The following is a 57,671-nucleotide window of genomic DNA, read 5'->3' as shown; positions in this document are numbered from 1 at the left end:
ATGCATTTCTTCTGTAAGTCTTGTAAATAGTGCTATTGATTTTGCACCTTCGGAATCTGAAGGAAAATATCAGACTCTCCATATTGGAAATGGGAAAGGAACTGTTTATGCGGCACAGGGTAATGCTGTAATTCATCTCAATGCACGTTTAAATCCTCGTGATCCGAGTGATCAGCAAGTCACTGATCGGCTTGTCATTCATGGTGATGTTTCTGGAAAAACAAAAATACATGTACGAGGTGATGCGGGCAATGTAGGAGATGGTAAAGCGAATGCCAAGATTGCTCATACTGTTTCAATTATTCAGGTCTATGGTCAAGCGAAGAAAGACTCTTTCCAACTCGATGGCAATTATGTTGCACTGAGAAACTCACCTTACAAATACACCCTTCGTGCTTATGCTCCAGAAGCGACTTCGAAACAGGAGGATGTTCAGCAGAAATTTGTTAAGGATGGTGGAGAATTTTGGAATTTCCGTTTAGAAAATCAGTATGTTAAGTCTGTTGGATCTGCTGCCCTTCCTGAACAATTTGTAAGGTCTGTTGTTCCACAGGTTCCAACTTATCTCAGCTTGCCTAATAGTGTATTCCACGCTGGTTTGATGGATATTAGCAATCAAAATAAGCAATTGGAGACGTTGCGGATGACTTCTACAGGAATGGTAGAGGTTCGTGAAAATCCCGCTTTATACTTGCGCGGCTATGGTGGAAGTTATCATTATGCTTCAGATCTGTCCGCACTTGAATATGGTTATGACGGCGATCTTAGTTATAATGGTGTAGAGGCGGGTGTTCTGCTGCAAACTATTGAAAATACCGACAGTGCTATATCCTTTGGCATTATGGGAACTTATGGAAAACTTTCTTTGCAGCCTGTGAATGTTGAGTACAGTCAGAAGAGTGCATTTGATAAATGGACTGCTACGGTATATGGTAGCATGCAGCATAATGTTGGCTTCTATGTCGACGGTCTTTTATCCTATGGTCTGTTCAAAGGTGATGTTCTCACCCTTGCACGGGGTAAAACAGCAACATTAAAAGGTAATCCTTTGAGTGTTTCTTTAGCTGGTGGTCAGACAATTATGACAGGATATAAGGGCTTTGTCTTTGATCCGCAGGTTCAGGTTGTGTATCAACATCTCCAGTTTAATAAAGCCCGTGATATCGACAATTTTGATATTGAAATGGGTAACCTTAATCAGTGGGTAGCACGTGTTGGTGGACGCTTAACCAAGATTCCTACAGGTTCTGAAGGCGTGAATGCTATTGCTTTCTATGGTAAGCTTTATCTTGCTCATGGTTTTGAAGGAAAACAGTTTGTGCATTTCAATGATGCTTTCAAGTTAGGAGCTTTTGGTTCTTCTCTAGAGGCTGGATTAGGTTTTAATGCCAAACTGTTGCCACAGTTCTCTCTGCATGCTGATATTCTCTATCAACACAAGCTTAATAAGGCTGGTTTTTCGGGAACGAGTTTTTCCGGAGGAGTACGTTATCAGTTTTAATATAAGGTACACTATGTACCTTTTTAGAAAAGGCAGCACATTGTGTTGCCTTTTTTCTTTATAACAACTTGTGTTGTTCTTAAGAAATCTCGTCTTCTTTATTAAGCAAAAAAGACATAGTTTGTTTTATGCATGAGAGCACTTTTCTTCGCTAAAGCGAATTTTCTTAAAATTTATGCTGCTACTGATGCGATAGAGTGCTTCGCTTTTATCGGCTTTTTAAGCGTTCAGCAGACCGGTATGCGTTACGTTATCCTTTTTGGTACTGTATTGATATTATCTAATATAATATTTGATGTTTTCTAAAGCTCGTTTTTGAGAGTTTGTTTTCTACTGATTTAAGTCATTGTTTCATTCATCTCCTTGTGGATTAATTTTTAAAGTTCACAAGGTTTGATTGTGTTTTTAATTAATTGCACGCACTGGTTTTATTTTTTCTTTACACGAAATACAGAATGCATTATACACTTATAAAGTGTGTTTTTGCAATTGTTCTCTTATAGGTGGTTTTGGCGTAGAGCTTTTGCCAAATTTATTGGGATAATTCATTGCACAGTTCAGATGAGCATGAGGCATGTTCTTTTGTTACACTTTTCGTATTTTTGAGGTGTGCAATGGGGTGTTTTGTAAGTGCTTTTGTTTTTAATGAGAGGGGAAGGAAAGTTTCGAGGGAACTATGATTAAAGTTTTTAGAAATCATGTATGTTTATGTGCTTGTACAACAGCTATCCTCTCTTTGCTTCAAAATGGAAGAGAAGTGTATGCGGCTGCAGAGGGGAAGGATAGTAAACCTTATGTTATAAAGGTTATTCCAGTTGTCTCTGCTAATTCTTCTCCTCAGCTTAGCGGGAGTAATAAGCATAAGCTTCCTCTTAGTGGAGAAAGTGGTGATAATTATTATCCTCCTAATATGATTAATGTTGGCAATAACGATGATGGTATTCGTGGGGGAAATGATTATCGTAAGCTGAGTGGATTAGTTGGGGAGAATGGGCGTAAGGAAAATGTAGATAATACGGTTAAAAATGAGCACTCTGATGGAAGAGGAGTGAATCTTGGGTTTTATTACTATAATCGGTTGTATTATATATGCGATAATTGCGGGGAGTCTAAAATTGATAATAAATCTTATAAGATTACGAATGAGAACGCTTCCTTCTATCCTGATGATCCTACTGCTATAACGGTGAAAGGAATAGGTACAGAAGTTCGCGGGGAGGATGTAACGGTTAGTAGTCAAGTTGCTGATAAAACTTTTCTAGTGGGGGTGCATGTATTAGAGAACGGTAAGATTGTTTTGGAAGATCCGATTATCAAAAATACAGTTATAGCCCTTCGTGCGAGTGATGGAGTGATTGAGGTAAAAAATGGAAAAATTAAGGAAAGTCATGAGGGTGTTGATGCAACAGAGAATTCGTTTGTTCTTTTAGAGGATACAGAAATTAAGACAGCTAATGGGAATGCAAGTCTTTTAAGTTATGATCATTCAGAAATTTGGATGTCAGGTGGATCAGTTGATTTTATGAACAGCCATGGGATTTCTTCGATGTTAGGTGGAAAAGTAAATCTCGAGAATGTTAAAATTACTGGGAAGGGTGATAAAGGTAAGGATCGTGCGGTTGTGCATATGGATTTAGGGGGGGCTGTTAATTTAGAGGGTAATATTGTTAGTACTGGTGGGGGTATCCATGGCATATTATTAGAAAATATAGTCAATTCTATTCCTCTTCAGGAAGTTAAAGATTTATCAAATGAGGATTCTGATTCAAAAATTCCTGTGACTGAAGTTAATATGAAATCCTCTTCTGTTACCGTAAATGGTAAGGGATCTTATGGTATCTATTTTCGGGGAGAGAAGCCATGGAGTGAAGGTGGGGATAAAAAAGAAGAAATTTCATCAGAGGAAGAAAAAGCTCCACCACGATTAGAAGTTGTTAATTTGGATAAAACAGAGTTTTCTGTTTTAGACGATGCGGCTCTTTATGGTAAAAACATGATTTCTGGTGCGGTGGGGTTGGTACACAGCACTCTTCGTTCAGGGAATTTTTTATTAAAAGCTGAGGAAGGTGCTTCTATAACAGTTTTGGCGGATGCTTCTACTCTTGAGGGTCGCACACACGTTGATAAAGACTCTAATGCTGAGCTTTATTTGGGAGGCCGTTCTAAATGGATTTTACAACAACCGTTGCAAAAAGATCAACACGAGGCTGCACATGATTCTTCTATTTCACTCGTGAGTCTTATGGATGAGAGCTCTATTAATTTTAAAAGACACGAATCTTCTTCTGTTGATGATTATCAAACCCTTCGTATTGGAAAGGGAAAGGGTGAAGTTTATAGAGTACGGGATGGTGCCTCTATTTCTCTTAATACATATCTGAATAGTGGTGGTGCTCTTAATCATCAAAAGACGGATCGTGTTTTAATTCATGGTGATGTTTCGGGAAAAACAAAGCTCCAAGTGCATGGAGTTGCAGGAAGTCCAGGAGGATATACGGGAAAGGGGGGGAATGCTGAAGGTATTTCAGTCATTCAGGTTTCTGGACAAGCAAAGCAAGATTCTTTTCAGTTGGAAGGTGGTTATGTAGCCTTAAACGAATTACCTTATCAGTATAAGCTTTATAGTTATGGTCCAGAATCTGAGTTTGGAAAAGCAAGTATGGATCAGAGATTAGTTGAAGGTAACGGGGAATTTTGGGATTTTCGCCTTGAAAGTAGGTCTATAGATTCTGATGTTCAACCTAAACCAGATCCTTCTCCTAAGCCAATTCCGGGACCAGAACCTTCTCCAGAACCAGCTCCGGAGCCTCATCCTCGTCCTAAGCCGGGCGTTAAGGCTGTTGTTCCGCAGGTTCCGACTTATCTCCTTTTGCCTAATGCCTTACGTCATATTGGTTTGATGAATGTTAACAATCAAAATAAGCGGTTAGAAGCTTTGCGAATTACTTCTGGGGGCTTATTAGAAAGTCGTGAAAATCCTCTCTTTTTTGTGAGCGGTTATGGCGGCAATCATCGTTATACTTCAAATCTTTCCACGCTTGAATATGGTTATGGCGGCGAGTTTGATTATAATGCACTAGAGGCAGGTGTTTTGCTGAAAGCAATCGAAAATATGTATGGTTCCACTTCTTTTGGAGTTATCGGGGCTTACGAGAGATTTTCTTTGCAACCTTTGAATGTTGAGCAGAGTCAAAAAAGTACATTTGATAAATGGTCAGTTACGGCATATGGTGGTATGCAGCATGATGCAGGTTTTTACGTTGATGGTCTTGTGTCTTACGGCTTGTTTAAAGGTGATGTTCTAACAACTGCACGTGGCAAGACGGCAACATTAAAGGGTTTCCCTTTAAGTGCTTCATTGACTGCTGGTAAAACGTTTATGGTGGGGGAAGACGGTTTTGTTTTTGATCCGCAAGTTCAGGTTGTTTATCAATATCTTCAATTTAATAAGGTGCGTGATGTGGATGGCTTTGATATTGATTTAGGAAAGCTTCATCAGTGGGTAGGGCGTGTTGGAGGGCGTTTAACAAAGAGGCTGGTTGCTACTGATGAGGCTCAGGTTGTTTCTTTCTATGGCAAGCTTCATCTTGCTCATGGTTTTGAAGGAAAACAATTTGTGCATTTTAAAGATGCTTTCCAGCTAGGTGCTTTTGGTTCTTCATTAGAAACAGGATTAGGTTTTAATGCCCAATTGTCTCAAAAATTTGCGCTTTACGGCGATTTGGTTTATCAGCACAAACTAACGAAGGCTGGTTTTTCTGGAACGAGTTTTTCAGGTGGATTGCGTTATCATTTCTAGTGTTGTTCCTGTTTTTGATTAATCTTTCAAAAAGCCACAAGTTGTACTTGTGGCTTTTCTCATTATCTATTCATCTTGTGTTATAGCATTTTTACGAGAGTATGACTTTGCATATCTTTAATATGCTTTTAGGTTGGACTTCTTTCATTTTTTTGAAAAGTCTGAAGAGTTTGTACGTTATTGTTTCAAAACGCGTATTTCAGAGTGATTATTATATTATTTATAATATTTTGATTTATAAAGATATTTTTAATTTAGGGTGCTGAAATATTTTCAAGGATTTTATGATGAATCCATAAAAAGCATTCCTTTGTCTATTATATGTAAAATTGGCAGGTGGATAATCATTTAAGAAAGGAGTCAATATAATTTGGGGAATTATATTAAGAGGAGAGGATTTACAATATTAGAAATTAGCAAAGACAAAGATGCTACTCAGGCACAATGAGGGCTGTATCCGATGAACTTGATATTATATCCGCTGTCGTTGTGAAATGGGGATGGAAAAAATGAGAGATATCTGAGAAAATTGGTGAATGAGAAACATAATGACGTATTGTTTTTTGAAAGTGTGTTTTCTTTAAATGCATAAATAAAAAGATGAAGTCATGTGTCATCTTCACTTTTTAAAATATGGCTCTGAATGTTTTTGAATATTGTAAAGTTGAATTAAAAGGAAAAGGTAAAATCGGAACTGATTTTTACACGTTCCTACTTTTTATTAGACTGTCTTACCATGAAGATTGCCTAAAAGGCATATGTGAACTCTTGTTTCTCAATTTTGGCATATGTTTTGTCTGCTTACAGAGTGTACACTGTTTCAATATAATATTATCGTAAGGATGTTGATTATATCCGTTTTGGCGGTGATTAGACGGCAGTTAAAGTAGGTGTTCTTAATGCATGTCAACTGACTAAGGGTGTTTTTGACTAACAACGTTAAAGGTGATTTTTCTGTCGTTCTTCAGTTATATTTTTGCAAATTCTTTGTAAAAGCGACAGATTTAGATTGTATTTTCGAGTAATTTTTTTATTCCATATTTACATAAAACACAAAAAATATTAATAAACTCACGATATTAAAACCTAAACGTATTAAATATTTTTCTTTTGGTTAAGTTTTTTGATACGTTATGTATAGATCTTAGTAAGAAGAGGGGGGATTATGGTGGAATTATGGTCAATCTATTTAAAAATCGCTTCTCCTTATGTACTTTTACAACGGCACTTCTTTTTTTGACACACAATGTTGGTGTTTTTGCACGCAATGCTGAATCTCAGGTTATCTCTGGAAAAAAGCAGTCTTCATGTGATCAGAATGCAGCATTTTATCAGTGTTCTGATGGTGGAGCGCACGAAATTAATAATAAAGTTTATTCGTTAATGGATAAAAATGTTAATGGTGTTCATGGAGCCATGGAGGCGTCTAAGGAAGGTACAATTATTCGTGGCAAGAATATAACTGTTAAGGGTATTTTGGATGAAAAGAATAACTCGGAAAACAATTTTTGGAAATATGGAGTAAAGGTATCAGAAGAAGCGGGCGTCTTTCTGAGCGATTCCACGTTGAGTGGGGTTTTAGTGGGGGTGGAAGCTCAAGGTGGATTCATCGTAATGTCTGGTGGATCAATTGATGCAATCAAAGTGGGGGCTTTTGCTGGAGGAAAATCTCAAAGTGGTGTTGATTTAACGAATACGCAAATTAGCCTAGGGAGAGTTGGGGTTAAAGCAGAAGAAAAAGGATATCTTATTTTAGAGGGTGTCTCTATTACCGGCAAGGGGAGTACCGGCAAGGATGATCAAGGGCTGGATGCAGGTCGTCAGGCAGCTTTTCATATATCTGAAGATGGTTATGTTCAGTTTATGAAAGGTTCTGTTGATGTTACTGATGCTCATGGGCTTTTATTGCAGGGAGATAAAGCTCCTCAGATTAATATTGGAGATTCCAATATTACAGTGAAAGGTAATGCATTTTATGGTATACACTTTGAAGGTGTGGCAGCATCAGAAGGTTCGTCAGAGGGAAAATCATTGCGCGTTGATTTGAAAAAGACGCGTTTTGTCGTTCCAGATAGTATAGCTGTTTATAGCAGTCAATCTGGAAAATCTAAAATATTTTTAAAGGAAACAAAGCTTTTTGGGGATTTGTTGCTGAAGGCTGATCGTAACTCTTCTATAGAGGTTGTTGCTGATGCTTCTGCACTTGTCGGTCAAACTCAGGTTGATAACAGTTCTAAAGTCGACCTTATCTTGGGAAATAATTCACAGTGGGCTTTATTGCAACCAAGACAGAAAAAATTACAAGATCCTAATTATAGAGGTGTTTCGTTTATTTCATCGGTACACCTTTCTAATAGTTCCATTACTTTTGAAAAACCAAAGTCCAGTACTAATCATGCATATCAAACGCTTTATATTGGAAAAGGAACAGGTATTGTTTATCAGGCTTTTGGTGATGCTTGGATTCATTTGAATGCACGTTTAAATCCTAGTGATACAAGTGATCATCAAGTAACGGATCGGCTTCTCATTCATGGTGACGTTAAGGGAAGAACTATAGTCCATATACAAGGGGTTGCGGGAGGTTTAGAAGAAAAAAACGAAAAAGCGCATAGTGTTTCAATTATTCAAGTTTATGGAGATGCATCGTATGACTCTTTTCAACTGAATGGGCAGTATGTTGCATTAAATGGCGCGCCTTATAAATATGTTCTTCGTTCTTATGGCCCAAGTGTTACTAGAGGGGAGGAGCATGTTAAACAGAGATTTGCTTTGAACGGAGGAGCATTTTGGAATTTTCGTTTAGAAAATGAATATGTTCAAACTGCTGATTATAGAGAAACTCCTATGGTTTCTCAACGTACACCTCCTGCACGTGCTTCTGTTGAGGATATTATTCCCGAATCTTCTGGTGATGTTGTTCCAGCGTCTTCTACAGATAGTCTTTCTGAAATTGAAAATGTTTCTCCGTCTCAACGAGGTGTAAGATCTGTTGTTCCTCAGGTGCCAACTTATCTACTTTTGCCGAATAGTTTGTTCCACGCTGGTTTGATAGATATCAGCAATCAAAACAAGCAGTTGGAGATAGTACGGACTAATCTTAGTGGAATGTTGCAAATTCATGAAAATTCTGCTTCATTTTTGCGTGGCTATGGTGGAAGTTATCGTTATGCCTCAGATTTATCTGCGCTTGAATATGGTTATGGGGGAGATCTAGGGTACTATGCACTAGAGACAGGTGTTTTGCTACAAACTGTTGAAAATGTTGACAGTGTTATATCCTTTGGGGTGATGGGGTCTTATGGAAAGCTTTCTCTACAACCTCGAGATGTTGCACAAAGCCAAAAAAGTACATTTGATAAATGGACTGCTACAGTTTATGGAAGTATGCAGCATGATGTAGGATTCTATGTTGATGGTTTGTTATCTTATGGTCTGTTTAAGGGAGATGTTCTGACAACTGCGCGGGGTAAAACGGCAACATTGAAGGGTAACCCTTTAAGTGTTTCCTTGATGAGTGGTCAGAAAATTGCCACAGGATATGAAGGTGTTGTTTTTGATCCACAGGTTCAGGTTGTTTATCAGCATCTTCAATTTAATGAGGCCCGCGATATTGATAATTTTAATATTGAGATGGATAAACTTGATCAATTGATGGTGCGTATGGGTGGTCGCTTGATAAAGACTCTTACTGCGTCTGAAAAAGATCGTGATGTTTCTTTTTATGGAAAGATTCATTTTGCCCATGATTTTGGAAAAGAAAGGTCTGTGCGCTTTAAAGATTCTTTCCAGTTAGGGGCTTTTGGTTCTTCTCTAGAGGCTGGATTAGGTCTTAATGCTCGCTTGTCTCAAAAATTTGCGCTTCATGGTGATTTGGTTTATCAGCATAAGTTGAGTAAAGGTGGTTTTTCTGGAATCAGTTTTTCTGGTGGATTGCGCTATCGTTTTTAGGATGATCATCTTGAGGTAAGTTGTTTAAAAAACCACAAGCATAGCTTGTGGTTTTTTATTATTTGTTTGCAACTTTTTAAATAAGTTTTTTAAAAAAATGTTTTTTTTGCATGAGCAAGTTTGTTTCTTTTTAGAAACGAGATAAGGCTTTCTGGTTTGCAGTTTTTGCTTCTTATGCTGTTTTTCTTCTTTGAGTTTATTTTTATTAAATTCTCTTGAAATCACTGCTTTGGGGTGGAATTTTTATTTCTATCTATATTTTTACGCGTTTTTATAAATAATACAATTTTAAATTGTGATATTTTGGGATTCTGGCTTTACATAAAACATAGGGCGGATATATAAAATACAAAACGTATTTTAAATTATCACGCGCAACCAAAGTTATTAAACAGAACGCGTGTTTTTTGTTTTTAGAGAAGGGGAAGAAAGTTTGTAGAAAATTATGTTTAAAAATCATCTCTCTTTATATCATTTTACAACGGTTATTTTTTTCTTTGTATACAATACTGATGCAGGTGAGATTTCTTCTGAGAAGAAGCCATATTCATGTAACGAAAGTGCCTCATTTTATCGCTGTAATGATGGTAAAACGCATGAAATTACCAAGAAAACTTATCAACTTACGGGTGAAAGTTCTTATGCTGCCATAGAGGCATCAGGGAAAAATACAGTCATTGAGGGAGAGGCTATAATCATTAACGGTGTTTCGAATGCACATGGACATTCAGAAACAAACGCTTGGACAACAGCTGTAAAGTCCTCAAATGGGGGAGGCGTTGCTCTATTTGATTCCATGTTAAATAACGTGTCGATAGGGGCCGATATTAATGATGAGGGAGCTTTTGAAATGCAGGATGGGGTGATTAAAGCAACCAGAATGGGGATCAGTGTTGCGGGTAAAGGGTCGTTTGTTTCTTTGACCAAGACAGAGATTAAGACATCTTCTGATGCGATAGGTCTTTTGAGTCATAATGGTGCAAAAATTTATATGAAAGGAGGAAAAATTGATTTTGCTGATGGTATTGGTGTTCAAACAGGAGGAGATGGAGAAATTAATTTAGAGGGCGTTTCTATTACTGGGAGGGGGAAACAGGGAACAAATACAGATAATCATCGTGAAGGTTCTGCTTTTAGTATGCTTCAGGGGAAAGGCTCTCTTAATTTCCAGAAGGGAAACGTTAATGTCGACAATGTTCATGGCATTGTAGTGCAGGGGAATAACCATAATGCTGCTCATATAAAATATTCCAATGTTTTTGTGAGAGGGAATGAATTTAATGGTATGCACTTTTTTTGGGAAGCTGTCTTAAATGATAAAAAAACAATTATACCTGGAAAAGGGACTGTCCATGTGACAAAGACAACTTTTATGGCTCCAGAAAGTACGGCTATTTATAGTCGCGAATTCGAAAGTTCTGTTAAACTCTCACAACATTCAAAAATTTCTGGAGATTCACTCCTGAAAGCTGTTGAGCGTTCTAATGTAAAGATTGAGGCTGATGCTTCTACCCTTGTAGGAGGCGCACATGTTGATGAAAGTTCTACAGCTAAGATAGATTTAAAAAATGGTTCAAAGTGGATTTTATCGCGACCAAAATATGACAAATTGCAAAATTCTGATGCTTCTGGTTCTAGGTTAAAAGATTATTCTTCTATTTCATCGGTTAATCTTACGGATAGTTCTCTTGTTTTTGAAGAATTAAAATCTAAAAAAACAAATGGTTATCAGACACTTCTCATTGGAAAAGGATTTGGGACTGTCTATAAAGCGCACGGTGATGTGAATCTTTATCTTAATGCATATTTGGATAAAGGCGGAACTCTGCAAGAGCAAAAAACTGACCGGCTTTTAATCAATGGTGATCTTGAAGGAAAAACAACAGTTCATGTTTATAAGATTCCTGGAAGTCCAGGGGCATTGACGGGAGATGGTGGTAATAATCAGGGGATTTCCATTATTCAGGTTTATGGAAAAGCCATGGAAGATTCTTTTCAGTTAAAGGGGGGGTATGTCACACTTGAAGCCTCCCCCTATCAGTATCATCTTAAGAGTTATGGTCCAGGCTCTGCTTTAGGGGCGGCAGATTCCAATCAAAGAGTGCTTAAAAACTCTGGAACATTTTGGGATTTCCGACTTGAAAGTCAATTTGTTGATTCCACTAAAGTTTTTCCTGTTCTTGATTTGGTTGTCCCCCCTTCTTCTGATGATATTCCTTCTTTTCCTAAAATTCATCCTAATATTACTGGAGGTGAGGATGGTTCTATTGATTCTAACTCTCAGCAAAAGTCTCAGGAGCCAAGTCTTTCTTCTCCTGTAGATTCTCCTGATAGGGATTCCCATCTTACGACCACACCTAATGTATCTGATGTTTTTGTACTTGAGATCCCCAATCCTCTTTCCTCTCTTGCACCTGTTGTTCCCGCTATTGCTGAATCTAATCCAGTTTCTCCACCTGCATCTGGTTCACCTGTTCCGCCGCATGTTTCACCCACTCCTTCTGTTGTTTCCCCAGTTGCATCTGGTTCACCTGTTCCGTCATCTGTTTCATCCACTCCTTCTGTTGTTTCCCCAGTTGCATCTGGTTCACTTGTTCCGCCGCATGTTTCACCCACTCCTTCTGTTGTTTCCCCAGTTGCATCTGGTTCTTCTGTTCCGTCATCTGTTTCATCCATTCCTTCTGTTGTTTCCCCAGTTGCATCTGGTTCACTTGTTCCGCCGCATGTTTCACCCACTCCTTCTGTTGTTTCCCCAGTTGCATCTGGTTCTTCTGTTCCGCCATCTGTTTCACCCACTCCTTTTGTTGTTACTCCACCTGCGTCTGGTTCTTCTGTTCCGGCATCTGTTTTTGAGCCTTCTTCTCATTTTGAGCCAAATGTGAGAGTCGTTGTTCCACAGGTTTTGACTTATATTCTTGTGCCAAATACCTTATTTTATGCTGGATTGATGGATATCAGTAATCAAAGCAAGCAGTTGCAAGCGCTGCGAACTGTTCCTGGTCGGTTGTTGAAAAATGATGAAAATCCCGCTTTGTTTTTGCGCGGTTACGGTGGACATCATCATTATACTTCAAATTTGTCTGCATTTAAATATGGTGATTATGGCGGTGAGCTTGATTATAATGCACTAGAGGCAGGTATTTTACTCAAGAAAATCGAAAGTGCATACAGTACGACATCTTTTGGGATTATGGGAAATTATGGCAAGCTTTCTTTGCAGCCTCGAAAGGTTAAACAAAGTCAAGAAAGTATATTTGATAAATGGACAATCACAGCATATGGAAGCATGCAGCATGATACGGGTCTCTATATGGATGGTCTCTTCTCTTATGGTTTGTTTAATGGAAATGTTCTCACACTTGAGCGAGGTAAAACGGCTGCATTGAGAGGGAAGCCCCTAAGTGTTTCTTTAATTGCTGGTAAAACGTTTATGATAGGCAGCCGATATTTTATTTTTGAACCACAGGTTCAGTTTGTTTATCAAAATCTCCAGTTTCATAAGACTCGTGATATTGATAATTTTAATATTGATATGCGAAGTCCAGATCATTGGGGGATGCGTATTGGTGGGTATTTAACGAAGACACTTACATTTACTAAAGATAAAGATGCACATGTTCTCTCATTCTATGGTAAGCTTCATTTCATTCGTAGTTTTGATGATAAACAATTTGTATATTTTAAAGATGCCTTCCAGCTTGGTTCCTTTGGGACTTCTTTAGAAGCTGGATTTGGTGTTTTTTCGCAATTATCTCCCAAAATTATTTTTCATAGCGATCTGATTTATCAGCATAAATTTACGAGTGACGGCTTTTCCGGAACGCATTTTTCTGGTGGATTAAGTTATCATTTTTAATTGTATTTTTCTTTAATACATCCTTTGTGAAAGACATAAGCACAAAACATGGTTTTGTTGTGTCGTTTTTCTGATTTTTGACTTTACATATAATACAAAACAAATTATATGTAACGGTACATAATAAGAATAATAAGTAGATGAACCAGGTGTGTCTTTTCAGTTTTTTATGAATAAAATAAAGGAAGTTTAGACTAAATTATGATTAAAGTACTAAAACGCCATGTGTGTGTTCTCTTACGACCTCTATTTCTTTCTTCGCGCACAATATAGATGTGAGTGGAGAAGATTATAACCCCTCGTGTAATTCTCTTTTTAAGTCGTATTCGTGTGATACAGTTGATGCTTCTCGTACTTTTGGAAGTCGTAATAAGTTATATATGAGTGGATTGGATAGGAGGACTACAGGTGTTATTTTTACAATACGAACTCATAACATAGTTATTAAGCCGCAAAAAAGTAAAGGGGAAAAAGGCTTTCAGGAACTGATGGAATTTTAGAATTAAAGAGATCTGAGAAGATTACATCAGCAGTGGTTGTGTCAAAAGATAATAAAACTTCTTTTAAAAAGAGTTCTATTACAGGAAATGGCGAAAAGAAAAGTGGTAGAAATGCTACGTTATCTCAATCTGTGTTTGGTGTGAAACAGGGTGGTTCTTTCCTTTGATGAAGGTAAGATTCAGGTTTCTGATGTTCATGGTATAGAGGCAAGTGTCTTGCTCAATGCGATTGAGGATACACATCACACTTTGAGCTTTGGAATAATGGAGAATAATGGAAAAAAACTCTCTACAACCTCAAGATGTTAAAGAAAGCAAAAAAGTACATTTGATAAATGGTCTATTATAGTATATGGCAGCATGCAGCATGATACAGGCTTTTATATAGATGTCCTTTTTTCCTATGGTTTATTTAAAGGGGATGTTCTCACGCAAGCAAGAGGCAAGACAGCAACATTGAAGGAAACACCTTTGAGTGCTTCATTGATTGCGGGCAAGTCATTTATGACAGGGCATAAAGGGGTTATTTTTGATCCGCAGGTTTAGGTTATTTATCAAAATGTGCGGTTTGATAAGGCGTCTGATATTGATGGTTTTGATATTGAGATGGGAAAACTTGATTTATGGGTGATGCGTGTTGGTGGTCTTTAAGAAAGATGCTTGCTGCTTCTGAAGAGGCTCTTGTTGTTTCTTTCAATTGCGAGCTTCAGCTTGCCATTAGTTTTAGAGGAAAACAACGTGTGCGGTTTGGAGATGAATTCCAATAAGGGCTTTTGGCTCTTCTCTAGAAACTGGAATGGGATTGAAGGCTCAGTTGTCTTCAAACTTTGCTTTGCATGGAGATGTAACTTATCAGCATTGCCTTAGAAAAGGTGGTTTTTCAGGGATTATTTTTTCAGGCGGTTTATACTATCGTTTTTAGGTGCCTATGAAATATAGAGTAATTTTTACATAAGTTATAGAGTGTTTTATGAAGTATAAAGTGATTATTTAAGTTTTATACTTGCTATTTTTAGTGTGTTTAACTTAATGTTATGGGGAATGTTTTTTATTTTTAACTAACAGGGGGAGAAAGGCAAATTGGGAATAAAGTTATGGTTAATGTATTAAGCGGGTATAGATTTTTATTTATTACAACGGCTATTGTTTCTTTTTTGCCAATCGTGAGTGTTAATGCGAATCCTAATAATTTAGGAACTTCCTGTAATGTATCAGAGAGTTTTTTTACATATAGCGATAGTAAAAAACATACGATAAGTAATAAAAATTATACTCCTTCTGTCTCTTCTCTAGATGATTTTGTTGCTGTCTTCTCTATAGAAAAAGAGGGAACTGTTTTAAATTTATTAGAGACAAATATTATCTCGCATAGGCCAAAGCAGATGTTTTTATATAGTGCATCTGTAAAAGATGATGGCAAGCTTGTTCTAACCAATTCAAATATTAAGGATATGTCCGGTTTTCGTGTTCAGAATGGGCAAGTTGTGATGAATAGAGGGAAGATTGAAGGTAGTTTGCAAGCTGTATGTGCAGAAGGAAAAAAAACCGATATTGCTTTAGTGAGCGTAAATATTGATATTGTATCAGATAATTTGAATGCAAAAGGGATTGGATTTGTTAGTAGTTCTGATGCATTCATTAGGATGTCAGGCAGTACTATTACTTTTAATGAGATTGGTGCGTTTTCAACACAATTTGGGGGAAAATATCTTATTGATACAACCAATATTCAGGGAAAAGGTAAGAAACACACGATTGTAGTTGATAATGAAAGTGTTGATGAATTTCCAAGAGCTTTTGACATATCACAGGGTGGTAATGTTCAATTACGTGGTGATTTTATTCAGCTCACTGATATGCATGGCTTCTTGATTACGAATTTTGCAGGTTATGCAGATGCTGAAGGTAAATTGGTTCAAGAATACGCTTCATCAAATGAGTTTAAAAAGACAAATATTAAGATTGAAGGTACAGAAATTTCTGTTCAGGGTGAGGGAGTATACGGTCTGTATTTTTATGGATTAGGCCCAGATGTATGGGGTGATATGTTTAAGGTAGGGAGTGAAAAACTTTCAAAAGTAGAAAAAATTGTTTGGGGTGAAGCATCTTTGCATTTGTCACAGACAACTTTTTCAGTTCCCGATGGTATTGCCATTTATAGTACGGGAGATGATATTTATGGAGCTGAAGCTACCATTGAATTAACAGAAAGGACAAAGATCTCTGGTGATTTATTGTTAAAGGCTCAAAATAATTCTTCTCTATTGGTGAAAGCAAAGGATTCTATCCTTACAGGGGGTATTCGTGTTGAGGATGCATCAACTGTTCACTTAGAATTAACAAATGGCTCTGCATGGTATCTCACCAAAAGAAAACATACAGATTTACTGGAATCTCTTCCTGTAGATTCATTACTTTCGTCTATAAGCATTTCTGATAGCACAATTTTTTTTGATAAATTTATATCTCAAGATTATCAAACGCTATATATTGGAAAAGTATATATTGAGAAAGGAAGTAATCTAAATGACATAAATCCAATAGAGGGGATACAATATGATAAAGAAGCCTATAATGCAAAGGGAAATGTGCAGATTAAGATGAGTGCGTTTGTGAATAATGACGGCTCGTTTAATCCTCAAAAAACTGATCGTATTTTGATCTACGGGAATGTTTTGGGAAGTACACTGCTCATGATGGAGAAATTTTCCAAAACCTTAGAAGAAGAAGCTGGCAATAAAGGAAGTCAAAGTATTTCACTTGTTCAAGTTGCTGGGACAGCAGAGGAAAGTTCTTTTAAGTTAGCCAATAGTTATACTACGGTGAATGGATTTCCTTATCAATATAAACTTCGTGTCTATGGTCCAAGTTCTTCTTCTGGAAATGCAGATCCAAAGAATAGATTGGTTGTTGGAGAAGGGGATTTTTGGGATTTTCGTCTCGAAAGTGTTTACATTGGTCCTGAATTAGATTCTTCTGAAACTGCTTCTAAGCCAACGTCTACAGTTTTACCTCCTCAATCTGAAGAAGAGACGGTTCCTTCTAAACGACCAACAGAGACTATTTCACCTGAACAACCCCCTTCTGTTGAGCCTCCACTTATACCATCTACACCTTCTTTGCCTGAAGGATCTGAACCGTCTGAAATATTTATCCCTACGGATTCGACGCTGACTCCTTCTGCACCAGTTCCGTCTGAGCCTCCCTCTGTACCAACAGTTCCGGAGGCTCCTTCTGCTGTGCAACCTATGCCTGCACCGTTTGTTCCAGTTGAAGATTCTACTAATGATGTTCTGCCATCTGAGCCCTCTGCTCCGGAGGACACTTCATCTCTGGATACTGTTTCTCCTCCTTCTGCCCCTGTTGAACCAAAGCCTTCTCAGTCCTCTGATGCTTTGGAACCTTCATCTAATCTCTCTATACCGCTTGATGTTCCGCCTGAGCTAGGTATTAGAGCGGTTGTTCCACAGGTTCCAACTTATCTTCTTTTGCCAAATGCCTTATTTCATGCTGGTTTAGTGGATATGACCACGCAAAATAAGACGTTAGAGACAATGCGGAATGCTTTTCATTCCTTTGGGAAAGATGATAAAAAGACAGCCTTTTTTCTGCGTGCTTATGGGGGGAGCCATCACTATGCTTCCAATTTATCTGCTTTTGAATATGGTTATGGTGCTGAGCTCGATTATAATGCACTTGAAGCAGGTGTTTTGTTAAACGAGATTGAGAGTTTATATGGTCGTACATTCTTTGGAGTTTTGGGGAACTATGGAAATCTTTCTCTACACCCTCAGGATGTTGAACAAAGCAAAAAAAGCGCATTTAATAAATGGTCTGTTACTGCTTATGGAAATTTGCAGCATGATACCGGTTTTTATATGGATGGGGTGGTATCGTATGGTCTTTTTAAGGGAGATGTTTTGACCCTTGCACGGGGCAAGGTTGTGGCGTTAAAGGGTAAACAATTTAGCGGTTCTTTAACGAGTGGTAGAACGTTTGCAACAGGGTATAAAGGTGTTGTTTTTGATCCGCAGATTCAGGTTGTTTATCAGCATCTTCAGTTTAATCAGGCGCGTGATATTGATAATCTTGATGTTGATTTAGGAAAATTTCATCAATGGGTGGGGCGTGTTGGTGGGCGTTTAAGCAAGACGTTAGGTGTTGTGGAAGAGGGACGTGAAGTTTCTTTTTATGGTAAGCTTTCTTATTTGCATAGTTTTGAAGATAAGCAATTCGTTTCTTTTAAAAACGATTTTCAGTTAGGTTCCTTTGGTTCTTCTTTGGAAGCAGGGGTTGGGTTTAATGCCCGTCTCTCATCAAAACTTTCTCTTCGTGGAGATGTCACTTATCAGCATAGATTTAAGAAAATTGGTTTTTCTGGAACGAGTTTCTCTGCTGGATTGCGCCACCTCTTTTGATGAGCTGCAATATGTATTTTTAGTTAAAAGGCAGAAGATTTTCGGCCTTTTAATGTATTAAAATTTATTTTGCTTCATCAATATGGTTATTTTTTGATATAAAAGATTACAATAGATGCTTTCTTTTATGCGATGAGAAATTTTTCTAAAATTTTTGATGTTAAGATATGAGGACAGATTTCATTGTGAATATGAAAAGTTTGAATGCTGAATGCTTTCGGCATAATCTTTCAAAAGAGACGATATAGGTGGTTGTTTTTGTCCATTTCTTTATTCATTTTTATAGATCATAAGTTTAGTCTTTATGAGTTTTATGCATTGTTTTGAATTTTGTTTTAGAACTTTATTCACGTTTATATCATTTAATACGCATATTATTTGTTTCTTTTTTAGGATGTTTACTTAAGAATTTTGGATAGATACTTATTTTTAGAACAAAAAGAGGGAGTTTGAGGTCAAATTATAATAAAAGTAAAGTATGCTTTATCGTGTTGTTATGGTTGTTGTTTTGTAAGTGATAGGTGGCAGAGAAATTTCGATAAGATACAGGATATTATTTTCATTGCGGTCATGCGCGGATATCACCATTCTTTTTTCAGCATTCAATATTTGCGCAGATTTTAGCACTCGAGAATGTTCATAAGAAGTAATTTACCTTTTTTCAAAAGTCCTTCTTTGCATGCCAGCTTCGTTTGTGATGGACAAGGGGTTAATTGATTAAATATAAACAGGTTTGAAATGAAAGAAATTTATAATATTTAGTTTTTATTCAATATGTAAAATGATGAATGAGCATTCTGAATTATTGCATGAAATTTTCCTAAATCAATATCACGCGTCTTATTAAACTGAAGATGCTGATAAATAACCTGAATCTGCGGAGCAAAAACAACACCTTTATACCCTGTTGCAAACGTTCTACCGCTCGTTAAAGAACCGCTAAACTGTTTACCCTTTAACGCCACAACCTTGCCCCGTGAAAGGGTCAAAACATCACCCTTAAAAAGACCATACGATACCACCCCATCTATATAAAAAACCCCTATCATGCTGCAAACTTCCATAGGCAGCAACAGACCATTTATTAAATGCGCTTTTTTTGCTTTGTTCAACATCCTGAGGGTGTAGAGAAAGATTTCCATAGTTCCCCAAAACTCCAAAGAATGTACGACCATATAAACTCTCAATCTCGTTTAACAAAACACCTGCTTCAAGTGCATTATAATCGAGCTCAGCACCATAACCATATTCAAAAGCAGATAAATTGGAAGCATAATGATGACTCCCCCCATAAGCACGCAGAAAAAAGGCTGTCTTTTTATTATCTTTCCCAAAGGAATGAAAAGCATTCCGCATTGTCTCCAACGTCTTATTTTGCGTGATCATATCCACTAAATCAGCATGAAATAAGGCATTTGGCAAAAGAAGATAAGTTGGAACCTGTGGAACAACCGCTCTAATTTGGAGATTAGACGAGGAATCCAAAGGGTCAGAAGACCCAGAAGGCTTTGGTTTAACATGGGAAAGAAGCAGAAGGAATAGAATCCGGAGATGAAGGAGATACCGGAACAGAGGGCGGTAATAGAAGTTCCATGAAATGATTATTAGATAGAATTTTCTAGGCAAGAAACTAAAGTGTGGAAGGCTGCTCGTAGGAAACTTTGCTCTTTGGAGGGGGAAATCAAAAAATTTTTTATTTAGGAAAATAGTGTTGAATTCCCTTCTTCTGATCGTAAGAATAAATCGTTGTTTCAATGATGATATCAGCTATTTTTTGCCGAATTTTTAAGAAAAATGCTTTTGTGGAAGTATGTAGCCTATATAGATGTTTATAGGGAGATGGGGGGCGGTCTTGAGAGTGATGTTTTTATTCTTGTATGGGGGTAGCAATGTTAAAAGGTCAAAAAACATGTTTAAGGTATTTTCTTGTCTAAAGGGGGGAGGAAAGGAAGAGGGAAGATTTAATGATTACGAAGATTTTAGGAGATTTTTGGGGGGAGATTAGGGAGATAGGATTTCTGAGAGCTCTGGAGATGCAAGGGGATAAGATTTCTGGAGGATTGTGTGGGCATTCTTTATCGGCGATGATTGCGCTTTTGGGTGCTTAATTTAATCAGTGATCTTGATTATACCACATTCACCATTTTCGCTACCGAAGGAGAGGTTTTGCCCTGCTTGATCCCAATTAAGTGCTGAGATAGCACTTTTCCCATAACCTTTTAGAAGGACTTCTTTTCCATCATGGAATTGTGCCGCTAAAATCATTCCATCATTGAAGCCTATTGCTACAATTTCTTTGTTTGGGTGGCATGAAACGGTGCTAACAAGTGCATTTGCTCGTGTGCCTAGTTCTAGAGGTGTTTTTCCCATGGGGCCATCTTTTGTATGAAAGGGCCAAACAATTGCGGCAGAGGCACCTGATGTTGCTAGCCATTTTCCTTTTGCACTCCAAGACCAGCTTTTGACTTTGCTTGGGTAGCCACTCATGCGGAGGTGCTGATTATCAGTGAGACGCCAGCCGTGTAAGGCGTTTTCTTGCATGGTGGAAATGACATAGCGGTTGTCTGGTGAAAAGGTGACACCACAATGAGCTCCTTTCCATACCAATGTGGTGGGAGATATTTGCGTTGATAACCAATGAAGAGTGACTCCATTGTAATGGGCAACGGCAAGTCGCAAACCTTTTGGGGCAAAAGCAAGGCCTTCTACACTGCGTTCATGTGTGAGCTTTTGTCGTTCTTTTCCAATATGCGCAAATGCGAGGCGTGAGGAGGAAAAAGCAAAAGCTTTTTGTGGACCAAAAGCAACGTTGTTTATCCATTTGCGTTCTTTTTGGCTTAACACTTCCGTGTGATCTGCTGCGGTTGTTTGACAGACTTTTCCATCTTCTCCACCGGTGATGATCGCGGTATTGTCATGGGAAAAATGGCTTGAAATTATTCCTTGGTGCACTTCAACGATTTGTGGGGTTGGATTAAAAAAAACAATGAGACCTTCTACGGAAACAAAGGCTGGTTTATTGCCTATAAAACCGCAGGAAAGGCAGTAACTTTTGAGATCATAATGGGTAATGTTTGGCATTATCACTCACTTATGCGCAATTTTCAAAACCAGTTTTTAATTTTTCAGCATCAAGAGAGCGTCCTATAAAGACAAGGCGGCTTTCTCGTTTTTCATCTTCACGCCATGGGCGTTGATGTTGTCCTTCAAGAAGCATATGTATCCCTTGAATGACGTAACGATCATCGTCTCCTTGAAAGGCGATAATGCCTTTAAGACGCAAGATATCAGGTCCTTGTTGCTGTGTAACCTGCTGGATCCAAGGGAAAAACTTTTCTGGTTGCAGAGCATCTGTTTTTAAACTTACAGAAGTGATGGTAATATCATGAATGGTGGATGCGTGATGATGGTCATGATCATGATTACAATCGGGACCACATACATGATCTGCGTGATGATGGTCAAGAAAATGGGGATCATTATCTAAAGTGCGTTGGAGATCAAAGGAACTACGATCGAGGAGTTTATCAACAGGGATGTTAACGCGCTCTGTTGCGTAAATTATGGCTCTGGGATTAATGGCCAGAATAAGGGATTCAGCATGGCTGCGTTCTTGTTGGGTGACAAGATCAATCTTATTTAAAAGAATAATATCCGCGAAGGCAATTTGGTCTTCAGCTTCACGACTTGTTTTTAATTGAGAGGGAAAATGCTTTGCATCAACGACCGCTATGACACTGTCGAGAGCTGTTTTTTCATGGATAGTATCATCCATGAAAAAGGTCTGTGCTACGGGAACGGGATCAGCAAGCCCTGTCGTTTCTATAATGATCGCATCAAATCGATGAGAACGTTGCATCAGACTTTCTAGAATGCGAATGAGATCACCACGTACGGTGCAGCAAACACAGCCATTATTCATTTCATAAATTTCTTCGTCTGATTCAATGATCAGGTCATTATCAATACCAATTTCACCAAATTCATTGACAATGACGGCATAACGTTTGCCATGATTTTCACTGAGAATGCGGTTGAGAAGGGTGGTTTTTCCAGCACCAAGATAGCCTGTGAGAACCGTAACGGGAAGTTTTTTGGGGTGTATCGTTTCCATGGAGAGACCTTTTATTGTTCTTTATTGCCATGTGTTTATGTTAAATCGATTGATATCATCAAGTAAATCACGAAGCTGAGACAGAACATGAGAAAAGATTGCTTCACCGGCTTGTGGTGTTGCTTTGCTTGCATTTCCTGCCGCACCTTGCGTATTTAGATCTTTCATTGTCCAACCAAAGGCATGAGGACCATAAGCACGTAAATACCGATAATTGGCAATCATATCCGCTTGTTTATTATGAAAATTTTCTGCCTTTTCCATATGGACTTTTTCTGGTGCTAAATAGAGCATGAGAGAGGTTTCGATAAAGCCTCCATGGATATCAAGATGTTGTTGAGATGGCTCCATGAGACCTTGTGGTAAACCAAAACGGCTCCAGCTTGTTGCTACAGCGAGCATCGAAAGGCGCCTTCGTAATTCGGTGATAACGATGCTCATTAAAGGTGAATTTCCTCCGTGAGCATTGAGAAGAAGAAGACGGTTGATCCCTTTGTGATAACAGTTTTCACCAATCTTTATCCATCGCTTAATCGCATCAGAAAAGGTAAGGGTTTGCGTGCCTGTAACATCCATATGTTCTATAGAATAGCCAATCTTTTCAACCGGTAAAAGTGCGATATGAAACTGCTCTTTTGTTTGTAAAGTGAGGGCTTTTGCAAAAGCTTCAGCAATAATCCAGTCGGTTTCGAAAGGAAGGTGCTCTCCGTGATATTCGTGTGCACCCAAAGGTAAAAGAGCGAGAAAAGGTGGGTTAGATACCATAAATTAATGCCCAAAAGAGAAGTCAAAAGAGACAAAGTGATCAAAGGTGCTGTCACTATTTAATCTATCTATAAGAGAAACGCAAATAGGCGTCTTTTTACATCACATATGGATGCATAAAAATGAGAGCTTTGTTAAAAATAGAGAAGCTTTTATTGAGCAAAGCCAACGCAACTTTTCTGTAATATGAGGCAATATTTCTCAAGATAATTATCTTTTGTAAGTATTTCTGATTCATATTCTCATTTTTAATAAGTAAATATTCATACATATTAAATACTTATACATCAAATAATGAAAAATATTTTTCATTATTTATTGAAAATGTAATTTTTTCTGTAAGTTACATATTCTTCTTTTATTATGGAGCGATGATAATCAAAGTATTTCTATTATTGCGATAGTACAGACTTTAGTTGCAATCAGGTGTTCTAAATTCTTAATTCAATTATCTGTATATTACAAAAGAATAGAAATGTTTGTTGATTGATTTTATTTTGGATAGTGTCTTAACAGATTTTAGTGTTCATGAGAAAAAATAAATATAAAGGGAAGAATTCACGTAAGATGAATTTGTAATCTCATAGAGCAGTTTATAAGATGATTCAGTAAGAAACACCGTTGAATACAAGAAACACCATTGGATACATGATAAACAGAACGCCATTGTGTTGCACATTGACGCTTTTGTTTTAAAGAAACATTTCTCAAGGTATCCAAGCCTATTTTGCAACGGCGCCCGTGAATAGTATAACGGTAAAGCCTTATAATATAAAATCTATTGTGTTCCAGCATCTTTACACTTTTAAAGTAAAAAGGGACACCATCATTCACTTTGCCAGTTTTCAATATTGTGTTAACAGCGCTTGATAGTTAAGATACCTCATAAGTGGATATTTTCCTTTCTTCAAGTGTGTTTACACACACACCGATCTCGTTTGTGATTTGCAAGTGAAGAATTTTGATTGATTCAATATAAACAGAGTTAAAATATAAGAGAGTTTTATAATCGTCAGCTTTCTCATTCAACAGGCAAAACAATAAATTATTATTATAGATTAATATTTTGCGATTAAAGTGATCGGTTGATGAATTTATCATTCAATATCAGTTTTCATGGCGTTATTTTTTCAATGTGCTTACTTAAGTTGGTATTTTAAAAATGCAATTTTTTAGTAAGTTTCTCTATTCCTTTTCTTTCAAGAATTTGATTAATTCTTTATTATTTATTTTGCACAAATTGAAGACAGTTATGTGAATATTGCTAAAAATTTCGTTCAAAGAGAATTATTTGTTACTAATATAGAGTAAATATAATTACTTAAAATATAAATATGGTTGTGATCTACAATATTGACGAAAAATATGGAATAACTTTTATGAAAATTAAGAAAGAAAGTTTTTTCAGTATTTTGGGGATCATCTCATTTTTCATGACTCTCTTTTTATCTGGTTTTAGGTAGTTTGTTGGTGTTCTAGTATTGCTTATAATTTTTTTGTAAATCTGATAGATTTACTTATTTTATGCGTTTGTTTTATTAGGTTTGAAAGTCAATATTTTGTGTTCTTTATGCTGTATGGGATAAAGGGGGCTGAATTACCTTTTTTAAGATGCTATGCAGTATTTTTTCTTTTTATATATCAGTAAAAGTTGAGAATCATTTTATTAACGTCTCTTCCATTTGAAGATAGAGATCTTAATTGTTTTTTTACACTTTATACCTGTTTTATAGAAAAATAGCACACTATTTAAATTTGTTTTATTAGGATAGATTTGTTTTAGATCAAGTTTTTATTTGATACCAATTTCATTTTTATATTTATTGAAATAATAGACAATCATATATCATTATATTGGCAGTTTTAAATTTTATAGTTCTTTAAAATTAATTACATTTTAAATTATTTATAAAAGCTCTATTATATAATTTTTTAAATGAATTTGTTTCGTAATATTTCTTATAATAAGAAATTTAATAAATTATTATTATTTTTAATTATAGCAATAAAAATGACAAAATATTACTGTTGGTATCTTGAGTTATTATGGCGTAAAAGGAATAAATTATTTTTATCATTTATTGTTTTTTATCTTTACATGTAATACATAATGTGTTATATTATAATAACAAAATTACATATAATATTTTATTATGTGCAATTATATAAATGATTAAATATAATTTTTGGTTTTTATATATGTGAATATTCTTTCATTTTTTCAGTGAAGAAAAAGAGGAGCAAAGAAAGCTATGTTTAAAATATTTAAAAATCGTGTATGTTCATTTACTTTTACACTATTTATTCTTTTTTTTATACAAACTATAGAGGGAAATGCAAGTTTTGTAAAAAATAAAGTTCAAGAGAGAATGGCAATTACTATTCCTACACTAGAAAAAAATGTAGCTATTAAAGCTGTGGATAGAGTTGTTATTCAAGGCGTTGAGGAACAAGATGTTATTGCGTTAGGGAAACCTGAAAAAGCTGCTGCCTTTTCAGGTTCAGCCTTTTGGGGGGGAATAAGTATTTTATCACTTCTTGCTTCTTTATGTATTGGGGATGTATTAGGTACTGTTGTAACTCTTTTTGCAATATTTAGTACACTTTAGTAGGAAGCTCATCGACAGAGTCGAGGATTTTTTTGTTCACTTCATTATTTTTAAAAAATAAATATTTTATTATTTATACTATACTAGATAATAAAATCACTAATCTTAATACTAAATGTAGCTTTTATTAACATTATTAAAGTTCAAGATCCTACATTTATGTTGTTTTTTACAAATTAGCGTAACCTGATTTTTTTTTACAGTTTATGATTATTTTCTAGTAATAAGGCTAGTATACTTACTATCTTTATCAGTCTTTTAATATTGTCTACCTTTTCTCATATGAAGATTATTCATCAAAGGTATATTTTATCCTTTTTAAATTTTTTTATCTTTCATAAGGGGATAAAATAAAAAATATCCCTATATCCATGGCTCTCATGCAATAAGAAAAATGAGAAATTATTATTTATCATTTTAAATTTGTTTATGTTAAATCCATCAGAAGTATTTTTTACGTATAACAAGTTGCGTTCGTGTATGGATAAAATTATTAAAAAAAAGACTAAAAATTCTTCTCATTAATTATCTCTAAGGTTCAAGGACTGTTGTAGTATTGGAAAATAAATGATGGTGCTGGTTTGTATCTTCATAGAGTAAAGATAGTGATACACAATGAATCTTATGCCATCTCATGGGGTGGTTTATACTGTCGCATTTACGGGACATATTGTGAGAGCGAAGTGGGGATGTGCGTCGTTGGAAAATGCTTTTATTAAAACAGAAGCCTGAATTTTTGATACAAGTGTATTCTGGGTTGTTCTGTTGTGTAAGGGAAAGATGCTGTTAAGTAAGGTAATTCAGGAGTACTTATAGCTTAGCGGAAGAAGGGCAATGAAGTAAAAGGTCTTGTTTAGCACGAAGACGTGCAATCCATTGATCTTCACGAATAGCAGTATTATGCACTGTAATGAGTTCATTTTTTTTAATTTCAGCGGTTACTGTTGCTTTTTCCAAAAGACCACAAGGAATGGCGTGGTGAGCGCGTGCTTCTGCAATGTTCATTATCCAAGCACGATAAGTATAAAGACCGATAAAGTCTAGCTGATCACCTGGATGTAAATCTTTTTTAGCAACAGCACAGACTTCTACTACGGGATGGCTAAGAGGAACCATATCTTTTTTGCCATAAAGCATAATACGTGCGCAGGTGAGGGGAACTTCCATTGCTGTTAAATGATAGGGGCGATGAAAGGTGAAGTAAGGCCCCTGACCAATTTTTAAATCTTCCATACGTTCGCGTAAACGCGGGTGTGCTATTTCGGCAATGACAAAGACACCAGGTGAAACACCTGGACCTATTGAATAATCTACAACACCATATTGTTGTAAAATGCCCCCATCTTGTTTTGGAATAAGCACTTTGTTTAAATCTTGTAGCGCTGCTCGTGGTCCATGCATTCCTGGGCAATCGGGGAGAAGTCCGGTGGCATTGGCAATGGCTGCCATTTCAACCATCGTTTTGGAACCATCAATAAATTCAACCAACATGCGCACATTCATATTACGCCGGAATGCTTCTTCTTCGTAAGCGTCAGGTGTAGCATCAAAGCGCAGAGGATTATTTTTTCCTTTACCCGCTGCAACAATCTTATGTCCAAGGGCTGAAACAAATTCTATGAGTTCCATACAAGAAGTAGGTTCATCGCCGGCACCAAGTGTATAAATGAGCCCTCGTTTTTCTGCTTCATGTTTGAGATAAGCGCCAATTGTAACATCTGCTTCAACATTCATCATGACAAGATGTTTGTTATTCTCAAGCGCTTTGATACCAATCTCTGCTCCTGCTTCGGGATAGCCTGTTGCATCAACGATAATATCAATTTGTTCATGGCGCAAAACAAGGTTAATATCATCTGTTGCTGCAATCAAACCCTTTTCAATGCTTTGGGTGAGAGCATAAGTATTTTCAACTTCACAGACATGTCCATCTTCGCCATAGGCTAGTGTAGCGGCATCAAAAATACGTGACGGTGTCCTCGTGGCTACAGCAGCGACTGTTATACCATCCATATGCGCAATACTTGATAATAAATCTGTGCCCATTTCACCACAACCAATCAGTCCAATACGGATAGGGGGATGGTTTTCTGCACGTTGTTTCAAATCATGCGCTAAACCTGTTAGGTTCACATTGCTTGCCATTCTTTTTTCCTATTTGAAAACTACTCTGCTAAAGAACTTTTCTCATTCATAAGGTGCATTTGTTTTTAAGACAATTAATCTTTTATTCTTGATGCTCTAATCAATGGATTTTATAAAAGCAAGAGGGGTGGTTTCTTTTATCAAATAAAATAGGAATAGCGTTATGCAGCAAAAAATAACAGTACAAGATGTCACCAGTTTTATTGGGAAAGAAGTGGGATTATCGGAGTGGCGTCTTGTTACACAGGATATGATTAATCAGTTTGCATGTGCTACAGATGATCATCAATGGATACACGTTGATGAGGAAAAGGCTAAAAAGACACCTTTTGGCGGCACGATTGCTCATGGTTTTTTAACATTATCGCTTTTGTCTACGCTCGCTTATGAAGCTCTTCCAGAGTTAGAAGGGAGCACAATGGGGATTAATTATGGTTTCGATAAAGTACGCTTCATGAGTCCTGTGAAAACAGGGGTACGGATACGTGCGCGTTTTGTGTTAGACGACGCAGAAATTCGTCCTTCTGGTCGAGTGGTTTTCCATTATGGGGTTACGGTGGAAATTGAAAAGTTAAAAAAACCAGCTCTTACAGCTCAATGGCTTATTGTTGCTGTTGTGGAAGAAAAACCTTCCAATATCTAGATTATTTGAGTGCTTTATTTTATAAAATTTTTATACAATTCTATTAGAAGTTTCTTCAATGATGATATTGAGAATAATCTATAGGATAATAGATATGGTGGAGCTATCATAGCGTTGATAGCCATAGCAGGTTGCTATCTTTCCTAGATCGTTTTGAAGAGGAGTTTCCTAATGAAGATAGTGCATTGCTTCACGCTTTTGTTTATAGCGTTCTTTAATGGGATCATACCCATCACGTAAAACAGAACGCTTCAAATGGAATATACTTGCGTTGCCAATTCACGGGTTTATTTTAAAGCAACATCTCTCAACGTTCGTTACGCCCATTTCGCAATGGCGCCTGTGAATAGTATAACGATAAAGCCATTGAGCACCCCTATCTTTATGCTTGTGAAGAAGAAAGCTGGCACCATCATATTATATGCTAGCCGCCAATGTTAAGACAGGTCTTGGCGCTTGAGATAATTCATAAGAGGCATGCCTTCCTTTCTTGTATGTTTTTACTCACACGGCTCTTCCTGCTTGTAACGTGCAAGCGAGAGGTTTTGGTTGATTCTATATGGAACAAATTGGGAATGAGAGGATCTTACGGTATTCAGAGTTCTCGTTCAATATGAATAACGCCATATTATCATTATAAATTCAATGTGTTATCTACGGTTTGGAGAGGTTGTGGTCAATGTCTTAATTTAAAGAGAGTCTCACATACTGTGAGATCTCTTATTTTATCCCCTTTTATATTCTTTTATATTAAAGCCATTAAAACTATTTTCTTTCATGTTACAAACGGATGGGGAGAGATAAAAACTGTTTAAGAAAAAAGTTTCTAATCTCTTATGAGTGTTTTCGATAGGCAAGGGTTGGTGCACTTGGAAAGTGGCAAAGGGGATGATGGTATTGGCATGTGAAATTCTAAGTCTTTTAATGTTTTGTTTTATCAAGTTTTTGTACGATTTTATCAGAAGTCCATTGGGTTGTAATATTAAGCACGATCAAAAGGATGATGACGATGGTCATGATGAAGGTATTGTAGCGTTGGTAGCCATAGCGGATTGCCATATCCCCTAAACCGCCTCCACCAAGATATCCAGCAAGTGAGGTGGCTCCTATAAGAGAAATGACCATGACTGTAAAACCTGTAATCAGGCTAGGGAGAGCTTCAGGAATAAGAACATGTCTGATAATTTGAAGACGACTTGCACCCATCGAGCGGATCGCTTCAATGAGACCGTTTTCAACGGTTTTAAAAGAGAGTTCCGCCATGCGTGCATAAAAAGGGATAGCTGAAATGGTCAGTATAAAAATTACAGCAGGCATTCCTATCCCTCTTCCTACAACGATACGCGTAACGGGAAGAAGATAAAATGCAAGAATGATAAAGGGAATGGCACGAATACTGTCAATGATCATGCTTAAAGGGCGATTGATGAGAGATGAGGAAAAAATCCCTCCGCGTGCTGTTGTGTGAAGAAGAAGACCAAGGGGAAGCCCTATAATAAATGCCATAACAGAAGCACTAAGTGTCATCAATATTGTATCAATAACAGCTTGGGGAAGTTCATGAGACAGAACATTAAACATAGCCTAAGACCTCACAATATCGTCCTTTTTTCGTTAACCATTGAACAGCTTTTTCTAAAGCTTCTTTATCTTCTCCAGGAAGAGCCAAGAAGAGTCTCCCGATGGTTTCATCTTGAACTGTATCAATGCCACCATGCAAAATACGTGCTTTTAAACCACTCTCATTTTCTAGAAGATGAAGAAAAGGCTGCTGGGCAATTTCACCGGCAATATTAATTTCAATGACAGCTTCTCGTCCGATTGGTTTGAGATTTTTCGCAAATTTTTCAGGAAGTTGCGGGGTTACAAGCTTGAGCATGGCTATGGTTGTATCGTCTTGCGGTGATGTAAAGATGTCTTTCACACGTCCTTCTTCTACAATGTTTCCCTGATTAAGAACAACAACGCGATGCGCTATGGTGCGCACAACTTCCATTTCATGGGTGATGAGCACAATCGTGAGATTGAGGTGTTTATTAATATCAGCAAGGAGCTCTAGAATAGATTGTGTTGTTTCAGGGTCAAGAGCAGAGGTGGCTTCATCTGATAACAATATTTTAGGATTAGCAGCGAGCGCACGAGCAATGCCAACGCGTTGTTTTTGTCCCCCGGACAATTGTGCCGGATAGCAATATTCTTTCCCAGATAACCCAACCAATTCAATCAGTTCAAGGGCACGTTTGTGGCGTTGTTTTTTACTTACACCACTTAATTTAAGTGGCAATGCAATGTTATCAAGAATATTCTGCGATGAGAGAAGATTGAAATGTTGAAAAATCATCCCAATTCGTTGACGGTAAGGCGCCCATTCTATCTCTGATAGATTAGAAATATCAACATCTTCAAAAAAAATGGACCCTGCATCAATCTTCTCTAACCCATTTAAACAGCGAATAAGTGTTGATTTTCCTGCTCCACTGCGCCCAATAATGCCAAGGATTTCACCAGCATGGATATTTAAAGAGAGATTATTAATCACCGGAACACCAGCCGTTTTGTTAAAACAACGGCTGATGTTTTTTAAGGAGATAAGAGTAGGTTTTTCCATTCACAATTACTCGGATATTTGGCACAGTTATTCAGATATTTGGCACAATTACCAAGATGTTTGGGCGGTATTGCCAAAAATCTCTTTGATTTTTGCACGGATAAGATCGTTGTTGTAAGCGGCAACTAATTTTTTAACCCATGGTTCATCTTTTTCGCTCGTGCGTACAACGATGATATTATCATAAGGATTATTTTTTGCGCTCTCCCATGCGACTACATCTTTTTCGAAGTTTAATCCGGAAACAATAGCCCAGTTTGTGTTTATAATTGCAAGATCAAAATCGTCAATAGCTCGTCCTAACATACCGGCATCGAGCTCACGAATTTGCAGGTTTTTAGGATTTTCGATAATATCAAGTGGAGATGCAAGAATATTATGAGGATCTTTTAACTTAATGAGACCTAAAGAATTAAGAAGAAGTAAGGCTCTTCCACCATTAGATGGGTCGTTCGGAATACCAACATGTGCACCATCACGAAGATCTTTTAAGTCTTTTATTTTGTGTGAGTAAACACCGATTGGAGCAATAAATGTATAGCCGACAATTGAAAGTTTATAGCCACGTTGTTTCATTTGTTCATTAAGATAAGGGGCGTGCTGAAAAGCATTCGCATCGATCTCTCCTGCGTTAACAGCATCATTAGGCAAAGCGTAATCAGAAAAATAAACGAGTTCAATATCTAAACCGGCTTTTTTAGCCTGTTCAGCAGCAGTTTTCCAAATAATAGCATCCCGCCCTTCCATAATACCAAGTTTGATTTTTGATTTATCTGCGGCGATGGAAAAAGCAGTAGACAAAAAAAGTGCAAAGAGAGAGAGGAATAATCCTATAATCCGACTACGAGAAAAAATTTTTAATGTCATATGCTTTTAACTTTCTTTTTCGAGAAATTTTTTGAGGGAAGTTTCAATATACTCTGTATTTTTTAGGCAGATTTAAAGTTATACAAGCTTTAGAGAATATTCAATCACTTTTATTTTTAAAAGAGTATTATTTTTCCTTCTATTTTAGTTGTTTTGGGGGCTGATCATCATTTGTTCATAGAAATTCTCTGAAATTCAAATAATTAATTCTTTTATTGCAATCATTTGTTGAGGGAACCAATGCCCCTTTAAAAACTTCTGTAAGGGACAATTGGTTGAAGAACCGGACAATCAGATGATGCTTTAGCCGTAAATTCATGAAGAACATACTGCGCAATCAAGATCAAAAGGCCGTGTTCGTGTAGGCGATAAAGAGAAATTTTGTTGCAATGTTGTGGGGGATTGGGGGGAATAAAGGTTGCTGATCATTGGATTTAAACGCGGCAAATTTTTGCAAAGGCGAATTTTTGTCCTTCATATGTTTTAAGAGAGGAAGAAAAATAATGTTAAGAAAGAAATTTTTATCAACAATGATGACTTTATGGGCTTTAGGAGCGTCAGGGGTGGCTGTGACTGCTTTTCACGCACAAGCTGGAACCATTACAGGAACAGTTGCTCGTGTTGCATCAGGTCAGGTATCTTTACGCACAGGCCCTGCGACAGCTTATAAAGTTATCGCAATGGTTCCAATGGGAGCAAAAGTGCAAATTTATGGCTGCCTATCCAATAAAACTTGGTGTTCTCTTGGTTATCATGGAAAAGTTGGTTGGGCATCTGCACGTTACGTCAATGTTAACGATGTTCCTACCATTGCTTTTAAAAAGATGCCAGCAAAATCAAAATCCATGGTAAAATCGCCAAAAGAAAAAGTAAAACAGGCTGTTTCCGACTTTAAAGCTCTTCCGGCGATTCAAAAAACACGGAAAAATATGCAAAAACTATACAGAACAGATATGATTATCGATTCTACAGGTGTTAAAAAAAGGGATGAACGAACAATTTTAAATCCGTCGCAAAAAGCACAAGGCGTTTCTGTAAAGCACGTGAGTGCTTATAATCCCTCCTTTCCTGATAATGTCAATTACAAAAATTTTGAACGTAATGAAACGCGTTACCGTGTCGTGACCTATCCTGCTCGATAAGGGTAAAGTTAATTTCACAACCGGAATGACAAAAAGGATCAGCAGCATGAAGCAAACAATGCTTATGCTGCTGATCCTTTTGTACCGTAAAATGTCATTAAGGCGGCAATGCTTAACTTAAGGTGGCGAGGCATTCAAGGATATTCCGAGTCAAATTTGACAATACCTTGGATTACAGTTCTTTAGGATGGTGATATGAACCTTCAGCTGGGGAAGGTTATACTGAAGAGAAGCCGGACTTTTGACAGACCGGCTAGGGGCTCTTTGTCCTTTCGGACAGGGCGTTAATTTGCGGACTTAGGCTTTATCAAATTACGAGAAATGAGCAATTCAGCAATTTGAACGGCATTCAATGCTGCTCCTTTTCTTAAATTATCGGCGACAACCCAGAAAGCTAAACCATTTTCAACGGTGATATCTTCACGAACACGGCTAATAAAGGTATCATCTTCTCCGGTACCTTCATAAGGTGTGGTATAACCACCATCTTCGTGTTTATCGATAAGCTGACAGCCTGGTGCATCGCGGAGGAGCGCTTGTGCTTCAGATGCGCTTAGTGGTTTTTCAAATTCAACATGGACGGCTTCGGCATGACCGATAAAGACAGGGACCCGAACAGCAGTGGCTGTTAATTTAATTTTCGGATCGAGAATTTTCTTCGTCTCAACCGTCATTTTCCATTCTTCTTTTGTATAACCATCTTCCATGAAAACATCGATATGAGGAATGACATTAAAGGCAATGCGTTTAGTGAATTTTTTTGATGTAATTGGGTCTGCAACAAAAACTGCACGTGATTGTTCGAAAAGTTCGTCCATTCCTTCTTTACCAGCTCCAGAAACAGACTGATATGTAGAGACAACAACACGTTTAATGATTGCAGCATCATGGAGAGGTTTTAAAGCTAAGACCAGTTGAATTGTTGAACAATTAGGATTTGCTATAATATTACGCTTAGAAAAGGCATTTATAGCTTCGCCATTGACTTCAGGGACTATCAACGGAACATTGGCATCATAGCGCCACGTGGAGGAATTATCGATGACGACACAGCCGGCAGCAGCAATTTTAGGGGCGTATTCTTTGGAAATGCTCCCTCCCGCAGACATAAGACAAAAATCTGTGTCAGAAAAATCGTAAGTATCCAGTGCTTTTACTTTTAAAGTTTTATCTCCATAAGAAACTTCTTGTCCTAATGAGCGTCGTGATGCTAGAGGGACGATTTCATGTGCAGGAAAACCACGTTCTTCTAAAATTGTAAGCATTTCACGACCAACATTTCCGGTTGCGCCGACAATTGCAACTTTATAACTCATTTTCTATATACTCCTCATGTCTCTCCACGTTTATTCCCCGTGCTATACTCAGGAGAGAGTGAGTTGGTCAAGGAACATCATTAAATTATATTTTTGATTTTCAACAACTCAATTTTGTGCACACCAATCATCATCATTAGCACAATAAATTGTTTTATTTCAAATAATACGTCTCTTTTAATCTTTCAGAATTGAAAAAATTGAATATTTTACGCTAAGCTATTATCTCTTTAGAAAACACTTTAATTAAGTGAATTCCTTATCTTCTGTCAATGTGTACCTTCACACTTTTGAATTTTTTAAAGATGGTATTACGTATCGCGTTGGTGGAATCTTTTTATACTTTATCTGTTAATTGTTGAATTATTTGATTTTCTCCCTATGCCTTTAAAAGCGAAGCTTTCTATTACAGTCTGTAAACAGCTAGATTCTAGCGGTTTCTCATTTTTCACTTAAACTAAAGGCTCAACAAGCAGGCCTAAAAATATTTAAAAAGATATTGGGCATCTAAAAAACATTTGAATGTTTCAAGGAGGTATGCGTGCTTCATATCCTCATACCTTAAATGATAGAATTTATGGCACAACAGGATAAACTTAAGTATCCATATATAGATAAATTCTTATGAAAGTTATACATATAGTTTTTCGTGTCTATTTTTAATTTATATTTCTTATTTTTACTTTAATCCTGTTATGCTATAAAATATCATTATTTGTAGTATGATGGTATATGATCTTTAAGCTTTCTCGATATATTTAAGTGTTTTTTAGTGTGTGGGAATATTCTTAGGCTTGTTTGGCAAGCCTTTTTTAAGTGACTTATATGAGTGGAAAGTCAGCCGTTGAACACTCCCATATTTACGTTTAATAAAAGAGCAAGTTAGCACCATCATCCATTTTTTCAGCACACAATGTCGTTACAGCTCTTGGTTTGTGAGACGATTCAATAAGAGGTATGCCTTTTTGTACGTTTTTACTCACACGCCAACTTTGCTTGTAATGTGCCAACAGTGATTTTGATTGATTCAATATAGAACACGTTTGAAATGAAAGAATTTTACGATATTCGGAACACTTATTCAATATCAATAACGTTAGATTATCATTATAAATCAATGCACTATTTCTAAGTTAAACTCGTTAGAATTCGGATTATTTACAAATCAGATTAGATTAAGCATTTTCATTCTCATGAAGTGTGGGGAGACAGTCACAATTCTTGTCAATATTATTAAGGACTTTGATTATCTTTGCAATGAACTTATGAAAATAAGGGGTTATTTTTTTCATCAGAAATCAACTGCAAAATTGCTCTTTGTTTTTTGCGGGTCAGTATTCTGAAATTTTTTAAAAGTAAATATTCTGCTTTGCTTGCTATTCTGTCATCACAATGATAGAGGTTCTCTTCTTTTTTTGCGCCATCAGCATAAAAGAAGGAAACGGGAACATCTAATATATGAGCAATTTCCTGTAAACGTCTTGCACTTACGCGATTTAAGCCTTTTTCATACTTTTGGATTTGTTGGAATGTTACGCCTAAATGACTTCCTAATTGTTTTTGAGAAAACCCCATGACGTTTCTTCTGAAGCGAATTTTTTTGCCTAAAGAAATATCGTAAAAATGTAGATTTTTGGCTTTCACTTGATGTCCCCACCGGTTGCGAGCGCCCTCGCATTAGTATTCCGGGGTCTGGAAGTGCTGACTCAAAACAGCCCCTTGCTTTTAGTGCTGAAAGCACTTGGACATAACAAGAGCCCCCGGAAATTCCGGGATATCCGCAAAAGCGGTTTTATTTCTAGTTTGAGTTTTTCGGGCTTCCAGACCCTATTTGATTGTCGCGTATACAACCAAAAACACAAGCCTCCTTCATAAGGCAATTAATTTCAATCGTCAATTGAAATTACAACAGTGTTTCTTGTTTGTTGTTTCAAGTTTTCACGTAATTAATGCGTATATTATACATAAAAATATTGCTTGAGATACTTTAGATACTTGTAAAAATTGTAAAGCGAAATTAAAGGGTGATGGCAAGGTAATGGGGTGATTTTCTCCTTTACGATTTTATGTTTTCTCCCCCAAATTAGGCTGTTTTCCCGCTTTGAAGAGTACATAAACAGATAAATATTCTTGTCCCGATATGGTATACATAAGATGATATAACTTGTCGTTTTTATTCATCTTAAATCGAGGTATCTCAAATATGTTGTTCGTAAATAGTATAAATTAAAGTCCATGAAATATAACAATCTTTATGTTTAATATAATAAATTTCATTTACCTGAGTTGGTTCAAAATGTTATTATAATTCTTGCTTTTAAGAAGTTCATAAGAGCCATTTTTATTCAGATGCTTGTGTGGTGCAAGCGAATGGTTTTGATTGCTTCAGTATGAACAGGCTGGAATGAGAGAATCTGATGATATTTTTGGCTTTTGTTACAAGGTGTAAAGCGATATAAATATCTTCATTGTAAAATTCTTTTTTCAGAAATCGTAAATATTGAGATATCATATTGATAGAGACTTGATAACAGTGGGCTTGTAGAGGGAAATTGCATGAGGATTTTTTATTTTTTATGCGTTATTTCTTCATTGTTTTGCAAAGGGCGCGCTTCTGAGGCAAGCATAATGGGAACGCCATCACGAATAGGGTAGGCAAGTTTGGCTTTGAGAGAAATGAGCTCTTGTTTTTTTCGGTTGAAAGAGAGAGTACCTTTCGTCATTGGACAGACGAGCAATTCGAGCATTTTGGGATCTGTGGTCATTTTTTTCATGTTTGGACATTCATTAGTTTAAGCGGTAATCTGTTCCTGTTTGTTTCATAAGCGAGCGTTCTGTTAATGCAAGAAGAGTTTGGGCACGGCTTTCGATATCTGGAGCTTCAAGGAGAGCTTGTTTTTCTGCTGGTGTAAAGGGGATAAGAGCTGAAAAAGCATTAACCAATATAGGTGTAGGGGCTTCTATGATGCTGCTCCAATTATATTCCATTTCATGTATGGTTAGATATTTTTCTACAACGTCGAGTAAGTTCTCTCGGTTAATGCTTTCTTCAATATCAAATTCTTGCAAGTCTTTTATGTTTGATTGGATGAGAGCTGTTCGATAGGATTTTGTGTTTTTCAATTCTTGTTCTAAAGTGAAGCGGCAAACACCTTGTAAGATAATGAACAGTTGTCCGTTTCCTGTTTCACTGTAGTTTGTAATGCGCCCTATACAGCCTGTTTTATAAAGTTGTGTAGAGAAGCGATCTGTATCCGATGAAAGTGGTTGAATAATGCCCAATAGACGATCAGTTACCATAACATTTTCAATCATTTCAAGTGATTCTGGTTCAAAAATATTGAGTGATAAAAAACCACCGGGTAGTAAGAGTGCACCTTCTAAAGGAAAAAGAGCAATTTGCTTTGGAAGATCATTTTCGCAATTGTAAGAGATATTACCAGCTTTCATGAGTATTTTGTCACCTTTGTTCGGTAGTTTTAGTCTGTAAATAGTCGCTATTTATGACACTATTGAGAAAGCAGAAAACCTACTTCTTGTGCATTAAAATCATACTTATAAAATATTTGAAGTCCTTATTCTCAAAAAGAATATGAAACCCTATCTTTAAGGTTGAACTGCGCGCGAAAGAGTATTGCTTTGCGATCTTTTTAGTGTGTGACGTTTTGCATGATTTTCAAGAGGTATTTTTGTTTATAGCTTTTGATTTTTGTCTTAAATTTCCTAAAATGTGTTGCTTGCAATTTTTGTAAGGTTCAAAAGGATAATATTATAAATCTTTTGAAGCAGCTTATGCAAGTTTTAAAATGAGAACATTTTCATCACTTTACTAATGACAGTGTGATGAAGATAGGCTATAGGTTTAAATATGCTGGAAAGAGCGTTATCGTTTCTTTCATTCTTTTGCGGGAGAGTGCAGATTGCAAATTTTCGCATTGCCGCCGAAGGGGAAATAGCCCATAATCTCTCAGGCTTTAAGGACCGTAAAAGGAAGAAGGCAGATCTGGAAAGTCGGGAGAACCCGCGCCGAAGGTGTAAGCGAAAAATCTTTTCGCGAGTCTCTCAGGTTGATGACAGAGGGGGCAGAGACGACCATATTCTATGGGCGTTAGCGCAGCTTTGGAGTTATTATGGGCACAGCACAAGAAACATCTTTTTTAAAAACACTTCCTTTATATGATTTGCATGAAAAAGCAGGAGCAAAATTTGGTGCTTTTGCGGGTTGGAACATGCCTTTAACTTATCCTCTTGGCGTTTTAAAAGAGCATCTTCATACGCGTGCACATGCAGGACTTTTTGATATTTCTCATATGAAATTGATTGCGGTTGAAGGGGCACAAGCTGTGGAATTTTTGTCCTATGCTTTTCCCATTGATGCAGCAGCTTTAAAGATTGGGCATTCACGGTATAATTATTTGCTTAATGAGCAGGCTGGTATTCTTGATGATCTTATTATTACCCGTTTGGAAGAGGGTCGTTTTATGTTGGTCGCCAATGCTGGGAATGCACAGGCTGATTTTTTAGAATTGGAAAAGCGTGCGGTTGATTTTGAATGTCAAGTGATTGCCCTTGAAAGGGTATTGCTTGCGCTTCAAGGTCCTGAAGCGGCCGCTGTTCTTGCTGATGCCGATTTACCAGGGAATGAATTGTTCTTTATGCAAGGATTCGAACCACAACAGGATTGGTTTATAACGCGTTCTGGTTATACGGGAGAGGATGGTTTTGAAATTGCTTTGCCTATAGGGCATGCGCATATGTTGGCTGAAAAATTGCTGAGTGATTCTCGTGTTGAGTGGATTGGGCTTGCCGCACGCGATAGCTTGCGGTTGGAAGCGGGGCTGTGTTTGCATGGAAATGATATTACCCCTGATACGACACCTATTGATGCGGCTCTAATATGGGCTGTTCCTAAAAGTGTTCGAGAAAAAGCACAATTTTATGGTGCGAAGGCTTTTCTTGAAGCACTGCAAAAAGGACCGGCTCGTTGTCGTGTTGGATTAAAACCGCAAACGCGTCAACCTATTCGTGCCGGTGCGGTGCTTCTTGATGATCAAGGTAATGAGATTGGCATTGTAACATCAGGTGGTTTTGGTCCTTCTTTTGATGGTCCTGTCGCGATGGGTTACGTTCCTGTTGATTTTAAAGTTGAAGGGACACAAGTCTTTACAGAACTGCGAGGCAAAAAGATTGTATTATCAGTTCATTCTCTTCCCTTTGTTGAACAACGTTATTTTAAAGGATGATTTTTTATGTCTAAAACTTATTTTACACATGACCATGAATGGCTTAGCGTTGAAGGGCAGGTGGTGACTGTTGGGGTTACGCATTATGCGCAAGAGCAATTAGGGGATTTGGTTTTTGTTGATTTACCACAAAGTGGAACAAAACTTTCCAAAGGAGAGGCGGCGGCTGTTGTAGAATCAGTGAAGGCGGCTTCAGATGTTTATGCTCCTCTTGATGGTGAAGTGGTCGAAATAAATGAAGCCTTGGCTGATAATCCTGAACTGGTAAACCAGAAACCCGAAACAGAAGGCTGGTTATGGAAAATGACATTGCAGGATGAGACACAACTGGAGGGGTTGTTGGATAAAGATGCTTATAAGGCTTTGATTGGATGAGTACCATGATCGAGCGTTCTTTTTCTTCTCGACATATTGGGCTGCGTCCTGATGAAACACAAAAAATGCTTGATGTTTTAGAGCTTGATTGTGTTGAGACACTTATTTCTCAAGCTGTTCCACACTCTATCCATTTGGGACGTTCACTGAATCTTCCAGAGGCTGCTAGTGAAGGACAAGCCTTGGAAGAACTCTCCAAGATGATGGAGCGTAACCATGTGCACAAAAGTTTTATTGGGCAAGGATATCATGGAACTTATGTGCCTCCGGTTATTTTACGAAATCTGTTTGAAAATCCTGCTTGGTATACTGCTTATACGCCTTATCAAGCAGAAATTAGCCAAGGTCGTTTAGAGCTTTTATTTTATTTTCAGACATTGGTTAGTGAACTAACAGGTTTGCCTGTTTCTGCTGCTTCCCTTCTTGATGAAGCAACTGCTTTAGCTGAAGCCAATGCCCTTGCTGTTCGCTTTTTCCGTGAGAAAAAAACAAAAATTTCTCTTCAGAGTCTTTTACATCCTCAGACTTTGAGTGTTGCGCAAACGCGTGCTGAAACACAAGGGATTCAGATTAGCCAAAATGGCGAAATTGATCCTGATACAGCGGCAATTGTTTTGTCTTGGCCAGATACAAAAGGCTCTTTTCATGATTACAGTGAGATCATAAAAGAGGCAAAGGAAAAGGGAGCTTTAGTTATCGTTGTAGCTGATCCTTTAGCGCTTACTCTTCAGGAGCCACCTGCTCAATGGGGGGCAGATATCGTTGTTGGCACTATGCAGCGTTATGGCGTTCCGATGGGATTTGGTGGTCCACATGCTGGTTACCTTGCTGTGAGTGATGCGTTAACGCGTCTTATTCCAGGGCGTATTGTTGGTCAATCCGTGGATACCAAAGGACGCGTTGGTTTTCGTTTAGCTTTGCAAACACGTGAACAACATATTCGGCGCGATAAAGCGACGTCAAATATTTGTACAGCGCAGGCTTTGTTGGCTAATATGGCAACCGCTTATGCTGTTTGGCATGGGCCAAAAGGCTTACAAGAAATTGCGCAGCGAATTCATCATTTAACATGTCGTTTTGTTGCTGGTTTAGAAGCAGCAGGGATTCATGTTGAAGGGAAAAGCTTTTTTGATTGTGTGAGTATTTCTGTTAAGGGAAAAGCGCGAGAAATTGCGCATCAAGCCAAAATAGGTGGGCGCCTTATTCGTGTTCTCGATGATGACACTATTGCAATCAATTTTGATGAATTATCAACAGAAGAAGATGCTGGTGCTTTAGCGCAGCTTTTGGGGGCACAACTCTTTGATAAGGTTTCTCCACGACTCTTTGGAAAAAAACGGGATGCTGCTTTTCTTTCTCAGCCTTTTTTTCATGCTGTTCATTCAGAGACAGATATGATGCGCTTTTTGCGTCGTTTAGCGGATAAGGATTTGGCGCTGGATCGCGCTATGATCCCTCTTGGTTCTTGTACAATGAAGCTTAATGCAGCTGCTGAATTGATGCCTGTGAGCTGGGCGAGCATGGCCAATATACACCCCTTTGTTTCACAAGAGGATGCAGCGGGTTATTTGGAGATGATCAACCAGTTAAATGCGTGGTTGTGTGAAATTACAGGATTTGCGCAAGTTTCTTTTCAGCCAAATTCTGGTGCTCAAGGTGAATATGCTGGGCTTTTGGCTATCCGACGATATTACCAATCACGAGGAGAACATCAACGTACAGTTTGTCTTATTCCTGCATCTGCGCATGGTACCAATCCAGCTTCGGCTCATATGGCAGGGATGGAAGTCGTTGTGGTAAAATGTTTAAGCGATGGTGATGTTGATGTAGATGATCTCAAGATGAAAGCGCAATTGCATAAAGATAAATTGGCTGCTCTCATGATTACTTATCCTTCAACCCATGGTGTTTACGAGGAAAGCATTAAGGAAATTTGTTCTATTATTCATGAAAATGGCGGACAAGTTTATTTTGATGGTGCTAATCTCAATGCCCTTGTGGGGCTTGCTCGTCCTGCGGATATTGGCGCTGATGTTTGTCATATGAATCTTCATAAAACATTTGCTATTCCTCATGGTGGTGGTGGTCCTGGTATGGGACCAATTGGAGTTGCTGCGCATCTCAAACCATTCGTACCAGGTCATGAACAAGATGGGACAACGCATGCGGTTTCGGCTGCTCCTTATGGGAGTGCGTCTATTCTTGCGATTACATGGATGTATATTCGAATGATGGGGGCTGATGGCTTAAAATATGCAACACAAATAGCCATTTTAAATGCCAATTATATTGCTGCACGTCTTTCAGCCGCTTATTCCATTCTTTATCGGGGCAAGCATGGACGTGTTGCGCACGAATGTATTGTGGATACACGCGTGTTGAAAGAGCAGTATGGGGTGAGTGTTGATGATATTGCAAAACGTCTCATTGATTATGGATTCCATGCGCCCACGATGTCGTTTCCGGTTCCGGGAACTTTGATGATTGAGCCAACGGAATCAGAACCAAAAGCAGAGATTGATCGTTTTTGTGATGCTTTACTCTCTATTGCTGAAGAAGCGAAAAAAGTTGGGAATGGGGTTTGGCCAAAAGACAATAATCCATTGGTGAATGCCCCTCATACAGTGGCAGATACTTTAGATGATGCTTGGGTGCGACCCTATTCGCGACAAGAAGCTGCTTTTCCCAACAGTTCTCTTGATCCAGCTAATAAATATTGGCCTCCTGTATCACGTATTGATAATGTCGCGGGAGACAGAATGCTCATTTGTTCGTGCCCGCCATTGGGAAACACCTATTAAATAAAAAATATATATTTAATTTGTTTATTTGCATGAACGAAAAAAGCCCACACATTTTGTGTGGGTTTTATGTTTATTGATCATGTTGCTATGGTGTTATTTGTCTATTTTCTAGAACTTTGCATTGTTTTTTTATAACATGAGAAAAATCGAAAAAGTCGACAAAAAAGCTGTGTTTTGTCGGCAGTAGGCATGCTCTCCTTTGCTTTCTACCGTATGACATGGTTTTAGTGACTAGGCGGCATTGGTCTAGCCAGCTAATTCATGTAAACGAGAGCGAAACCTACGGGGGATAGGTCACGTCTGTTGCATGTGTTGTGATATACTCCTTCTCACTAGGGTGACGACAACCGGTTGTAGAAAGAATAAAATCAATTTTAGTGTTTTTGATGATAAAGACACGCGAAACTCTGTTGTTGCATCTTTTCGAGTCAAGAATTGTCTAAATATTTCTCTTTAATCTGCTTTTTGTAAATATGACGCAAAAATATGTAAGAACACCTGTTAGAATGAGAAAACGCAAAGTCAAATGTATTATGGGTGTTTTTTACAAGGTGTCTTATAAAAAGCCAGCACATCTTTCCACTTCATTGTAGGTCAGTTTGTGACTTTACGGCACTGTTTTCCTAAGAGCCCGTGTGCTTTAGCTGTTGCCTGTAAATCAACATCCAAACTTAATGCAGCCACATGTTTTGAGTCAGAGATTGAGAAAAAAAGAGTTTTATGAGTCGTTCCAGCTTTTGTCTGTCAGATGAGGGCGAGGGGATTGCGTATTTCTGTTGACGTAATCTTTGAAACTGGAAGACAATCTCATTTTGGGAAAATGTAAAGCCGTAAAGGTAAAACTCAATCCTCAGTTTGACATCTCCTTTTAATTCAGCTTTACGGCTTTCAAAAGCATTTAAAGCAATGTTTTTTAAATAATGGGGATTACATATTGCTCCATATTTTTATTTATTGTGTTTTTTAGTGGGGGCACGACCCTCATGTGAAACAGAACGCTCCAAAAAGAATATACTTGAGTTGTTAATTCACGTGTTTGTTTTAAAGAGACACTTCGCTCCCAATCCCATTTCGCGACGGCGCTCGTGAATGGTGTAAGGGTAAATCCATTGATTCCCCACTATCTTTACGCTTCATAACGGAGTAAGCTGGGCACTATCATACACTTTGCCAGCGCCTAATGTTATAGCTCTTGGCACTATGGTTCATAAGAGGCATTATTCTTTTCTTAAATCATTTTTATCTACACATAGTTCAGCTTGTGGTATGCAAGCGAATGATTTTAATTGGGAAATTAATTTTAAAAACTTTGTAGTAGATTCTTTTTTGTCAATTTATGGGGAAAGGCTAAGTTTTTGTATTTTAGGTGAAAGCTACTTCCATAAAACAGTCCATCAACTTGTCTGTTTTGAGATTTCTGTGAATGTACGGTGTCTATGACCATTCTGTGTGGTTGATTGTTGTAAAATCTTTTGTAAAAGCCCCTCAATTTTCTAAAATGATGATTTTTATCAATTTATTTTTTTAAAGAGTTTTTATGTGTAAATGTATTTATAGCGGGAGCCAAGAGATGTTAGAATTTCATTGGGAAGGGTATCGGCATCTATAGATACTTTTTCAAGTGTTTGATGGGGACCAATGAGTTCTACCCAGTCACCAGTTTGAGGTTTTTGTTCAAGATCGGTCGTATCTACAATAATGGAATCCATAGAAACCCGCCCAACCATGGGAAGTTTGTGCCCGTTGAAATAAACAGTTCCTTTATTCGAAAGAGTACGGAGCCAGCCGTCTGCGTAGCCTATAGAAATGGTTGCAAGAGTGCTTGGTCTGTTGGTTATAAAGCTTTCTGCATAACCAACAGGTGCTCCTATATCAACAACGCGGCTTTGAATGACTTGGGCTTCAAGTTTTAAAACAGGTTTCAAAGGTGATGGGTGTTTTCCCCGCGGATCAACTCCGTAAAGTGCAATGCCTGGACGAACAAGATCAAAATAAAAATCTGATCCTAGAAAGATACCTCCAGAATTGGCAAAGGAAACTTTGCAAGCAGGCAATTGCGCAAGGATCGTTTTGAAAGAAGTCAATTGGGCATAATTTGATGGGTGGGTATCATCTTCTCCGTTAGAAAGATGACTAAGAATATATTTTATTTCTGCTTTTTCGAAAATTGTAGGGTGTTTGATGAGTTTTTGTAATTCTTTTTGATCCAGTCCTAATCGGTTCATATGGGTATCGATTTGAACAATTGCTGGAAATTTTTTATCTTTTTTTTGACAAATTTTTTGCCAATTTTCAATGGCATTCCAAGAGTTTAGAACAGGAACAATACCAGATTGTGCGACAAACTCTTCTGCTAAGTGTGGAAGTCCATTCAGAATGGCAATTGTGACATTTGATGGTAAAATGCTTTTTAATTGGAGTGCTTCTCTGATTTGGGCGACAAAAAAAGTGCGACAACCAGCTTGATAAAGGGCAGGAGCAATTTTGTGAGCTCCTAATCCATAGGCATTTGCTTTTACAACTGCTGAACATTGTGTTGGAGCTACACGTTTGGCTAAAGTAATATAATTGGCAACAATGGCACTGACATCGATGGTTGCTACAGCTGTATAGAGTGATGTATTTATTTCATCATTAACGTATTTGTTCATTTTAAAAGCTTATCTGTGTTCGTGAAATACGGAGTTTTTTTGGTTGTTTCATTGAGGTTCTTTACGATATAGGGGAAAGACACTATTTGCTATGGTCAAAATCATTAAGAAGCCTATGCTGCCATTAAAGTCGTTTTTTATGTAAAATGGTACTCTAGATATAAGAGATAGTTTAGTTTTATTTGTGTTGTTATCAACATGGTATCTTCTAATGATTTGTAAAACATAGACTTTTTTACTTATTTTTCCTCGTTTAGGCATATAAAAAAATAAACATAGTTTATTGTATTGTATCATTTTGAAGAGTGCAATGTTAGACTATTATTGCTGGTGTGATTGTTGTGATTAAATATTGCATTGGCTTCTTATTTAGAGAAGGTAAAATGATTAAATTAACCACGTTAAGTCAATGTATTACAAGTTTTTTACCATGAGGGGGAAGATCACTCATCTGTGCAATTTTGGATGTCGTCTCATGCACTTAAAATTATTTTTATTGAATGGAAAACAGTGTGTAAACACTTTTTGATACATTAAAAACTGTTGATTTAGAAAACTCGTTGATTTGGATATTATTTGTTTTCAAGATGGATTGGGTATCCAGTATTTACTTTCTAGTCTTTGATTGGTTTTAAGTGAAATCAATTTTATCGCTTATAGAGCGCGCTAGACTCATTTATTTAATTTTGACATAAAAGTGTTAACCTTGAGGCTTTTGTGTTGAGAAAATTGTTGGCAGATGGTTGTGCAAGTACTATATCACGTCAAGGATTCGAAATTTAACGTTCAATAAAGATATGGGGAAGAGTATGAATACGTCTGCTACCAATGTTCCGTCAAGCATCAGCAGCGTTGCAAATTTTCCGATTCCTGAGAATGTGTTCGCCCTTACTGTCCAAGAGGTTTGTCACTATACAGATCGGTTATTTAAATTCCGTCTGAATCGTCCGGAAAGTTTTCGTTTTCGTTCGGGTGAGTTTGTTATGATCGGTTTGCCAAATGCAGAAAAGCCGATTTATCGCGCTTATTCGATTGCAAGTCCCTTTTGGGATGAACAGCTTGAGTTTTTTTCGATAAAAGTTCCAGGGGGACCTTTAACCGAGCATCTCCAAAAAATTAAAATTGGTGATACAGTTCTCATGCGTAAAAAATCTACAGGAACGCTGGTGCTTGATGCTCTTATTCCTGGAAAACGTCTTTATCTTCTTTCAACTGGGACGGGGATTGCTCCTTTTGCAAGCCTTATTCGTGATCCTGAAACTTATGAAAAATTTGCAGAAGTTGTCCTTATTCAAACAACGCGCGAAAAAAATGAGTTAATTTATGCAAAAGATCTTGTTTCCTCTTTGCAACAAGATCCACTCATTGGAGAGTATGCACAACAGTTGAGATTTTATCCTATGACTACTCGTGAAGCTTCTGAGCATATGGGTCGTATTACAACTGTGATGGAAAGTGGGGACTTTTTTGAAACAACAGGCCTTCCTAAGATTCATCCTGATGAGGATCGGGTGATGATTTGTGGTTCCATGGCTATGTTAAAAGATTGCGCAAGGATGTGTGAAAGCTTTGGTCTTGTTGAAGGGGCCAATAATGCTCCTGCTACTTATGTTGTAGAGCGCGCTTTTGTGGAGTAATGAGTGGGAAAGTTGATGCTTTATCTTCTTTCAAACCGGTACGGTTTTTTTTTCTTTTGCAAGCTTTATTCGTGAGCCTGACATTTATGAAAAATTTTCAGAAGTTGTTCTTATTTAAATAACGCGCGAAAAGAATGAGTCAATTTGTGCAAAAGATCTTGTTTCCTTTTTGCAATAAGATCCACTCATTGTGGGGCATATGCACAACAGCTGAAATTTTATCCTATGACCACTCGTGAGCTTTCTGAGCATATGGGGCGTATTACGACTGTTATGGAGAGTGGTGCTTTTTTGAAACAAGCGGCTTTGAAACAATAGAACTCGCAAAATTCATCCTAATGAAGATCGGGTGATGATTTATGGTTTTATGACGATGTTAAAAGATTGCGCAAGGATGTGTGAAAGCTTTGGTCTTGTTGAAGGGGCTGATATTCTTGCACATTACATTATATTGTAGAAAGAGCTTTTTTCGAGGGAGAGGGAAGTTGTGATGCGGTATATGCTAATGCAGTAATCGAATCCCAATCACTTATTGCAATGAGTTTTTGGGGCGCTATCCAAGAACCTCCAACGCAGAAGACATTGGGCAGTTGGAGCCATTGTGTTGCACTTTTTTGTGTAATACCGCCTGTTGGGCAAAACCGGATATCAGAGAAGGGAGATGCTAAAGCTTCGATGAAGGAAATACCCCCAGTAGCTTCAGCAGGGAAAAATTTAAGATATGAATAGCCTTTGTTTAATGCTTGCATGAGTTCACTTGGGGTCATTGCACCGGGAAGAAGGGGAATTTCACTATTTTTTGCACAATTGATTAGTTCATTGGATAATCCGGGGCTTACAATAAACTTGGCTCCAGCTTGTTCGGCTTTTTCGTAATGTGTTGTGTTGAGAATTGTGCCGGCTCCAACAATTGCTTCAGGGACTTCTTGTGTAATTTTCTGAATTGCTTTGAGGGCATTTGGTGTTCGCAAGGTGATCTCAATTGTTTTTAATCCACCTTTGACAAGAGCGCGTGTTAAGGGTACAGCACTTTGTAGATTGTCAATGAGTAAAACAGGTATAACAGTTTGTCCTTGGAGATATAATAAAAGCTTTTCTCTTTTTTGGCACATGATATTTTTTCTTCTTGGAGATGATATTATTTGTATCGTTTGATTAAGCACAATATGTTAAAGAGTACATGAATAAATCTTGAAATTGAATGAAACGCGCGTTATGGCAAAACACATGGAAAAGAATTTTAAAGTTGCTGCACTTTATTGCTTTGCAGATTTGAAGCATTATCATCAATTACAAAAACCTTTGCAGGATTTATGTCAAGCAAAGGATATCAAAGGCACTCTGCTTTTAGCACAAGAGGGCATTAATGGAACAGTTGCTGGTTCTTGTGATGCGATTGAGGCATTGGTGGATTTTATTACGGCTGAGCCAGCGTTTCAAACGCCGGAAATTAAATATTCATGGGCATCAAAAATGCCTTTTCATCGCATGAAAGTGCGGTTGAAAAAAGAGATTGTGACGATGGGGGTTGAAGGGGTTGATCCGCTAAAAGTTGTTGGTACTTATGTCGATCCTGAAGATTGGAATGCTCTTATTCAAGATGAAGAGACAATTTTAATCGATACACGGAATGACTATGAATATGCGATAGGGAGTTTTCAAGGAGCGATTGATCCGCAGATTAAAACATTTCGCGAATTTCCTGAATGGGTGCGTAAACATGAGGCTGAGTTAAAGAAAAAAAAGAAAATTGCCATGTTTTGTACAGGTGGTATTCGGTGTGAAAAATCAACAGCTTATGTTCGTGATCTTGGTTATGAGCAAGTCTACCATCTAAAAGGAGGTATTCTAAAATATTTAGAAAAAATTCCAAAAGAGAAAAGTTTATGGTGGGGTGAGTGTTTTGTTTTTGATGAGCGTGTTTCTGTTCAACATGGTCTTGAAGAATGTGGACGCGAATTATGTCGCGCGTGTCGTTCTCCTCTTAATGCTGAAAGCAAATTATCGCCTCATTATGAGGAAGGTGTTTCCTGTGATGCTTGTTATAACACGCGTAGTGAAGCCGATAGAGAGCGCTTTCGTGAGCGCCATAGGCAATTTCAATTGTTGAAGTTGCGTGCAATTGATTCTCATCAAGGGACATAAGGATATCGCAGTGTAGGGCTTTAAATTGTAGCGTTTTTCTCTTAAATTTAAGAGAGAAGAGTTTTTTAATATTAGTAGAAAAATATTTTATAAGACCGGATATTATTCGGTCTTTTTGTTTATGTTAAATTATTTGACTTATAAGTAATCATTATAGATTGTTTACTTTCTTTGACTTTATAGGATTGAGTATTTCAAATACTTTTCATTTTAAAATAGAAAAGCCGTTCACCAACAGCGCAGAGGAGGGAGATTATAGTTTAAGAGAAAAGCGTATGAATAAGATGTGATTAAAAAGCAGATGCTAGGTGGAAAAATAAAATGATAATAGGAGTTTATGATTTCAGAATTTAATATAATACATTAATTTATAATGATAATTTATTATTCATTTGAATAAAAGAGTTCAATATTGTGAACTTTGTTGCTTTCAGATTAGATGAGAACGAATCGCGTAAAATTCATTCACTTGTACGTTGCAAATGGGAGCAACGTGTGGACAAAAATCATTTTAGATAAGGTGTTATGAAACATTTCAATGTAGGAGTTTCTGCAATATTGGGAGTTGGCAGATAGAATGGGAGCGTTTGTTTTTAATTTCATAAGTATAAAGAGGGTGAGATGTAGTTGATCTATATCATACAAGCTATATTATACGGGGAATTCTTCATGATATTTTGCTTAAGCGATGCTGTGAAATGAATGTGGAAGTAGGGATGTTTTTTAGGATGTAAATGAGAAAGATAATGGTGTTTTGTTGGGGGAAGGACACGTTATCTTTAAAGATTATGGTGCTTCAGTCGTTACTATCCTCAGTCTTCAATGTTGGTCATCTTTGCATTTGAGAGGATATATAAGAGGTACTCCTTTTTTCAATTGTTTTTTATTTGTGATGCGCAAAAGAATGATTTTAATTGATTCATTGTAAGAGGGTTGAAATAAGAGGATTTTATAATGGGATTTTTGTTTAAGGGTACAATAATAAATTATCATTATAAATTAATGTTTTGAGTAATTTATTTGCGTTATTTTCTGCTGCAGATATTAGGAGATAGAATAGGGTAAAGAAACGAGGGGCTTTAAACGCAAGACAGTGATTTATGTTGTACGGATAATGTAAGGGTGTGATCTCATGAAAGCGGATGGATGGCTTTGTCTGGGGGAGAGTGTTGTTTTTTCGCATCATTTTATCTTTAAGAATTAAAAAATGTTTAAAATTAAAAAAATGATTGAAATGAGAAAGAATTCGTTTTATAGGATGCCTTGCCCAAAGTCGCACGTGCCTGTGGGTGTCCGCTGGTTCTCAAATGGTGAGATTAACCGGTACGGTACCTGGAACTAACCGCTCCAGTCATTCTTACAGCCAATTGCAAGAATGAGGACATCTTGAAGCAACGACGGTGCGGGCCTTTCTGGTGTCTTCCAGCTTTTAAATGCTGGGATAACTATAGAGGCACACCTCATTGCCTTCAGTGCGGAAGTGGTTTTCTCAACTCCAATCAAAAAGGCAGATAAAATAGAATAACGCGGTTTCGCGCTGTTCTTTCGCAGCATGCAATGCTAATTTCTGGTTTTTTGTAATCAGAATGGGGATGGTTGTTGTGTGTTTTTTGTCCTTTAGCTTTTGGCAGCTTTGGCTGTCTAAGCATAGAGTGGGGGAGCGTTCCCTCAAGGAGAATTGCAGATGGCAACGCAACGTATTCGCGATTTTCTTGCAACACATCGTTCTGAAGGTCCATGCTTAATTGTTGACCTTGATGTTGTTCGTGATAACTATTTAAATTTTGAAAAAGCTCTGCCGCAGTCTCGTATTTTTTACGCAATAAAGGCAAATCCAGCTCCTGAAATCTTGCGTTTGCTAAGTTCTTTAGGATCTTCTTTTGATGCGGCTTCTGTTGCAGAAATTGAAATGGCTTTAAAAGCAGGAGCAACGTCAGAGCGTATTTCTTTTGGAAATACGATTAAAAAAGAGCGTGATATTGCACGAGCATATGCATTGGGAGTTTCACTTTATGCTGTTGATTGTGTTGAAGAAGTGGAAAAAATTGCGCGTGTTGCTCCAGGAGTACGTGTTTTTTGCCGTGTTCTTACCGATGGCAAAGGTGCAGAGTGGCCATTGTCACGCAAATTTGGTTGTGTTCCAGATATGGCGGTTGATGTTCTAAGACGGGCACACCAATTGGGTTTGCAAGCCTATGGTGTTTCTTTTCATGTTGGATCTCAGCAGGTTGATTTGAGTGCGTGGGATCGTGCTTTATCGGATGCTTCTACAGTTTTTAAGCGTTTGGAACAAGAAGGCATTTCACTAAGGTTGGTGAATATGGGGGGCGGTTTTCCAACGCGTTATTTGAAAGATGTCCCTACAGAACAAGCTTATGGTACAGCAGTTTTTGATTCATTGAAAAAGCATTTTGGTAATCGTATCCCTGAGACGATTATTGAGCCAGGACGTGCGATGGTTGGCAATGCTGGTGTTATTCGTACAGAAGTTGTTCTAATATCTAAAAAAGCTGATAACGATAATGTACGATGGGTTTATCTTGATATTGGGAAATTTAATGGTCTTGCTGAGACTATGGATGAAGCCATTCGTTATCCTATTGAGACACCTCATGATGATAAGGTGATGGAGCCTTGTATTTTGGCTGGACCGACATGCGATTCGGCAGATGTTCTCTATGAAAAAACACCTTATCCGCTTCCTCTATCCCTAACGATAGGAGATGAAATATTGATTCATGGAACGGGTGCTTACACAACAACTTACGCATCGGTTGCTTTTAATGGTTTTGAGCCTTTACGATCATATGTGATCTGACATTTCCTTTTAACTATAGTTTTTTAGATTTTTTGCTATGCTCGTCATGGCGCTGTAAGAGGGCGGTTATAGAGATGAACATGATTAATTTTCAAACAAAAGATGGGGCATGTTTTACACTTTTATTGGAGCAAGAAGCCGATAAGCCTTATCGAGAAAATTTGCTTGATTCAATGATGGGGTATGGACGTAAACGTAAATCATCAGAGGTTTTACGTCGTGGTCGTTTGGCTGCTCAAGGGCTCTCTTTTGTGGTTAAAAATGTGCTTGGAGAGCTTGTGGGAAGTGTCCGTCTTTGGCATGTTTCTTTTTCTAAAGAAAAAAATGAAACACAACATGCTTTACTTTTAGGCCCCTTGGCTGTTGCGTCTGAATGTGCTGGTATGGGAATAGGATCAATTTTAGTCCGCCATGCAATTGAAACAGCAAAAAAATTGGGATATGGCGCCATTTTGCTGGTAGGGGATTTTGAATTTTATCAACGTTTTGGCTTTTCAAATAGTTTAACAGAAAATTTGGCAATGCCTGGTCCTTACGAAAAACATCGCTTTCAAGCGTTGGAACTGATACCACATTATCTTTCTGGGTGTTATGGCACTTTGGTTCCTAGTGGAGAACGAGAAGTTTCAAATCGTTTTCAGCATCATAAAGTCGCTTGAAGATAGTGTTTATTTCGTTTTTCAGCAGCTGCCATTGAGAAGAGCATACCGTTTTGACAGTGCCAAGGTATTTAGCGGTACAAAGTTTTGGGGAGTTGTATTGCGATTTTATTATATGGCTTTTTCTTTATGGGGCTGGTTTCTTATTTTTGATAATTTCAGTTAAGTGAGTAAGAATATATTTTAAGCTCATTTTTTGAAATAGTGTCTTATTTTATAATACTGAAGGAACCGGATTTTTGAGTTGTCTTGTGTTCTTTTAAAGTCGCTATCATCATACAGTTTTCCAGTTTTCAATATCGTTGATAAATCTTGCATCAAAACGGTTGGATGTTTTACTTTTTTCTTAAACAGTTTTTATTTCTTTGCTTTTTATGTGCAAGGGAATGGTTTTGATTGATTCAATAGAGAGATATTTTGAGAAATTTTATACAATTTTAGCGCTTGTTGAAAGAGAAGGGGCTTAAGAAAGAAAAATATGCAGCAGTAGAATCAAAATTGTAAGTATCAGCTTTTTTTAAAGAGTGTAAAAAAATAAAATTACATGTTTAAAAGCAGCTTTTTTGAAAAAAATATATCATTACTTTTTTGCTATAAAGGTAAATCGTTTTGCAATTGGCATGAGAGTATCAAATACAAAATGATTTTCTCATGTAAAATTTTGCATTCAGAATCAAAAAAAACGTTATCCTACACATTATAAGAGAAATATGTGCGTGAATAAAAATCATAAGAATCATAAATCTTTTATGAATATTCTTGTAAGAATCAAAAGAGTGAAGGGCAAAGAATCTTTTAATCTTTTGTGCCCTATGGTGATAAATCAAAAATCTTATAGAAATGGCTGCTTTATCTTTATGGTGTGGAGCACTTTAGATAAGCTCTTTGTTTACCGATCATCTAGAACAATTTTTGTATGCGAGAAGTTGTTTTTAAGTGCGGAAAGAGCCCGCATTAAAAGAATTTTTATCAGAAGAATCATTTAGAATCATATGCTTATTTATACTGTCTCTTGAGACAAGATAAAGTGCATAGGAAACGAGGAAAGTGATAAGGATAAAAAATATTTCTCAATTTTAATTAAGCTTAGTGATTTGGTGGTGAATCCATGAGAGGTGGTATTTTTTTGAGAAATATGGTCATAAATGTCAAAACACCAAAGATGATGGTTATGATAAAGAAAATATCACTAATAGCCATAATGGTTGCTTGTATGCGTACCATACCAAACAATTGAGAAAGAGCCAGAGTATAGGAATCAAAGGTTTCTGTTTTGAATAATACAGTAAGATTTGAAAGCATTTCAGTTGCTTGTCTGTTTGCGTAGTTAAGAGTTTCGGCTATTCGTTCATGATGGAAGTCTGTGCGTTTTGTTATGAGAGTGTTGATAATGGCAAGCCCTACAGCCCCACCTAGATTCCGGGTGAGATTAAAGAGTCCAGAAGCATTTTGCATCCGTTCTGGTGGGAGTGTTCCCAAGGCAATATTATTAATAGGAACCATACATAACATTACAGAAGCACCACGGAAAACTTGCGGCCAAAAAAGCTGCCAAAAATCCCAGTTATCTGTGATAGAGCTCGCCATCCAAATACCTATTGCAAAACCAAAAAGTCCTATTGCCATCATTAAACGTGCATCCATTCGTGCTGAAAGAAATCCAGCAAGCGGGGCAGTTAATAACATGACGAATCCTGAAAGAAACAATGTTTCTCCAATCATGAGAGCATCAAAGTGGCGGATTTGGCTTAAATAGACAGGATAAAGGTACGTGAGTCCATAAAGGCCTATTCCCAATGAAAAGGAAAAAATGGATGCAGCTGAAAAATTAAAATTAGAAAAAGTAGAGAGATCTACAATGGGTTCTTTTACTGTAAAAGCACGCCAGAAGAATAAGGCTGCAGCAAGAATCATGGTAATGAACAAATCCCGAATCAGCGTATCACTCAGCCAATCATGACGTGCTCCTTCTTCTAGAATATACTCTAAAGTTCCCAAGAAAGTAGCCATAGAAATGAATCCTAACCAATCAAACTTCTTCATTAAAGAGGGATCAGCTTTATCAAAATCAATTAATTTCCAAGCGAGAATTGAGATGATAATCCCGCAGGGTACATTGATGAGAAAGAGCCAATGCCATGATGAGAGATGACAAATATAGCCTCCCACGGTTGGACCAATGGTGGGGGCCAATGTTGCTACTAGTCCAACAATAGGGGTAACAATTGGGCGTTTGGAAGGAGGAAAAAGAACATAAGAGGCGACAAAAACGCTTGGGATAATTCCTCCACCAATAAAACCTTGTAGTGCGCGATACAAAATCATCTCTCCAATAGATGTTGCTGTTGCACAAAGAACAGAAGTAATCGTAAACCCGATCGCTGATATGGTGAAGAAAACACGTGTTGAAAGCAATCTTCCTAAAAATCCAGAAAGCGGCAACATGATGACTTCAGCGATGAGATAGGAAGTTTGAACCCATGAAATTTCTTCAGAGCTTGCTGTAAGACCCGCTTGAATTTCAGCTAAAGAAGAGGAAACGATTTGGATATCTAAGATTGCCATAAACATGCCAAAAGACATAGCTATAAAAACTACAATTTTGCGCATTCCTATGCGTTCTTGAGACTGTATGAGCTCTGGTATGGAAGATGTCATAGTAAGATCTTCTACTTTTTTATAAGAGACTTTTATCTTGTGGCTTTGTACGTGTATCAATTTTCACCGAAACACTCATTCCTGCTCGGATATGTCCGGTTTTTAAGACTTCTTCTGGAATAGAAATACGTACGGGAATGCGCTGGACAATCTTTGTAAAGTTACCGGTAGCATTTTGTGGAGGCAGAAGAGAAAAAACAGCGCCTGTTGCGGGCGAAATAGAAAGCACTGTTCCTGTAAAAACATCATTTTCGAAGGCATCAACAGAAATATAAGCTTTTTGTCCGGTATGAATGTCTTGTAGCTGTGTTTCTTTATAGTTTGCTTCAATATAAAGTGCATGTATGGGGACTAACGCCGCAAGACGTTGGCCATTTACAACAAAATCTCCCGTTTTTGCTGTTAAATTTCCTATAACTCCATCAAATGGCGCTCGTATAATGGTCGAATCAAGATCACGTTGTGCTTTTTTACGCGAGAGCTCTAAACTCTTTGTTTCGCTTTCTGTTTCACTTCGTTGCGCTTCTAGCACTCGGATATTTGCACGTGCTGAAGCCATTTTTGCATCCGCTCTGTTAACATTCGCAATGGCTTGTTCATAAGCGGATTTGGCATCATCAACATTGGATTGAGGAGCATAACGATTGGCTTTCAGTTCTGTTACACGTTTTAAGGTGAGTTGTGCATTGGTTGCTATGGCTGAAGCGGCTGCTTTTTGTGCTTTTGCATCATCTAAAGAACTACGAGCGGCTGTGATTTGCGCATCAATGCGTAGAAGTGTTTTTTTCTGTGTGTCAAGATGCGCTTCTGTTTGATCCAAGGCTATTTGATAATCACCATTGTCTAAGTAAAATAAAACATCGTCCTTTTTTACAACTTGGTTGGCTTTAATGGCAATTTTTTCAATATATCCATTTAATTTAGTCGCAATAGCGGCTATATCTCCTTGTACATAGGCATCTTCAGTGGACAGCATATAACGCCATTGCGTCGTCCACTTATAGCTAAACCAAAGTACAAAAAGCGCAAAGACGATAAGAAGAGCCTTGATTACTTTTTTTCGTTTCGTTTTATCGAGATTTTTTGTTGAAAAAATGGTCTCAGATACGGACATGATTTTATACTTTCAATATTTATGTTCTAACGAGTACAATAAGCCTCTCACTCTAGGGTAGGGTGATATATGCACGGACGATAAAAGCTTTTCCAACAATAAGGCGATCCCTGCTACATAATGCTAAATATATAAACTTGCAAGTTAGAGATCTTATTGTCAAGTTAGATGTCTTATTTTATTGCGCATTTTTTACAAAGACCTCGTACTTCTAGGGCGCTTTTGTGTGCTTGGAAGTCAACCGCTTGAACCATCTGTTTTAAACTTGATACAATCATTTGATTTTGTATTTCGTGGACTGTGCCACAGTTTAGGCATCTTCAGTGGACAGCATACAACACCATTGCGTCGTCCACTTATAGCTAAACCAAAGTACAAAAAGCGCAAAGACGATAAGAAGGGCCTTGATTACTTTTTTTTGTTTCATTTTATCGAGATTTTTTGTTGAAAAAATGGTCTCAGATACGGACATGATTTTATACTTTCAATATTTATGTTCTAACGAGTACAATAAGCCTCTCACTCTAGGGTAGGGTGATATATGCACGGACGATAAAAGCTTTTCCAACAATAAGGCGATCCCTGCTACATAATGCTAAATATATAAACTTGCAAGTTAGAGATCTTATTGTCAAGTTAGATGTCTTATTTTATTGCGCATTTTTTACAAAGACCTCGTACTTCTAGGGTGCTTTTGTGTGCTTGGAAGTCAACCGCTTGAACCATCTGTTTTAAACTTGATACAATCGTTTGATCTTGTATTTCGTTGACTGTGCCACAGTTTTCGCAAATTATAAACGTTGTAAGTTCATGTTGACAGTTTTCAGGGTGTAAACAGACCATAAAGGCATTTACACTTTCAAGACGATGAATACACTTTAACTGTACGAGTTTTTCTAACGCACGATAAACTTGGAGAGGTGCGCGAAAACCTTCTTCGCGTAAGTGATTGAGAATCGCATAAGCACTTAAAGGCCCTTTTGCATTTTTTAAAGTATTTAAAACCAATGTTTGGTTACGCGTCAGTTTAGATGACATTGACATCTTCCTTTTGCTCCCATGGAAAAGCATAAAGCGTGTAAGATATTTATGCAATGGTGATTATATAATATGTACTCTATCTTTAGCCTTTTACATGACATCCTTGCGATATGTAAGAAAAGTTACAATCGTTGTGAGGGGAGGGTATTATAATCTGAAAGCCGCCGCTATCAGGCATGAAAGTTTTATACGCTTCTTATTTTTCCAATAATGTTTTGAAATAGGATTTTTTGTTCAATATTTTATTGGTAAAGTTTGGGTTATTTTATTTAAAAAAAAATAAAAAATGATA

32 protein-coding genes, 6 pseudogenes and 1 riboswitch (1 of these 39 running past the window's edge) are annotated in these 57,671 nt (G+C 37.4%); of the genes and pseudogenes, 18 read left to right on the top strand and 20 right to left on the bottom strand.

Annotated elements, in window-relative coordinates; genetic code table 11:
• From ACFIMI_RS06875 to ACFIMI_RS06850, 6 genes and pseudogenes are all read left to right on the top strand, one after another.
• Window positions 1-1,501 carry part of the coding region annotated (locus ACFIMI_RS06875; RefSeq protein ID WP_375692367.1) for an autotransporter outer membrane beta-barrel domain-containing protein on the top strand (this coding region is incomplete at its 5' end). The annotated region extends 4,517 nt beyond the left edge of the window, so 1,501 of the 6,018 annotated nt are shown.
• A 676-nt stretch (window positions 1,502-2,177) separates the two neighbouring features.
• Complete coding sequence (locus ACFIMI_RS06870) at window positions 2,178-5,300, top strand: autotransporter outer membrane beta-barrel domain-containing protein (RefSeq protein ID WP_375681958.1); 3,123 nt, start codon at window positions 2,178-2,180, stop codon at window positions 5,298-5,300.
• A 1,176-nt stretch (window positions 5,301-6,476) separates the two neighbouring features.
• Window positions 6,477-9,251, top strand: a complete 2,775-nt coding sequence (locus ACFIMI_RS06865) for an autotransporter outer membrane beta-barrel domain-containing protein (RefSeq protein ID WP_375621644.1) — start codon at window positions 6,477-6,479, stop codon at window positions 9,249-9,251.
• A gap of 445 nt (window positions 9,252-9,696) precedes the next feature.
• The gene (locus ACFIMI_RS06860; protein WP_375692366.1) at window positions 9,697-13,107 is read left to right on the top strand and encodes an autotransporter outer membrane beta-barrel domain-containing protein; all 3,411 of its coding nucleotides are present in this window, start codon (window positions 9,697-9,699) and stop codon (window positions 13,105-13,107) included.
• A 695-nt stretch (window positions 13,108-13,802) separates the two neighbouring features.
• Window positions 13,803-14,529: pseudogene (locus ACFIMI_RS06855) on the top strand (autotransporter outer membrane beta-barrel domain-containing protein); the annotation flags it as partial.
• 172 nt (window positions 14,530-14,701) lie between these two features.
• Window positions 14,702-18,025, top strand: a complete 3,324-nt coding sequence (locus ACFIMI_RS06850; RefSeq protein WP_375692365.1) for an autotransporter outer membrane beta-barrel domain-containing protein — start codon at window positions 14,702-14,704, stop codon at window positions 18,023-18,025.
• A gap of 809 nt (window positions 18,026-18,834) precedes the next feature.
• On the opposite strand, the pseudogene ACFIMI_RS06845 reads toward ACFIMI_RS06850, so the two are convergent.
• Window positions 18,835-19,601 (bottom strand): annotated as a pseudogene (locus ACFIMI_RS06845) (autotransporter outer membrane beta-barrel domain-containing protein); the annotation flags it as partial.
• 388 nt (window positions 19,602-19,989) lie between these two features.
• Here ACFIMI_RS06845 and ACFIMI_RS06840 point away from each other — a divergent pair.
• Entirely contained in the window at window positions 19,990-20,133 is a 144-nt protein-coding gene (locus tag ACFIMI_RS06840; RefSeq protein WP_375612281.1) for a hypothetical protein, read from the top strand.
• Window position 20,134: 1 nt separating this feature from the next.
• On the opposite strand, the gene ACFIMI_RS06835 is transcribed toward ACFIMI_RS06840, so the two are convergent.
• The 3 genes from ACFIMI_RS06835 to ACFIMI_RS06825 are packed head-to-tail and all read right to left on the bottom strand — an operon-like array spanning window position 20,135 to window position 22,904.
• Complete coding sequence (locus tag ACFIMI_RS06835; RefSeq protein WP_375613645.1) at window positions 20,135-21,106, bottom strand: WD40 repeat domain-containing protein; 972 nt, start codon at window positions 21,104-21,106, stop codon at window positions 20,135-20,137.
• A gap of 10 nt (window positions 21,107-21,116) precedes the next feature.
• Window positions 21,117-22,139 carry a CobW family GTP-binding protein gene (locus ACFIMI_RS06830; RefSeq protein WP_375612283.1) on the bottom strand — a complete coding sequence of 341 codons (1,023 nt, stop codon included), beginning with the start codon at window positions 22,137-22,139 and terminating at the stop codon, window positions 21,117-21,119.
• Between the two features lie 21 nt (window positions 22,140-22,160).
• Window positions 22,161-22,904, bottom strand: coding sequence for a creatininase family protein (locus tag ACFIMI_RS06825; RefSeq protein WP_375612284.1), 744 nt, complete (start codon window positions 22,902-22,904; stop codon window positions 22,161-22,163).
• Window positions 22,905-25,156: 2,252 nt separating this feature from the next.
• Here ACFIMI_RS06825 and ACFIMI_RS06820 point away from each other — a divergent pair.
• Window positions 25,157-25,513, top strand: a complete 357-nt coding sequence (locus ACFIMI_RS06820; protein WP_375612285.1) for a hypothetical protein — start codon at window positions 25,157-25,159, stop codon at window positions 25,511-25,513.
• A gap of 810 nt (window positions 25,514-26,323) precedes the next feature.
• On the opposite strand, the gene ACFIMI_RS06815 is transcribed toward ACFIMI_RS06820, so the two are convergent.
• Window positions 26,324-27,658, bottom strand: a complete 1,335-nt coding sequence (locus ACFIMI_RS06815; RefSeq protein WP_375613643.1) for an NAD(P)H-dependent oxidoreductase — start codon at window positions 27,656-27,658, stop codon at window positions 26,324-26,326.
• 163 nt (window positions 27,659-27,821) lie between these two features.
• Here ACFIMI_RS06815 and ACFIMI_RS06810 point away from each other — a divergent pair, with 163 nt between their 5' ends.
• The gene (locus tag ACFIMI_RS06810) at window positions 27,822-28,301 is read left to right on the top strand and encodes a MaoC family dehydratase (protein WP_375612287.1); all 480 of its coding nucleotides are present in this window, start codon (window positions 27,822-27,824) and stop codon (window positions 28,299-28,301) included.
• A gap of 171 nt (window positions 28,302-28,472) precedes the next feature.
• Here the strand turns inward: ACFIMI_RS06810 and ACFIMI_RS06805 are convergent.
• The 4 genes and pseudogenes from ACFIMI_RS06805 to ACFIMI_RS06790 all read right to left on the bottom strand — a co-directional run.
• A pseudogene (locus ACFIMI_RS06805) lies at window positions 28,473-28,649 on the bottom strand (integrase); the annotation flags it as partial.
• Between the two features lie 573 nt (window positions 28,650-29,222).
• Window positions 29,223-29,882 (bottom strand): methionine ABC transporter permease, encoded by a 660-nt coding sequence (locus tag ACFIMI_RS06800; protein ID WP_375609233.1) that lies wholly within the window; start codon window positions 29,880-29,882, stop codon window positions 29,223-29,225.
• Window positions 29,875-30,909 carry a methionine ABC transporter ATP-binding protein gene (locus ACFIMI_RS06795; protein ID WP_375613642.1) on the bottom strand — a complete coding sequence of 345 codons (1,035 nt, stop codon included), beginning with the start codon at window positions 30,907-30,909 and terminating at the stop codon, window positions 29,875-29,877. The genes ACFIMI_RS06800 and ACFIMI_RS06795 overlap by 8 nt, the downstream gene beginning before the upstream one ends.
• 48 nt (window positions 30,910-30,957) lie before the next feature.
• Window positions 30,958-31,776 (bottom strand): MetQ/NlpA family ABC transporter substrate-binding protein, encoded by an 819-nt coding sequence (locus tag ACFIMI_RS06790; protein ID WP_375692364.1) that lies wholly within the window; start codon window positions 31,774-31,776, stop codon window positions 30,958-30,960.
• Window positions 31,777-32,279: 503 nt separating this feature from the next.
• Here ACFIMI_RS06790 and ACFIMI_RS06785 point away from each other — a divergent pair.
• Entirely contained in the window at window positions 32,280-32,918 is a 639-nt protein-coding gene (locus ACFIMI_RS06785; protein WP_375692363.1) for an SH3 domain-containing protein, read from the top strand.
• A 284-nt stretch (window positions 32,919-33,202) separates the two neighbouring features.
• Here ACFIMI_RS06785 and ACFIMI_RS06780 read toward each other — a convergent pair whose 3' ends face one another.
• From ACFIMI_RS06780 to ACFIMI_RS06765, 4 genes are all read right to left on the bottom strand, one after another.
• The gene (locus tag ACFIMI_RS06780) at window positions 33,203-34,234 is read right to left on the bottom strand and encodes an aspartate-semialdehyde dehydrogenase (RefSeq protein ID WP_375613639.1); all 1,032 of its coding nucleotides are present in this window, start codon (window positions 34,232-34,234) and stop codon (window positions 33,203-33,205) included.
• Between the two features lie 1,263 nt (window positions 34,235-35,497).
• Complete coding sequence (locus tag ACFIMI_RS06775; protein ID WP_375612292.1) at window positions 35,498-35,878, bottom strand: helix-turn-helix domain-containing protein; 381 nt, start codon at window positions 35,876-35,878, stop codon at window positions 35,498-35,500.
• A 923-nt stretch (window positions 35,879-36,801) separates the two neighbouring features.
• On the bottom strand, window positions 36,802-37,008 hold the full coding sequence (locus ACFIMI_RS06770) for a Trm112 family protein (RefSeq protein ID WP_375692362.1): 207 nt from the start codon (window positions 37,006-37,008) through the stop codon (window positions 36,802-36,804).
• Between the two features lie 13 nt (window positions 37,009-37,021).
• Entirely contained in the window at window positions 37,022-37,684 is a 663-nt protein-coding gene (locus ACFIMI_RS06765; protein WP_375610818.1) for an LON peptidase substrate-binding domain-containing protein, read from the bottom strand.
• Window positions 37,685-38,130: 446 nt separating this feature from the next.
• A riboswitch (glycine riboswitch) is annotated at window positions 38,131-38,228 on the top strand.
• 136 nt (window positions 38,229-38,364) lie between these two features.
• Here ACFIMI_RS06765 and gcvT point away from each other — a divergent pair.
• From gcvT to gcvP, 3 genes are read left to right on the top strand one after another with little or no spacing between them, the layout of a single operon-like run.
• Window positions 38,365-39,477: a glycine cleavage system aminomethyltransferase GcvT gene (gene gcvT, locus ACFIMI_RS06760; protein WP_375613638.1), complete on the top strand. Its 1,113-nt coding sequence runs from the start codon at window positions 38,365-38,367 to the stop codon at window positions 39,475-39,477.
• 6 nt (window positions 39,478-39,483) lie between these two features.
• Window positions 39,484-39,852, top strand: coding sequence for a glycine cleavage system protein GcvH (gcvH, locus tag ACFIMI_RS06755; protein ID WP_375612294.1), 369 nt, complete (start codon window positions 39,484-39,486; stop codon window positions 39,850-39,852).
• Between the two features lie 5 nt (window positions 39,853-39,857).
• The gene (gene gcvP, locus ACFIMI_RS06750; RefSeq protein WP_375692381.1) at window positions 39,858-42,653 is read left to right on the top strand and encodes an aminomethyl-transferring glycine dehydrogenase; all 2,796 of its coding nucleotides are present in this window, start codon (window positions 39,858-39,860) and stop codon (window positions 42,651-42,653) included.
• 1,538 nt (window positions 42,654-44,191) lie between these two features.
• Here the strand turns inward: gcvP and alr are convergent.
• Complete coding sequence (gene alr / locus ACFIMI_RS06745) at window positions 44,192-45,307, bottom strand: alanine racemase (protein WP_375692361.1); 1,116 nt, start codon at window positions 45,305-45,307, stop codon at window positions 44,192-44,194.
• A gap of 809 nt (window positions 45,308-46,116) precedes the next feature.
• Here alr and ACFIMI_RS06740 point away from each other — a divergent pair.
• Together ACFIMI_RS06740 and ACFIMI_RS06735 are read left to right on the top strand one after the other, a co-directional pair.
• Window positions 46,117-46,944, top strand: a complete 828-nt coding sequence (locus ACFIMI_RS06740) for a ferredoxin--NADP reductase (protein ID WP_375612296.1) — start codon at window positions 46,117-46,119, stop codon at window positions 46,942-46,944.
• A gap of 34 nt (window positions 46,945-46,978) precedes the next feature.
• Window positions 46,979-47,418: pseudogene (locus ACFIMI_RS06735) on the top strand (ferredoxin--NADP reductase); the annotation flags it as partial.
• Here the strand turns inward: ACFIMI_RS06735 and eda are convergent.
• Window positions 47,391-48,056 carry a bifunctional 4-hydroxy-2-oxoglutarate aldolase/2-dehydro-3-deoxy-phosphogluconate aldolase gene (eda, locus tag ACFIMI_RS06730; protein ID WP_375638779.1) on the bottom strand — a complete coding sequence of 222 codons (666 nt, stop codon included), beginning with the start codon at window positions 48,054-48,056 and terminating at the stop codon, window positions 47,391-47,393. The pseudogene ACFIMI_RS06735 and the gene eda sit on opposite strands and share 28 nt — an antisense overlap.
• A gap of 115 nt (window positions 48,057-48,171) precedes the next feature.
• Here eda and ACFIMI_RS06725 point away from each other — a divergent pair, with 115 nt between their 5' ends.
• The 3 genes from ACFIMI_RS06725 (at window position 48,172) to ACFIMI_RS06715 (ending at window position 52,566) form a co-directional block, all read left to right on the top strand.
• The gene (locus ACFIMI_RS06725; protein ID WP_375613636.1) at window positions 48,172-49,089 is read left to right on the top strand and encodes a rhodanese-related sulfurtransferase; all 918 of its coding nucleotides are present in this window, start codon (window positions 48,172-48,174) and stop codon (window positions 49,087-49,089) included.
• Between the two features lie 1,684 nt (window positions 49,090-50,773).
• Window positions 50,774-51,907 carry a type III PLP-dependent enzyme gene (locus ACFIMI_RS06720; protein ID WP_375613635.1) on the top strand — a complete coding sequence of 378 codons (1,134 nt, stop codon included), beginning with the start codon at window positions 50,774-50,776 and terminating at the stop codon, window positions 51,905-51,907.
• Window positions 51,908-51,981: 74 nt separating this feature from the next.
• On the top strand, window positions 51,982-52,566 hold the full coding sequence (locus ACFIMI_RS06715; protein WP_273791458.1) for a GNAT family N-acetyltransferase: 585 nt from the start codon (window positions 51,982-51,984) through the stop codon (window positions 52,564-52,566).
• Between the two features lie 1,086 nt (window positions 52,567-53,652).
• Here ACFIMI_RS06715 and ACFIMI_RS06710 read toward each other — a convergent pair.
• The 5 genes and pseudogenes from ACFIMI_RS06710 to ACFIMI_RS06690 all read right to left on the bottom strand — a co-directional run bounded on the left by ACFIMI_RS06710 (window position 53,653) and on the right by ACFIMI_RS06690 (window position 57,376).
• A complete protein-coding gene (locus ACFIMI_RS06710; RefSeq protein WP_375613634.1) occupies window positions 53,653-55,224 on the bottom strand; it encodes a DHA2 family efflux MFS transporter permease subunit in 1,572 nt (523 codons plus the stop codon).
• 19 nt (window positions 55,225-55,243) lie between these two features.
• Window positions 55,244-56,338, bottom strand: a complete 1,095-nt coding sequence (locus tag ACFIMI_RS06705) for an HlyD family secretion protein (RefSeq protein WP_375613633.1) — start codon at window positions 56,336-56,338, stop codon at window positions 55,244-55,246.
• Window positions 56,339-56,511: 173 nt separating this feature from the next.
• Window positions 56,512-56,655 (bottom strand): annotated as a pseudogene (locus ACFIMI_RS06700) (transcriptional repressor); the annotation flags it as partial.
• Window positions 56,652-56,810: pseudogene (locus tag ACFIMI_RS06695) on the bottom strand (HlyD family secretion protein); the annotation flags it as partial. The pseudogenes ACFIMI_RS06695 and ACFIMI_RS06700, both read right to left, overlap by 4 nt.
• 173 nt (window positions 56,811-56,983) lie before the next feature.
• Entirely contained in the window at window positions 56,984-57,376 is a 393-nt protein-coding gene (locus ACFIMI_RS06690; protein ID WP_375629863.1) for a Fur family transcriptional regulator, read from the bottom strand.
• Between the last annotated feature and the right edge of the window lie 295 nt (window positions 57,377-57,671).

Origin of the sequence: Bartonella sp. AP4SXKL (genome assembly GCF_042195845.1) — a bacterium.
Taxonomy (GTDB): domain Bacteria; phylum Pseudomonadota; class Alphaproteobacteria; order Rhizobiales; family Rhizobiaceae; genus Bartonella.
This window is presented reverse-complemented; position numbering and strand designations above follow the sequence as displayed.

Excerpts from the sequence above, each read along its gene's own strand:
- ACFIMI_RS06870 (WP_375681958.1), top strand. The coding sequence starts at position 2,178 with ATGATTAAAGTTTTTAGAAATCATGTATGTTTATGTGCTTGTACAACA.
- ACFIMI_RS06865 (WP_375621644.1), top strand. The coding sequence starts at position 6,477 with ATGGTCAATCTATTTAAAAATCGCTTCTCCTTATGTACTTTTACAACG.
- ACFIMI_RS06860 (WP_375692366.1), top strand. The coding sequence starts at position 9,697 with ATGTTTAAAAATCATCTCTCTTTATATCATTTTACAACGGTTATTTTT.
- ACFIMI_RS06850 (WP_375692365.1), top strand. The coding sequence starts at position 14,702 with ATGGTTAATGTATTAAGCGGGTATAGATTTTTATTTATTACAACGGCT.
- ACFIMI_RS06840 (WP_375612281.1), top strand. The coding sequence starts at position 19,990 with ATGATTACGAAGATTTTAGGAGATTTTTGGGGGGAGATTAGGGAGATA.
- ACFIMI_RS06835 (WP_375613645.1), bottom strand. The coding sequence starts at position 21,106 with ATGCCAAACATTACCCATTATGATCTCAAAAGTTACTGCCTTTCCTGC.
- ACFIMI_RS06830 (WP_375612283.1), bottom strand. The coding sequence starts at position 22,139 with ATGGAAACGATACACCCCAAAAAACTTCCCGTTACGGTTCTCACAGGC.
- ACFIMI_RS06825 (WP_375612284.1), bottom strand. The coding sequence starts at position 22,904 with ATGGTATCTAACCCACCTTTTCTCGCTCTTTTACCTTTGGGTGCACAC.
- ACFIMI_RS06820 (WP_375612285.1), top strand. The coding sequence starts at position 25,157 with ATGTTTAAAATATTTAAAAATCGTGTATGTTCATTTACTTTTACACTA.
- ACFIMI_RS06815 (WP_375613643.1), bottom strand. The coding sequence starts at position 27,658 with ATGGCAAGCAATGTGAACCTAACAGGTTTAGCGCATGATTTGAAACAA.
- ACFIMI_RS06810 (WP_375612287.1), top strand. The coding sequence starts at position 27,822 with ATGCAGCAAAAAATAACAGTACAAGATGTCACCAGTTTTATTGGGAAA.
- ACFIMI_RS06800 (WP_375609233.1), bottom strand. The coding sequence starts at position 29,882 with ATGTTTAATGTTCTGTCTCATGAACTTCCCCAAGCTGTTATTGATACA.
- ACFIMI_RS06795 (WP_375613642.1), bottom strand. The coding sequence starts at position 30,909 with ATGGAAAAACCTACTCTTATCTCCTTAAAAAACATCAGCCGTTGTTTT.
- ACFIMI_RS06790 (WP_375692364.1), bottom strand. The coding sequence starts at position 31,776 with ATGACATTAAAAATTTTTTCTCGTAGTCGGATTATAGGATTATTCCTC.
- ACFIMI_RS06785 (WP_375692363.1), top strand. The coding sequence starts at position 32,280 with ATGTTAAGAAAGAAATTTTTATCAACAATGATGACTTTATGGGCTTTA.
- ACFIMI_RS06780 (WP_375613639.1), bottom strand. The coding sequence starts at position 34,234 with ATGAGTTATAAAGTTGCAATTGTCGGCGCAACCGGAAATGTTGGTCGT.
- ACFIMI_RS06770 (WP_375692362.1), bottom strand. The coding sequence starts at position 37,008 with ATGAAAAAAATGACCACAGATCCCAAAATGCTCGAATTGCTCGTCTGT.
- ACFIMI_RS06765 (WP_375610818.1), bottom strand. The coding sequence starts at position 37,684 with ATGAAAGCTGGTAATATCTCTTACAATTGCGAAAATGATCTTCCAAAG.
- gcvT (WP_375613638.1), top strand. The coding sequence starts at position 38,365 with ATGGGCACAGCACAAGAAACATCTTTTTTAAAAACACTTCCTTTATAT.
- gcvH (WP_375612294.1), top strand. The coding sequence starts at position 39,484 with ATGTCTAAAACTTATTTTACACATGACCATGAATGGCTTAGCGTTGAA.
- gcvP (WP_375692381.1), top strand. The coding sequence starts at position 39,858 with ATGATCGAGCGTTCTTTTTCTTCTCGACATATTGGGCTGCGTCCTGAT.
- alr (WP_375692361.1), bottom strand. The coding sequence starts at position 45,307 with ATGAACAAATACGTTAATGATGAAATAAATACATCACTCTATACAGCT.
- ACFIMI_RS06740 (WP_375612296.1), top strand. The coding sequence starts at position 46,117 with ATGAATACGTCTGCTACCAATGTTCCGTCAAGCATCAGCAGCGTTGCA.
- eda (WP_375638779.1), bottom strand. The coding sequence starts at position 48,056 with ATGTGCCAAAAAAGAGAAAAGCTTTTATTATATCTCCAAGGACAAACT.
- ACFIMI_RS06725 (WP_375613636.1), top strand. The coding sequence starts at position 48,172 with ATGGAAAAGAATTTTAAAGTTGCTGCACTTTATTGCTTTGCAGATTTG.
- ACFIMI_RS06720 (WP_375613635.1), top strand. The coding sequence starts at position 50,774 with ATGGCAACGCAACGTATTCGCGATTTTCTTGCAACACATCGTTCTGAA.
- ACFIMI_RS06715 (WP_273791458.1), top strand. The coding sequence starts at position 51,982 with ATGAACATGATTAATTTTCAAACAAAAGATGGGGCATGTTTTACACTT.
- ACFIMI_RS06710 (WP_375613634.1), bottom strand. The coding sequence starts at position 55,224 with ATGACATCTTCCATACCAGAGCTCATACAGTCTCAAGAACGCATAGGA.
- ACFIMI_RS06705 (WP_375613633.1), bottom strand. The coding sequence starts at position 56,338 with ATGTCCGTATCTGAGACCATTTTTTCAACAAAAAATCTCGATAAAACG.
- ACFIMI_RS06690 (WP_375629863.1), bottom strand. The coding sequence starts at position 57,376 with ATGTCATCTAAACTGACGCGTAACCAAACATTGGTTTTAAATACTTTA.